This window comes from Pseudomonas brassicacearum (assembly GCF_918698105.1).
Classification (GTDB): domain Bacteria; phylum Pseudomonadota; class Gammaproteobacteria; order Pseudomonadales; family Pseudomonadaceae; genus Aquipseudomonas; species Aquipseudomonas brassicacearum_F.
This window is the reverse complement of record NZ_CAKKMI010000009.1, coordinates 57,672-110,937: the sequence shown is the minus strand read 5'-3', so window position 1 is coordinate 110,937 and position 53,266 is coordinate 57,672. Positions and strand designations below refer to the sequence as shown.

Here is a 53,266-nt window from a genome sequence, read left to right as displayed (position 1 = left end):
GCTTGCTCCCGCTCGGTTGCGCAGCGACCGCAAAAAAACGGGGCCGCTGCGCGCCCCAGCGGGAGCAAGCTCCCTCGCCACAGGTAAGCGCCTTTACAACCGGCGCTCACCTACTTTAAAGCTGGCTATTACTGAACGTTTTTCAGCTTGACCACATCACCGGACACCGAGGTGGTGTAGCCGGTCAGGACCCAGGCCCAGAACCAGTTTTCCTGGACTTGGGTGTTGATCATGGCGTCGCCGCCCTTGGCCTTGATGGCCGCGTCCTGGGCACGCACGAAACGGTTGTTCTGGCGAATCGGGATCACGCCGAACAGCAGCAGGCCGGTGGCCTTGGCTTCACTGTGGCCGACCACGGTGTATTGGCTGCTGTCGTATTGCTGGGTCTTCATCGGGGTGCCGGTGCAACCCGCCAGGGCCAGGCCAAACACTGCGCAGGCGACAACTTTGCTGATGTGATTCATTGAATACTCCATGAGAAAACGCCCGGGATCCGTCTCTCGGGCGGCGCGTACTCTAACCGATCAGCAACAAATTGACACACGAAAATCCGCCCAATTCAGCGCCTGAAAGGCTCATCGCAGAGCCATCCGTCAGGTGCGCCTCCAGCGAAGCAGGGCCTCGTCGATAACATGAAAACAACGCCACGGAAGGCAGTTCTTTGTCTTGACGGCCGCCAGGTAACGGCCGCTTCCGTTGGAGGTTTTCATCATGATTGACGTAACTGTCTGGAGCGTAACCCTGCCGGTGCAAACGCCGGCGCAGGTCGTGGCGACCAAAGCCATGCCGACCTTGAAGAACAAGTATTTCGACAATAACGGCCAGAGGATCATCTTCTGGGCGCCCGTCACCGGCTCCCACACCGGTAACAGCAAATACCCGCGTTCCGAACTGCGGGAAACCAGCAGGGACGGGAAACACCGCAACTGGCGCTACAACAGCGGCACCAACACCCTCAAGGGTGAGCTGTCGGTGAACCAGGTGCCTTCCGAAGGTCGTGTGGTGGTGGCGCAGATTCACGCCAAGGATGCGCCGACACCCTTGCTCAAACTGGTGTACCGCTACGCCAAGGGCACCGGCAATATCGACGTGGAGTACCGGGTCAAGCCCAAGGACAAGAAGAGCCCGGTGATCTACACCGTGCCTAACGTGCCGCTGAACAAAGCCTTCTCCTACTCGCTGCAAATGGACAAGCAAGGCAAGCTCTCGGTGCTGATCGGCAACACCGGCAAACAGGTGAAGCTGGACCCGTCCTGGTATGGCTATAACTTCTATTTCAAGGCCGGCGTCTACACCTTGGACAACAAGGGCTACTCCAATGAAGGCGGGAAAGTGACCTACACCAAGCTGAGCGCCAGTCACAAATGACTGACGCCCAGCGCTGTTTCAGGCCTTTGACGGCGCAACGAGCGCCTGCTGGCCACGGAAGGTAAACAGGAAGCAGGCCAATACCAGCAGCGCGAAACCGGCCGGGAACAGCCAGATGCTCTGCCAATCATGACCGCCGGCCACGACAAAGTGATCGGTCACCTGCCCCGCCACCCAGAAACCGATCAACATCCCCACGCCGTAGGTCGCCAGGGTAATCAGGCCCTGGGCCGAACTGCGCAAATGCTTCGGCGCCTTGGCATCGGTGTAGATCTGCCCCGAAACAAAAAAGAAGTCATAACAGATGCCGTGCAAGGCAATGCCGGTGAACAGCATGAATGCCAGGTCGCCGTTATTGCCGTAGGCGAACAATACATAACGCAACGCCCACGCCAGCATGCCCACCAACAGCGCCAGCTTGATGCCGAAGCGCTGGATGAACAGCGGCAACAGCAGCATGAACAACACTTCCGAGACCTGCCCGATGGCCATTTTTGCCGTCGGGTTGGTCATGCCGGTTTCGGCCAGGAACGGGTTGGCATTCTGGTAATAAAAGGCCAAGGGAATGCAGATCAGGATCGAGGCGATGAAGAACACCAGGTAGCTGCGGTCCTTCAACAACCCCAACGCGTCCAGCCCCAGCAGTTGCTTGACGCCGCCAGCGCTGGCCTGCTCCTTGAGCGGTGCCGTGGCCGGTAGCGTGAAGCTGTAGAGCCCAAGGATCAGGGACGCGATGGCCGCCATCAGGAACGTATTGCGCAAGCCGCCTGCCGAGATCGCTTCGCGCGAATCCCAGGCGAACACAAAACTGATCACCACACCCGCGACGATCCAACCAATCGTGCCCCACACCCGGATGCGCGAGAACTCCAGCGCCGGGTCGCGCATCTGCCGGAACGCCACGGAATTGACCAGGGCCAGCGTCGGCATGTAGACCACCATGTACGCCAGCACGTACGGGTAGAACACACTGAAATCCGCCGCCGAATACAGCTGATACAGCAACACCGCACCCAACAGGTGCAGCACCGCCAGGATCCGTTCGGCATTGAAGTAGCGATCGGCGATCAGGCCGATGACGAACGGCGCAATGATCGCCCCCCACGACTGCGTGGAAAACGCCATGCCGATCTGCCCGCCGCTGGCGCCCAGCGTGCTGGAGAGGAAAGTCCCCAGGGTGACGAACCAGCCACCCCAGATAAAGAACTGCAGGAACATCATCACGCCCAGGCGTGCGTTCATCGTGATCATGACAGTCACCGTTTTATTGTTGTTCTTGTGAAAATGAAAAACCTTGCGCCGCTTTTGTGGCCTGCTTTGTGGGCTGCCTGCTTTTGTGGCGAGGGAGCTTGCTCCCGCTCGGCTGCGCAGCAGTCGTAAAACCTCCTGACGCGGTGTTTCTGAAAAACCGCGCCAGCCTGTTTGGGGTTGCTGCGCAGCCCAGCGGGAGCAAGCTCCCTCGCCACAGGGGTTTACGCTTTTGGTATTGGGGGTAAACCCAACAGCCGCCGGTTGGAGTCTTCGTCCGCCGTTACACCAGCAAAATCATCGAACGCCTTGCGAGTCTTGCTGATCATGTGCCGCTGGATAAACGCCGCGCCTTCTGCCGCGCCCTGTTGCGAATCCTTCAGGCAGCACTCCCATTCCAGGACCGCCCAACCGCTGAAATCGTATTGGGTCAGTTTGCTGAAGATCGATTTGAAATCGATCTGGCCATCGCCCAACGAACGGAACCGCCCGGGCCGATCGACCCAGCCCTGGTAACCGCCATACACCCCGGAACGGGCATCAGGGCGGAATTCGGCGTCCTTGACGTGGAACATGCGGATGCGCGCGTGGTAGCGGTCGATGAAGCCCAGGTAGTCCATCTGTTGCAGCAGCAGATGGCTGGGGTCGTAGAGGATCGCCGCCCGCGGGTGATGATCGACGGCCGCAAGGAAACGCTCGAACGAGGCCCCGTCGTGGAGGTCTTCGCCGGGGTGGATTTCGTAGCAAAGGTCCACCCCCGCCGCGTCGAAGCAGTCGAGAATCGGCAACCAGCGCCGGGCCAGTTCGGCGAACCCCTGCTCCACCAGGCCCGCCGGGCGCTGCGGCCAGGGGTAGAGATACGGCCACAGCAGCGCGCCGGAAAACGTCGCATGGGCCTTTAGGCCCAACCGCTGGCTGGCACGGGCGGCCAGCTTGAGTTGCTCGATCGCCCATTCGGTGCGCGCCTGGGGCTGGCCGCGCAGATGCGCCGGGGCGAAGTCGTCGAACAGCGCGTCGAACGCCGGGTGCACCGCCACCAACTGGCCTTGCAGGTGCGTCGATAACTCGCTGATCTCGACACCGGCCTGGGCACAGGTGGCCTTGAGTTCGTCGCAATAAGCCTGGCTCTCGGCGGCCCGGGCCAGGTCGATGTATTGCGTACCCGAGGTCGGTAGTTGAATGGCCTTGTAGCCTTGCGACGCCGCCCACTGGGCGATGTTGGCCAGGGTGTCGAACGGCGCTTCGGCGGACATGAATTGCGCGAGGAAAATACCTGGGCCGCGCAAGCCGCTCGGTGTCTTGTCGAGGGTATTCACAACAGGGATGCTCCGGTCTGCACGGCGGTCCATTTCGCCTCGCCACGGTGGTTGAGGATGGCGGCCTCGATGAATGCCATGCCGCGCAAACCGGTCTCGATGCCGGGAACGCCTGGGGCGTCAGGGCCTTCGACATGGTTGCGGATGGCGTGGGCGAAATCGCCGTAGAGGTTGGCCATGGCCTCCAGGTAGCCCTCGGGATGCCCGGCCGGCAGGCGCATGCGCCGCGTGGCCGCCGCGCACAGCCACGGCTGGCCAACACCGCTACGCAAGATGCGCAGGGGTTGGTCAACGGCGCGATGGATCAGGCTCGCCGGTTCTTCCTGGCGCCACTCCAAGGCGCCTTTGTCGCCGTAGACGCGAATCTTCAGCGGGTTCTCTTCGCCGGTGCAGACCTGGCTTGCGATCAACACACCGCTGGCACCGCCCGCCATCTTGAACAGCATCGCGGCGTCGTCATCCAATTGCCGGCCCGGGATGTGCGTGCCCAAGGTGGCGCATAGCTGTTGGATAGGCTGGTCTGCGACGAACTCGGCCAGGGAAAACGCGTGGGTGCCGATGTCGCCGATGCACCCGCCCAGGCCGGACTGCCCGGGGTCGTCGCGCCACTCGGCCTGTTTATTACCCTGGGCGGCGACATCCTGGCTGAGCCAGCCTTGGGGGTACTCGACCAGCACTTTGCGCACCTGGCCGATCTCGCCCGAACGCACCATCTCCCGGGCTTGCCAAACCATGGGATAGCCCAGGTAGGTGTGGGCCAGGCCGTAGAGGCAACGGCTGCCTTGCAGCACTTCCCGCAGGGCCAGCAACTCGTTGAGGTCCAGCGCGGCGGGTTTCTCGCTGAACACATGGAAACCGGCTTTCAAGGCCTGGCTGGCAATGGGTGCATGGAGGTGATTGGGGGTGACAATCACTAGCAGTTCCATGCGCTGATCCAGCGGCAGCAGCGCTTCGGTGTCGAGCATTTGCTGCCAATCATGGTAACAACGGGACCCGGCCAGGCCCAGGGACGCGCCGGTCTGCCGGGTGTTGTGCGGGTCGCGGCTGAAGGCGCCACAGACCAGTTCGAAACTGCCGTCCAGGCCCGCGGCCTGACGGTGGGCCTGGCCGATGAACGCGCCCTCTCCACCGCCGACGAAGCCCATTCTTATTTTCGGTGCTACAGGATTCATCGCGATTGTCTTCCTGTGAGGATGATGATGTAACCGGTTACATCATGGCGGAAATCTAGGCTCAGTTTTCCCGCGTGTCAAACCTAAAGGGTTCACCGCGGAATATGTGTGCGGCGCTCAACCTGCGGTAAGCTCCCCAACCGTAGCCCCTGCCCCTGAGGTGATTTTGTCCAACATTCGTGAAGTGGCCCGGCTGGCCGGTGTGTCGGTAGCCACGGTGTCCAGAACCCTGAAATCGCCCGAGCGGGTGCTTCCCGAGACGCGGGACAAGGTCAACGCTGCGGTGGAACAGGCCGGCTATCGGCCCAACCTGATGGCGGTGCAATTTCGCTCCCGCCGCACCGGCAACTTAGTGATCCTGGTCCCGGCCATCGCCAACACGTTTTTCGCCCGGGTCATCAGCGGCGCGCAGCAGGCCGCGCAGGCGGCAGGCTATCGTTTGCTGCTGTGCGACACCCAGGGCCAGGTGCAAATCGAGCGGGAATTTGCCGCGCTGGTCTACGCCCACCAGGCCGACGGGGTGATCCAGCTACGCGCCAGCGATCCTTTCGAATCGATGCCCGCTGGCGCCGAAAGCCTGCCGCTGGTCAACGCCTGCGAAGTGGTCAAGCACGCCCCCTACCCGACCATCAGCCTCGACAACCGTGCCGCCGCCCAGGCCATGACCGAGCACCTGATCGGCCTCGGCCACCGCCGCATCGGCATCATCAAGGGGCCACGCAGCAGCCCCCTGACCCTGGACCGCGTGGCCGGCTACCAGGATGCCCTGAGCCAGGCCGGCATCGCCGTCGACCCCAGCCTGATCTGCCATGGCGACTTCACCTTGAAGGCCGGTGATGACGGCGCCGGCGCGATGTTGGCGCTGGCCGATCGGCCCAGTGCGTTGTTCTGTGAAAACGATGAGATGGCCATCGGCGCGCTCAGGCGCATCAAACAAATGGGCCTGCGAGTGCCCGAGGATATTTCCCTGGTGGGGTTTGATGACATCCCGTTCGCCGCCTATTGCGACCCGCCCTTGACCACCATTGCGCAGCCGGCCGAAGCGTTTGGTCAAAAAGCGGTAGAGATGCTGATTGCCCTGATCGAGAAAAAACCGATTGCCGAGCGGCATGTGGTGTTGCCGTTTGAGTTGACGGTGCGTGGCAGTACGGCGCCCCTGGCATAACCAGAAACCTGTGGTGAGGAGATGAATCACTCACCACAAAAACCTCCTGACCACAGCTCGACTCGCCACCGCCCCCGTTTGAACTACAGTGGAAAGACTCTGCATACAGCCATAACAAGACGGAGAGGTCCCCATGCAAGTCAACAAGCGCTTCACCCTCCTGGCCGCTGCGGCAGCCCTGGTGGTCAGCACCGCGGCCCAGGCAGCCCCGGTGTATATCAACATCCTGACGGGGGGCACCAGTGGGGTTTATTACCCGATCGGGGTCGGGCTGTCGCAGATCTACAGCAGTGGCATCCAGGACGCCAAGACATCGGTGCAGGCCACCAAGGCCTCGGTGGAAAACCTCAATCTGCTGCAGGCCGGGCGTGGGGAACTGGCCCTGGCCCTGGCCGATTCGGTGGCCGATGCGAATAACGGCGTGGAGGACGCCGGCTTCAAGAAGCCATTGAAAAAGCTGCGCGCCATCGCCGGCACCTACCCCAATTACATCCAGATCGTCGCCAGCCAGGAGTCCGGCATCAAGACATTGGCCGACCTCAAGGGCAAGACCGTTTCCGTCGGCGCGGCAAAATCCGGCACCGAACTCAATGCCCGGGCGATCTTCAAGGCCGCGGGGCTGACCTACCAGGACATGAAGGTCCAGTACTTGCCGTTCGCTGAGTCGGTGGATTTGATCAAGAACCGCCAACTGGATGCCACACTGCAGTCCTCCGGCCTGGGGATGGCGGCCATTCGTGACCTGGCCTCGACCATGGCGCTGAGCTATGTATCGGTGCCCACCGATGTGGTGGAGAAAATCGCTAACCCGGCCTACCAGAGCGCAATGATTCCGGCCAATACCTACGACGGCCAGACCGACGCCGTACCGACCGTGGCCATCACCAACATTCTGGTCACCCGCGAGGATGTCCCGGATGAGGTGGCGTACCAGATGACCAAGCTGCTCTTCGAGAACCTCACTCGCCTGGGCACTTCCCATTCGGCGGCCAAGGACATCACCCTGAAAAACGCCGCGAAAAACCTGCCGATCGCACTCCACCCGGGTGCCGAGCGCTACTACAAGGAAGTGGGCGCGCTGTAGCCCCACGCATCAACGGCGCCCGGCGCCGTTGATGCGTTGTGTTTTCGCCCCTTGAATGTGAACAGAAGGCAGGCACCTCATGAGTGAAGACCAGCACGGCATCGCCACGGACCCGCGGGACTGGCCCAAGACACTGTTTTACGTGGCCTTGCTGTTTTCAGTGTTTCAGATCATCACCGCCGCATTTTCTCCGGTCTCCAGCATCGTGCTGCGGGCGGTGCATGTCGGCTTCCTGCTGTGGGTGGTGTTCCTCAGCTACCCAGCCTATGGCAGACAGCGCCCCTGGCAACCCCTGGCCTGGGTCTTGAGCCTGGCAGGCGTGGCAACGGCGCTCTATCAATGGGTGTTCGAGGCCGACCTGATCCAGCGCTCAGGCGACCTGACCACCGCCGACATGATCATCGGCGTGATCCTGATCGTGCTGGTCTTCGAAGCCGCCCGGCGGGTGATGGGCATCGCGCTGCCGATCATTTGCGGCCTGTTCCTGGCCTATGGCCTGTTTGGCGAATATCTGCCGGGGGATTTGGCCCATCGCGGCTATGGCGTCGACCAAATCATCAACCAACTGTCGTTCGGCACCGAAGGCTTGTACGGCACGCCAACCTATGTCTCAGCCACCTACATCTTTCTGTTCATCCTGTTCGGCGCCTTCCTGGAAAAGGCCGGCATGATCAAGCTGTTCACCGACTTCGCCATGGGCCTGTTCGGCCACAAACTGGGCGGGCCGGCGAAAGTGGCCGTGGTGTCATCGGCGTTGATGGGCACCATCACCGGCTCGGGCATCGCCAACGTGGTCACCACCGGGCAATTCACCATCCCGCTAATGAAGCGCTTCGGCTACAAGGCCGCGTTTGCCGGCGGCGTGGAAGCGACTTCCAGCATGGGCAGCCAGATCATGCCGCCGGTAATGGGCGCGGTGGCCTTCATCATGGCCGAAACCATCAATGTGCCGTTCGTGGAAATCGCCAAGGCTGCGCTGATACCCGCCTGCCTGTATTTCGGCTCGGTGTTCTGGATGGTTCACCTGGAAGCCAAACGCTCCGACCTCAAGGGCTTGCCCAAGGACCAATGCCCCAGCGCCTGGGGCGCGGTCAAGGAAAACTGGTACCTGTTGATCCCGCTCGGGGTGTTGGTCTACCTGCTGTTTTCCGGACGCACACCGCTGTTTTCCGGCATGGTGGGCCTGGCATTGACAGCCATCGTGATTCTCGGCTCGGCGATCATTCTCAAGGTCTCGAACTACGCGTTGCGCTGTGCCTTCTGGATCGCCTTGGGGCTGCTGTGCGTCGGTTTTTTCCGGTTGGGCATCGGTGTCGTGTTCGCGGTGATCGGCGTGTTGGTGGTGGTCTGCTGGTTCATGCAAGGCACGCGGGAAACCCTGGTCATCTGCCTGCACGCGTTGGTCGATGGCGCGCGTCATGCCGTTCCAGTGGGGATCGCCTGCGCCTTGGTGGGCAGCATCATCGCGGTGGTGTCGCTGACCGGCGTGGCCTCCACTTTTGCCGGCTACATCCTCGCAATCGGCAGGGACAACCTGTTGCTGTCGCTGATCCTCACCATGCTCACTTGCCTGGTGCTGGGCATGGGCATCCCGACCATTCCCAACTACATCATCACCAGCTCGATCGCCGCGCCCGCCCTGCTGGAACTGGGCGTGCCGCTGATCGTTTCGCACATGTTCGTGTTCTATTTCGGCATCCTCGCCGACCTGACGCCGCCGGTGGCGCTGGCTTGTTTCGCTGCCGCGCCCATTGCCCGGGAAAGTGGCCTGAAGATCAGCTTCTGGGCGGTGCGCATCGCCCTCGCCGGCTTCGTCATTCCGTTCATGGCGGTCTACAACCCGGCCCTGATGCTCCAGGGCGACAACCTGTGGATGACCGCGTACATGCTGGTCAAGACGTTGTTGGCCGTCGGGCTTTGGGGCATGGCATCCACCGGTTATCTGCAACAGAAAATGCCGGTCTGGGAGCGCATGCTGTGCTTTGCGGCTGGTGCGTTGCTAGTGGTGGCCCTGCCGCTGACGGATGAGATCGGCTTCGTGCTGGCCGGACTGATGATCTTCCAGCACATCTGGCGCTCGCGACGTGCCGGACGGGCCTTGGCGTGATCGGTTTGTGCCTGGGCTTGGCCGGGGTGACCTGGGCACAACTTCCCGTTGCCGATTTCACGCTGGCATGGAACCACACCATCGAAAAGGTCCGCTGGGAGGAAGATTATCGCGTGACCGCACAGGGGCTGGTCCTGGGTGAAGCCAGGGTCAAAGGCAATGGCGCGGGCATGGAGATACCCGAAGGCGCCCGGCTGGAAAACGGCAGCTGGCACTACCAACGCCAGATGCCGCCGCTGCAACCGCTGAAACTGGGCCGCACGCCCCAGGCCGGCGACTATCAATTGTGTTTCGATGGCGGTTGTCGGCCGATGAGCCATTGGCTGGGGCTGCCGACAGAGGGCCAGCCGACCGTGGAGCTATGGAGTTGCGGACAATCCTGAGCCCATCAGACAACACAGAACATCCGCGGCCAGCGCTTACTCCCGCTGGCGCGCGCCCTGTAGGAGCTGTGTAGGAGCCGTGTAGGAGCTGTCGAGTGCAACGAGGCTGCGATCTTTCCCCAGACACTTGAATCTCAAGTGAAAGATCAAGATCAAGATCAAGATCAAAAGATCGCAGGCTTCGCCAGCTCCTACAGAGCCCAGCAGGCAACTCCTCGCCACAACGGAGAACCGTTCACTCAGGCAAACGTCGCCCCCCGTGTATTCACGAACAACGAATACAACGAATGGCTGCCGGCCATGAACAATCGATTGCCTTCCCGCCCGCCGAAGCAGACGTTGGGGCAGCGTTCCGGCAGGGAGATGTGCCCGATGGCCTTGCCTTCAGGGTTGAACACCCGCACGCCGTCGAGTTTTTCCAGGTCGGCCTTGGGGTCGCCATTGCCGCCCCAGCCGCACCAGAGGTTGCCGCTTTCATCGCATTTGATCCCGTCGATCGCCGCGTAATCCAGGCCTTCGATGTGCTTGCGCCGCTCGCCCAGCGTGCCGTCGTCCTTGACGGTGATGGCCCAGATCAAGCGGTTGGGCTTGGCACGGCCTTCGACCACGTAGAGGGTTTTCTCATCCGGGGAAAAGCACAGCCCGTTCGGCCCCGCCAGGTCGTCGATCACCCGACTGACCTTGCCGGTTTCGCCGTCGATGCGATACACCGCGTGAGGCTGGGCAGGGGTGACTTTGTGCCCCTCGTAGTTGTTGCCGGTCTGGAACGGTGGGTCGGTGAACCAGACCGAACCGTCCCGCTTGCAGACGATGTCGTTGGGCGAGTTCAGCGGCTTGCCTTCAAAACTGTCCGCCAGCACGGTGATCGTGCCGTTGTGCTCGGTGCGGGTGATGCGTCGGCCTTCGCTGGCGGTGGTGGAGCCTTCGCACACCAGCAGCCGGCCCTGGCGATCGCGGCACATGCCGTTGGAGAAGTTGGAATTTTCGCGATAGACCGACAGGCCACCGGTGATTTCATCCCAGCGCACGATGCGGTTGTTGGGAATGTCGCTGACCAGCAGGTAACGACCGTCGCCGACCCATACCGGCCCTTCCGCCCAGCGCAGGCCGCTGGCGAGTTTCTCCACGCTGGCGTTGAAGATGCGCAAGTCCATGAAGCTGGGGTCAAGGATATTGATCAGCGGGTCCGGGTAACGCTGGCTCAAGGGCTCGGCCTGGGCGAGCCCTGGCAAGTTGCCAAGGGCGGCGGCAGCGGCCGAGACCACCAGGGATTTTTTCAGGAATACCCGACGGCCCTGATCGGCGGCGGTTGCAGATTGCGAAGCATCCATCGTGCGTCTCCGTTAATTATTATTGGACGGGGACGACAGTTTTACTACGTGATAAGACATCGTACAAGTATTGAGGCCTGCTCTTGCGGGCAGTCGATCAAGCCGGGTTCAGGGGTATACGAACGGTAAAGGTCGTGCCGACTTGCGCCTGCGAGTGGACCTTGATGGTGCCCTGATGGGCCGATACGATCGCCGAAGCGATGTGCAGGCCAAGTCCGAGCCCAGCCGTGGAACCGTACTGCATTTCACTGCTGCACAGATTTCGGACCATTGGGTTGAAGATGTTGGCAATGGCCTCTTTCTCGATAGGCTTGCCCTGGTTGTTGATCGCGATCACAGCCATATCCTTTTCCACGCTCAACGAAACAGTCACCGGCGTGCCTTCGGCACCATGCTTGACGGCGTTGCCAATCAGGTTGGCGAATACCTGCTCCATGCGGGCCGGATCAAACAGCGCCTCCAGGGCACCGCTCGTTTTAAAGACAATGTTGCTTTCCGGGTGATAGGCCCGCGCCTCCTCCACCATGCCTTCGCAGGCGGCCACCAGATCGCCGTTGAAACGCTGCACCGGAATGCCCGAGCCGAGTTGGGTACGGGTGAAATCCAGCAGGTCGCCGACGATTTTGTTGGCCCGCTTGACGCTGGTGTAGATGCGCGAAGTGATCTTGGTGGCTTTGGCGGGCAGGTCCCCCGCCCGCAGCAGCACTTCGGAACTCAGCAGGATCGCGCCCAAGGGGCTGCGCAGGTCATGCCCCAGAATCCCGAGAAAGATGTTGCGCGACGCATCCACCGCCCCCGAGTAACTGACGACGGACTCGGCCAAGGCCTGGTCCACGGCCTCGTTGAATCGAATCAGATCATCCATGACCTGCTTGTGATCCAACTGCGTATGCGGCATCCAGAGCATGAGCACACTGGTGCGCAGGGCCCGGTATTCGGAGACCATTTGTTCCACGGTGAAACCCGAGGACTGGCGGATGACCGCATGGGTTTCGGCGGCGGTTTCGGCATCAACCGGCGGGGCTTCGCCATGGGACTTGGCAATCGCCTCCTTGCGCGTTTGCGAGGTGCGCAGGTCAGCGGCGATGGTGCGCAGCATCTGCTCGGCATGGTCGCGCAGGGCCACGGAATCCATGCCAATGGACGCGGGGGTGATGGTTTTGGCGAAGTCTTCCCACGCCTGAAGAATCGGCTCGATATTGTCGAGGATGAAATCGGCCAGGCGCATGAGTTTTTTCCGCACGAAGGGCAATGCTGTAAACGACACAGCGGCCTGAGTGTTGTACAGCAAAGCGCTGGGGCGATGTGCGTAATGCTGTTCATTTTTATTTGGTGTGTATATCCGTTATTTCGGTAACGGCGGCTGGCGGTTCCGCTCTTACAGCGGGTCACTTTTGAAGAGCGCAAAAGTAACCAAAACGCTCTTGCCCCACCACTTGGCACCTCGCCTAGGCTCGGTGTGCCCGAACGAAGGCATTGCTCCGTGGGCCGCCGCGAAGGGCCATCCATGGCCCAGCGCGGCTATCCCGGCATCCATGCCGGGATGCCCACTGCGCAATGCCTGCGTTCGGCCAGCGTGGTTTGACGGGGCGTCGAGATCAAAATCCAAAGCAAAGCGAGAGCGCGACACGTCCAGCATCTATGTAGCTGAACCACCGCCTTCGCGAGCAAGCCCGCTCCCACAGGGGAACGCGGTCTCCACCAAGAACCAGGTCGGCTGTTAGGCCGCCTCGCGGTGGACGTTGATCTCAGGCGCCCCGTTAACCACGCTGGCCGAACGCAGGTATTGCGTAGTGGGCACCTCGGCATGGATGCCGAGGTAGCCGCGCTGGGCCATGGATGGCCCTTCGCGGCGGGCCCACGGAGCAATGCCGGAGTGAGGGCACACCGAGCCTAAGCGAGGTGCCGAGTGGTGGGGCAAAAGCGCTTTGGTTACTTTCGCGCTTTTCGAAAGTGACCCGCTGTAAGAGCGGAACCGCCAGCCGCCGTTACCGAAATAACGGATATACACACCAAAGCAAGTAAACACCGAGGCAACCCCACCCATGCCCCAGAACCCACAGGCCAGCGCACCATGTCCCTTGCACCCCACAAGGTAAAAACCTTACAGTCGTACGACAACCTATAACTAAAAACAGCCGATCCGAGGCCTTTTGCCTTGGCGGCCGCCTTAGAGACAACTGCCATGACTCGCCCCATCGCTGCATCTGACACCCCCACGCCGTTACCCCGCCACCTCGCGGTGCTCGTCCTGCTGTGCATGGGCTGTGCCTTCGCTGGCAACCACGTCGCCGCGCGGGCCGCGTTCGATGACGGTGCCGGTGTGCTGCTGGCGATCTTGCTGCGCTCGGGCGGAACATTGTTGGTGCTGGCTGCGATGGTGCTCTGGCAACGACAGAGCCTGCGCCTGCCGCCCGGTGCGTGGCGCTGGCAATTGACGCTGGGGCTGTTGATCGGTGCCCAGAGCCTGTGCCTGTACTCCGCCGTGGCGCGGGTGCCGGTGGCGTTGGCGCTGCTGGTGGGCAACGTGTTTCCGATCCTGCTGGCCTTGCTGACCTGGGCCCTGGGCGGGCCACGCCCGACGGCGCGCACCGCCGCGTTGATGGGCATGATCCTGGTGGGGCTGGTGTTCGTGCTGGAAGTGCCGGCGCGGTTATCGTCTGAACAGAGCGTCGGCCCGCAATGGCTGCTGGGGGTGGGCCTGGCCTTCTGCGCTGCTTGCGCCTTTGCCTGCGCACTGTGGATCACCGACCACAAGTTGTCCCAGGTACGCGGCTCGGTCCGCAGCCTGCTGACGATCTTCATCGTCTTCAGCAGCGTCAACCTCGCCGGCCTCACCGGTGCCCTGCCCGGCGGTTTCGACCTGCCCGCCAGCAGCACCGGCTGGTTCGCCCTGGCGACCCTGGTGGTGCTCTACGGTACCGGGTTCATCGTGCTGTTCATTTCCGTGCCGCGCCTGGACATGCCGCGCAACGCCCCGGTGATGAACATCGAACCGCTGGCCACGCTGCTGATCGGCTGGCTGGTGCTGGACCAGATGCTCAACCCGGGCCAGGTGATGGGTGGCGCGATTGTGGTGACGGGCATCGTGCTGCTGACCTATCGCAGGGTTGAGCGGGTCAAGGTGCCTGTGGCTGAAACGGCGAATTGAGCTGGCGCCCGCTGGGCTACCGTAGGAGCTGTCGAGTGCAACGAGGCTGCGGTCTTGTCCCTGACAATTAAGTCGCAAGCGAACGATCAAAGGATCAAAAGATCGCAGGCTTCGCCAGCTCCTACAGGGTGGGGCGACGTTTGGCTAAATCCCCTCGCCACAATCGTGTTGTGAAAGCCCGCAGATAATCCTCGCCTTCCTGAAACTTGTTTCCAACCTCACAGTCCTACCCCAGCCGTGAAAACCCCGCCGATCTGCAGCAACGGGTTTTCCAGCTGATCAGCGCCAAGCCTGGCGCTAAAGCACCTCCCCCTTCTTGAGCCGTTCGCCCCATGCGCCACCCTGTTCGCTCTTGCCGTTTCGTTTCGCTGTGCTTGCTTGTCCTGTTGCCCTTATTGGCCAGTCCTGCCCACGCCCGCGGCGAAAGGCAACTGGTGGACGCCATCAACGATTTCCGTAGTCAGTCGCGCCGTTGTGAATGGCGTACGGTGCGTGCCACCCAGCCGCTGGTGCTGCGTTCGAGCCTGGGCTTGCCGATCGGCTTCCGCGCTGGCCTGCGGGAAACCTTGAAAGACGCCGGCTACCAAGCCCGGGCCGTGCGCAGCATCCGCCTGACCGATGCGCGGGATGCCGAAGAAGCCTTCGACATGCTGGCCGACGAACATTGCGCCGCGCTGCTGGACAACCAGTACGCCGACATCGGCGTCAATCGGGTCGGTGATGAATGGCGCGTGGTGCTGGCGCAACCCATGAGTGGCACGCGGATAAGTGACGCGGGTGCGGCGGACAAGGCGCTGCTGGCCCAGGTCAACGCCGCCAGGGCCAAGCCGCGGATGTGCGGGCGCCAGCGCTTCGCGGCGGCCCGGCCGCTGAGCTGGAACGCCGCGTTGGGAACCGCCGCCCAGGGCCACAGCCGGTCGATGGCCCGCGAGAATTATTTCGCCCATCGCGACCCGGACGGTCGCTCGTCTTCCGACCGGGCCAAGCGCGCCGGCTTTCGCGGGCATAAATTGGGCGAGAACATCGCCGCCGGTCAACGCTCACCGAGCCAGGCCATGCAAGACTGGCTGGCCAGCCCGGGGCACTGCGCCAACCTGATGAACCCGATGTTCACCCAGATGGGCGCAGCGTCCGCCAGCGATTCGCGCAGCGATGCAGGGGTGTATTGGACGATGGTGCTTGGGGCGCCGTGAAAAACCGTCCTCGATGCTGAGCCATCCACAGGGGGACTATGACAAATCTGCTGGCGCTCACGCCGGCCGACGCACCGCCCTCACCTTGCCACTGCCACCGCCGCCACAGAAAAACCGCTCGGCCCCGTCGGACTCCAGCCCCGACACACCGGTCCCAGGCGGCATCGTCACGCTTTCCAGCACTTGCGCCGTTTGCGGATCAATACGTCGCAGGTCACTTTCATCGTTTTCCCAGGTGCCGTGCCAAAGCTCGCCATCGACCCAGGTCACACCCGTGACAAAGCGGTTGGATTCGATGGTGCGCAGCACCTTTCCGTCGTCTGGATCGATCTGCAGGATCTTGCGCGCCTTGTACTGGCCGACCCAGAGCGATCCTTCGGCCCACGCCAGGCCGGAATCATCACCACTGTTGGGGGCCGGAATCGTCGCCACTACCTGACCGGTGCGCGGATCGATCTTGCGGATGCTGTCGCCGGCGATCTGGAATAAATGCTCACCGTCGAACGCCGTGCCCGCGTTCGCCAGGACATCAAGCGAATGCACGGTCTGTCCACTGGCGGGATCGAGGGCGTGCAACTTGTCGCCTGAAGCGAACCAGACATGCTCGCCGTCATGGCTCACGCCGTGTACGCAATCGACGCCCGGGAAAGGACCGTATTCACGCAGGATCTGTGCCTCTGAACGTTTCATCTCACTCGCCTCATCAATGGGGGGTGACTGCAGCCTAATCTTCCGATGGCAGCGCGGTGAGTAACAATACCGTCGCGAATCCAGGCATCGGTGGCGCCATCCAGCGACGCGCCCTGGCGCGCCCGAACGACTGCGCCTTGCCGGCGGCGGCCAGCGTTTCCAAGGCGCGCTGCACGCTACGCTGACTGATGTCCAGGGCCAGCGCCAGGGCTGAACTGGACCAGGCTTCACCGTCTGCCAGCAATGCCAGCACCGCTCCATAGGGCTCCTCGACAACTCGCGCCAGCACCACGACCTCGTCGGCATGTCGCGGCATCAAGGTAAAACCGCGCGGGGTTGCCCGCACGTCCGCCAACGGACGAAGCGTGGCACGCAACCGCCCCATCTCGACCCGCAGCCGGGCGCGATGGGATTCATCCGTCAGTTTCAAGCCGAAGGCCTGGGTCATCAGCGTTTCCCTCGGCACATCGCCAGGCCAGGCTTGCGCCAGCCCGCGCGCCAGGGCGAACAACACCGGACGTCGGGCAAGGCTGACCTGAACGCCGGCGCCGCTGATCCCATAGCGGCACGCGTCCACCACCAACGCCGGCCCGGCCAACAGCGCTTGCACCTCGTCCAGCACGAGCAAGCGCTCTTCGCCTCGGGCGATCAGCCGCGCGGCGGGTGTGCGCAGTAGCCGCCAAGCGCTGTCAATTTCCGCGCTCAACGCGCCAATTCCCGCTTGCCGTGCGCACTGCCCAGCCCGTTCGAGGGCGGCTCGGGCGGCCTGTGTTTGCAGGCGCCGCATGGCAATTCCCGCCGCCACCAACTCGCAAGCCGCCCGTGATGCCCAGGGCAGGCAGGCAAGCTCCAGGTCAACGAGCCTGCGTTCGGCCTCGTCGAGCCGACCGATCAACAGCAGCCGACGGATTTCGATCGTGTGGGCATGCGCGACGTTGGCCCGGTCACCGTGGGTTTCGAGCACTGCCCGCGCGGTGTCGAGGCGCTTCATCGGCCAAGCCAGGTCACGGGACGCCAGGGCGATTTCGCCTTCGGCGATTACACAGCGCGCCCGTGCCACGGCCTCCTTGGGCCCGAAGGCCGCACTCGCCCGACGCATCAGGGCCCTGGCCCGAACCAGATCCCCCAACTGCGCCATGGCAATGCCGCGAAGCGCGAGGGCCGGGGCATCGTTGCGCAGCGCGACGCGATTGAGCGCGGCCACGGGGTCTCCCGCTGCCAATGCTTGCGCTGCCGTGGTGATCTCGTAATCCATGAACGATGACCTTTGTGGCGAGGGAGCTTGCTCCCGCTGGGCTGCGCAGCGGCCCCAAGGCCAGGCGCCACGGTGTGTCCGGTTGATGTGGGCAGCTTCATGGGGGGCGCTTCGCGCCCCAGCGGGAGCAAGCTCCCTCGCCACAAAAATGCGTGCCCCAACCCAAACCTGCCGCAGTCCAAGCAATGGGTAACGGCTACAAGCGAATGTCAGCCGCCGCCACCACATCGATCCGCGACACCGCACTGCTCAGCCGCCCCAATCGGTTGTTGTGATTGGCGATGATCTGCTCAGCCGCCATGCTGCCGTTGTCCACCGTGGAGTGGGCATCGGCCGCCAAAACCACGTCGTACCCGAGGGCATGGGCTTGGCGCACGGTAGCGTTGACGCAATAGTCGGTTTGCAGCCCGCAGACCACCAGGCGGTCGATGCATCGGGCCTGCAACAACGGTTGCAGATCGGTCTGGTAGAAGGCATCGGGCGTGGTCTTGCGCACCCGCAGGTCATCGGCAGCGGTCAGCAGGTCGTCGGCCAGTTGCCAGGCGGCAGAACCATACGTCAGCGAGCCTTCCAACTCTTCGTGCTGGATCAGGATCACCGTCCGGCCAAGAGCCCTGGCCCTGACACCGAGGTCGTTGATGGTCCGGATGACGCGCTGGCTGTCAACGCATTCCTCTTCGCCTGAGCACAGCGCGGTCTGGACGTCGATGATCAGCAATGCGGTGTTCATATTTCCCTCTTCGCAACGGTATTGGACGCTAAAGCCATGTAGGAGCTGTCGAGCAACGCGAGGCTGCGATCTTTCCGCGGGCCGAAAGATCGCAGCCTTCGGCAGCGCCTACAGGGAATCAATAACCCAGCGACAACCCAGTGTTGCGCCGGGGGTCGTTGGCGCCATAGAAGCGGTTCTTGCCCACCGGCTTGCCACCCAATGACGGCGCACCGACCAGGATCGCGGCAATGTGGTTGGGGTCCTGCGGGCCGGCAAACGTGTGCCCCCAGCTCTCCAGCAGCTTCTGGGTATCCGGGCTGGCCGCAAAGGTCTCCAGGTTGGTTTCCTCCGGCATCCACTGTTGGTGGAAACGTGGTGCGTCGACCGCCTCCTGGAGGTTCATGCCATAGTCGATCACATTGAGGATGGTCAGCAACGTCGCGGTGATGATCCGGCTGCCACCCGGGGTGCCCACCACCATGACCGTCTTGCCGTCCTTGGTGACAATGGTCGGGCTCATGGATGACAGCGGCGCCTTGCCCGGCGCGATGGCGTTGGCTTCGCCCTGCACTAGGCCATACATGTTGGGCACGCCGACCTTGGCGGTGAAATCGTCCATTTCATCGTTGAGCATCACCCCGGTCTTGCTCGCCATGACACCGGCACCGAACCAGTCGTTCAGGGTGTAGGTGACCGAAACGGCATTGCCCCACTGATCGACAATGGAGTAATGGGTGGTGTTGCTGCCCTCATGGGGCGCCACGCCGGGCTTGATTTTCTGCGAGTCGCCGGCCTTTTGCGGTTCGATCGCGGCCCGCAGCTTGGCGGCGTAGTTTTTATCCAGCAGATGGTCGATGGGGTTGTTCACGAAGTCCGGGTCACCCAAGTAGCTGTTGCGGTCCACATAGGCGTGGCGCATGGCTTCGATCTGATAGTGCATGCCCTGGGCCGAATGGAACCCCAGGTCCTTCATGGGATAACCGTCGAGGATGTTCATGATCTGGCACAGCACCACCCCGCCGGAACTGGGCGGCGGCGCCGAGATGATGTGGTAGCCGCGGTAGTCGCACTCCACTGGGGCCAGCTCGCGGGTCTTGTACTTGTCCAGGTCGGCCTGGGTGATGAGGCCTTTGTTGGCCTGGCTGGAGGTGACCAGGGCATCGGCGACCCAGCCTTTGTAGAAACCATCGGCGCCCTTGGCGGAGATTTCCCGCAGGGTCTTGGCGAGGTCTTTTTGCACCAGCTTCTGGCCAACCTGCATGGGCTCGCCGTTGTGCAGGAAGATCGCCCCGGAGTCACGCATATCCTTCTTGAACACTTCGGTGGTGGTTTCCAGCAGATCGACATCGCCCTGCTCCAGGGCAAAGCCTTCCTCGGCGAACCGGATGGCCGGGGCGATCAATTCCGCCCGCGGTTTACTGCCGTACTTCTTCAACGCCAACTCCATGCCGGAGACGGTGCCGGGCACGCCCACGGCCAGGTGTCCGCGGGTGCTGAGGTCGGGGACGACATTGCCGTCCTTGTCCAGGTACATATTGGCCGTGGCGGCCAGGGGGGCTTTTTCGCGGAAATCCAGGAACGTCTTGCGGCCATCGGCCATTTGCAGGGTCATGAACCCACCCCCGCCCAGGTTACCCGCCGCCGGGTACACCACCGCCAGGGCGTAGCCCACCGCCACCGCCGCATCGACGGCATTGCCGCCGTTCTTGAGCACATCGACGCCCACGTGGGTCGCCAGGTGCTGGGCGGTGACCACCATGCCGTTCTCGGCGGCCACCGGCGCCTGGGAGGCGGCGTACGTCGATAAACAACCGAGGGTCAATGACGTAGCGATGAGGGTCCGGGCTAAGGATTCGAACTTCATGAGTCGGTCTCTTCTTGTTTTAAGAATAGGGAGCGCATCAGGACACTTCAGTATGGCTTGGTTTGCATAATGCGCCTGTTTCCCCGCCGACCGGGTGACGCCACGGTAGCCTTTGGGATAGGCTCCTACGGTTCATCTTGACTGAATAGGGACATCGCCGATGACGCTACGAATCGAACGCACGGACACGCCTACCGACGAAGAACGCCAAGCCATTATCGCCCCGCTACGTGCCTATAACACCGCCAAGACCGGCGGGACGGTGCCTGAGCTGGTGGCTTGGCTGGTGCGCAACGAACAGGACGAAATTGTCGGGGGACTCTACGGCCGAGTATTTTTCCGCTGGCTGTATATCGAGCTGCTGGTGGTGCCGGAACAGGCCCGGGGCCAGGGCACTGGCTCGACCCTGATGCAGATGGCCGAAGAACTGGCCCGGGAGAAAAACTGCGTGGGCATCTGGCTGGACACCTTCGACTTCCAGGCGCCGGAGTTCTACCGCAAACACGGCTTCACGGAAATCGGCCAGATCGACGACTACCCGCCAGGCCACCAGCACTTCTTCTTCCAGAAGCGCCTGATGCCTACAGATTGAAACGCAAACCCTGTGGGAGCGAGCTTGCTCGCGATAACCATCTAACAGTCAACATCTCTGTCGCCTGACCCACCGCCATCGCGAGCAAGCTCGCTCCCACAAGGGGGCCGGATTCACCGCCAATCCTCTGTGGGAGCGAGCCTGCTCGCGATCGGTCTATCTGCTTAAAGACACGTCGCCAACGCCGCCAACCGGCGCTTGGCCACGAAGTCGTCATGCTTGGCGTAATAACTCAACTCGGTGCCCGTCGCACCAGCCTGCAAATCGACAAACGATTCAGCAGAGCGGGTATAGACCGTCGAGCCGCCCTTCTTGCCCGGTTGCAGGTAGGCGCCGGCATCGACACCGAACACCGCTTCGTCCTGCCAGGAGAACTGCACGCACTGGGCCACGACCTGTTCGGGTTTATCCGAGGTCAGGGTCTTGTAAGGGGCCTGGGTCCGGGCTTCGTTCATCGCCGAACCCGCGCAGCCGGCCAGCAAGGTTGCGGCCAGGGCCACGGTCAACATTCGCATTGCGTTCACTCATCAAGAAAAAAAACCGACTGTAGCACTGCGGCCTGGGCCTTCGTGCTGCTTTACTGAAATTTACACGGGACATCGACCTGCGATTCGCGCACCCTGTCGCGCCATTGCCACCAGCCACGCGGAACACCCCATGACCCCCAACGCCGAATTCTACAAACCCACCGCCGAATACGCCGACAAACTGATCAGCCAGATCGGCCAGACACCGTCCTGGATCGCCAAGCGCATCGGCGTCACCGACAAGCGGATTCGCTACATCCTCGACGGCGAACGCACCGTCAAGGGCGAAACCACGCCGATCCAGATGACCTACACCGAACAGTTCGCCCTCGAATGCCTGGCGGCGGCGGCCAAGGCCAGCAAGAAACAGTCTGCATCCCCCAAGGAGTGACCATGGCGGCAACCGAACAGCAACACGAACGAGCGCTGGAAAGATTCCTCGACGAGCGCCCCGAGCTGCGCGTCGAGCTGGACCACCTCAACCCGCTGCTGGCCCAGGCCAAGGGCGAGACCGCCGCGCAGTACCGCGCCGAGCGCTTGCACGAAGCCTTCGAAGCCGAGGCCGAGCGCCTGGGCCTGTTCGCCTGGGAACTGACCCTGCAACTGACCGCCGCCTCGCCCGAGGACTACCAGGCCCAGCGCCTGGAGGTGCACAGGGAAGTGGCGGAAATGGCGGGGATGGAATGGGCGGAGTATTGCGAGTTGCATGGCCTGAAGGCTAAGCACTGACCCCTGTGGCGAGGGAGCTTGCTCCCGCTGGGCTCTGTAGGAGCTGCCGAGCGAAGCGAGGCTGCGATCTTTTGATCTTTCGCTTGAGACTCAATTGAATTCGGAAAGATCGCAGCCTCGCTTCGCTCGTCAGCTCCTACAATGCAATCGAGCAGGAGCAATCTTTAAATGCCTCTGGTCCAAACAGGTTTCGCCCTTCCCTGCCAATCGCCCCACCGCCCATAAAGCTTTATCATGGCCGCAGTTTTGCTGATCGGGTCTGTCATGAAGTTCGCCATCGCGCTGTTTTCCGCCGCCCATGCGCCCTCCTCGCGCCGTGCCTTGCTGTTTGCCCAGGCTGCGCTGGCGGGCGGGCATGAGATCGTACGGCTGTTTTTCTATCAGGACGGCGTCTATAACGCCTGCGCCAGTGTCGTCACGCCCCAGGACGAACAGGACCTGCCCCAGCAATGGCGAACCTTTGTCAGCGACAACCAGCTCGACGGCGTGGTCTGCATCGCGGCGGCGTTGCGTCGTGGGGTGTTGAACGAGGAAGAGGCCCAGCGCTACCAGCGTTCGGCGGCCAGTGTCGAGGCGCCCTGGGCCTTGTCCGGGCTGGGCCAGTTGCACGATGCGATCCAGGACGCCGACCGTTTGATCTGCTTTGGAGGCGCGTGATGGCCAAGTCTTTATTGCTCATCAGCCGCCAGGCCCCATGGTCCGGCCCCGGCGCCCGTGAAGCGCTGGACATCGTCCTGGCCGGCGGTGCATTCGACCTGCCGATCGGCCTGCTGTTTCTCGACGACGGGGTGTTCCAGCTCACCGCCGGCCAAAACGCCAAGGCGGTCCAGCAAAAGGACTTGAGTGCCAACCTGCAAGCGTTGCCGATGTTCGGTGTCGAGGACCTGTTCCTCTGTGCCGACAGCGCCGCCGAACGAGGTATCGCCACCGATACCTTGGCGCTGGGCGACGTCAAAGCACTGACCACGCCGCAAATCGCCGCGCTCATTGACCGTTACGACCAGGTGATCACCCTCTGATGTCGACTTTGCATGTGTTGTCTCATTCGCCCTTCGGCGATAACCGCCTCGCCAGTTGCCTGCGGGTACTGGGCAATCAGGATGCGCTGCTGCTGTGCGGCGACGCGGCGTATGCGTTGCAACCGGGCAGCCCACCGTTTGCAGTGCTGCAGGCCGCCGGTGTGAACCTGTTCGTGCTCGCCGAAGACCTCCAGGCCCGCGCCCTGGACACACCAGACTGGGCCGAAGCCATCAACTACTCAGGTTTCGTCGAGCTCTCGATCGAGCACGACAAGGTCAACACCTGGCTATGAAGACGCTGAACGTGGGCGACCGCGCCATCGCGCTGGACAAGGACGGCTACCTGGCCGACCTTGACGACTGGTCGGCCGAGGTCGCCACGGCCCTGGCCACCGCCGAAGACATCGAGCTGAGCCCCGAACACTGGGAGATCCTCGAACTGCTGCGCGGCTTCTACAACGAATTCCAGCTCTCCCCCGCGACCCGGCCGCTGATCAAGTACACGGCGCTGAAACTGGGCGCGGACAAAGGCAACAGCCTGCACCTGAACCGATTATTCAAAGGCACTCCCGCCAAACTCGCCGCCAAGCTGGCGGGCCTGCCCAAACCGACGAATTGCTTATGACCGACTTTCCAGCGCTGACCCTTGAGACCCCGGCCGAACACCCGTTCGCCCAGTTCGTGCGCATCCTTGGCAAAGGCAAGCGCGGCGCCCGCAACCTGACCCGCGAAGAAGCCCGCGAAGCCATGGGCCTGGTGCTCGACGAAAAGGTCGAGGACACCCAGCTCGGCGCCTTCCTGATGCTGCTGCGACACAAGGAAGAAAGTGCCGAGGAGATGGCCGGTTTCACCGAGGCCCTGCGTGAACGCCTGGTGGTCCCGGCGTTGACGGTGGACCTCGACTGGCCGACCTACGCCGGCAAGAAGCGCCATTTGCCGTGGTACCTGCTGGCGGCCAAGTGCCTTGGGCAGAACGGCGTGCGGATTTTCATGCACGGCGGCGGCGCTCACACGGCCGGGCGCCTCTACACCGAACAATTGCTGGGCCTGCTGCAGATCCCGCTGTGCCGGGATTGGCAGCAGGTCGGCAGCGCGCTGGACAACGGCGGCCTGGCCTTCATGCCGCTGGTGGACTGGGCGCCGCAAATGCAGCGGATGATCGACCTGCGCAACACCCTGGGCTTGCGCTCGCCGATCCATTCCCTTGCACGCATCCTCAACCCACTGGCCGCCCGTTGCGGCTTGCAAAGCATCTTCCACCCCGGCTACCAGGCCGTGCACCGCGATGCCAGCGGCTTGCTCGGTGACACCGCCATCGTGATCAAGGGCGACGGTGGCGAGATCGAAATCAACCCAGACGCCGACAGCCACCTGTACGGCACCACCGGCGGCGTCAGCTGGGACGAAGAATGGCCGCGACTGGCCGAGCAGCGCCACGTCAAACCGGAAAGCCTCGATCCCGAGCACTTGAAGGCGATCTGGCGCGGTGACGTCGAGGACAGCTATCCGCAACTGGCGCTGATCGCCACCATGGCCCTGGCCTTGCGCGGCCTGGGCCTGGCGCGCGAAGAAGGGTTCGACAAAGCCCGCCAGTATTGGGATGCCCGGGATCGTTCGATTTAACCGATCATTAGCGCCCAACCTTTGCGCTTTTACTTCGAACCTATGGGCATAGACTCGCCTCCAACGTTTATTGGCCGAGGAGATCGAGATGGGTTTGTTAGTCGAGGGCCGCTGGCAGGATCAGTGGTATGAAAGCAAGGACGGCACCTTCCAGCGCGAACAGGCGCAACGCCGTCACTGGGTGACTGCCGACGGCAGCGCCGGCCCTTCGGGTGAGAGCGGCTTTGCCGCCGAGGCCGGGCGCTACCATTTGTATGTGTCCCTGGCCTGCCCCTGGGCGCACCGCACGCTGATCTTTCGCAAGCTCAAGGGCCTGGAAGACTTGATCGATGTGTCGGTGGTGAGCTACCTGATGCTGGAAAACGGCTGGACCTTCGACAAGGCCCATGGCTCCACCGGCGACAAACTCGACAACCTGAGCTTCCTGCATCAGCGCTACACCGCCGACACGCCGGACTACACTGGCCGCGTCACGGTTCCCGCCCTTTGGGACAAACGCCAACAGCGCATCGTCAACAATGAATCGGCGGAAATCATCCGCATGTTCAACAGCGCCTTCGACGGCTTGACCGGCAATGACCTGGACCTGTATCCCGAACCCCTGCGCCGCGAGATCGACGCCTTGAACGAGCGGATCTACCCGGCGGTCAACAACGGTGTGTACCGTGCCGGATTCGCCACGACCCAAGCCGCATATGAAGAAGCTTTCGACCGGCTATTTGCCGAACTGGACCGGCTGGAGGCCTTACTGGCAACCCGGCGCTACCTGGCGGGCGAATACCTCACCGAGGCCGATATCCGTCTGTTCACCACAATCATCCGTTTCGACGCGGTGTACTTCGGCCACTTCAAGTGCAACCTGCGGCGTATTGCCGACTATCCGAACCTGTCGAACTGGCTGCGGGAGTTGTACCAATGGCCGGGCATTGCCGAGACCGTGGATTTCACCCACATCCAAGGCCATTACTACGGCAGCCACAAGACCATCAACCCCAATGGGATCGTGCCCAAGGGGCCGAAGCAGGACTTTACGGTCGCCCATGATCGGGGACGGTTGAGTGGGAAAGGGATTTGGCGTGGGGCTGGGGATTGATCCTGGGTTTTCGCTATATTTGAGGGCCTCATCGCGAGCAAGCTCGCTCCCACAGTGGACTGTATTCAAACACGGTTCACTGTGGGAGCGAGCTAGCTCGCGATCGGGACAACACGGTCTCAGACCTGCCCTTGAGCCCCTTCAAACCACGCCAACTTCTCGCGCAGTTGCACCACTTCTCCCACAATCACCAACGTCGGCGCATGCACCTCATGCTCGGCCACCAGCCGTGGCAAGTCCGCCAACGTGCCGGTAAAGACCCGCTGGTTGGACGTCGTGCCCTGCTGGATCAACGCCGCCGGCGTATCCGCGCCACGACCATGCTTGATCAGCTCGTCGCAGATCATCGGCAGGCCGACCAGGCCCATGTAGAACACCAGCGTCTGCGCCGGCGACACCAGGTCGGCCCAGGGCAAGTCGCTGGTGCCGTCCTTGAGATGGCCGGTGATGAAACGCACCGATTGGGCGTAATCGCGATGGGTCAGCGGGATCCCGGCGTAGGCCGCGCATCCACTGGCCGCAGTGATGCCCGGAACGACCTGGAACGGGATGCCATGGGCCGCCAGTTCTTCGATCTCTTCGCCGCCGCGACCGAAGATGAACGGATCGCCGCCCTTCAACCGCACCACGCGCTTGCCTTGTCGGGCCAGGTCGACCAATTGCTGGTTGATCTGGTCCTGGGGCACGGCGTGTTCGGAACGGCGCTTGCCGACGTAGATGCGCTCGGCATCGCGCCGGCACAGCTCCAGGATCGCCGGAGCCACCAGGCGGTCGTACAGCACCACGTCGGCCTGCTGCATCAAGCGCAAGGCACGGAAGGTCAACAGGTCCGGATCGCCCGGCCCGGCGCCCACCAGATAGACTTCGCCCGGTGCGTTCGGCGCCTGGCCGGCGATCTTCTCCCGCAGCAGGCGCTCGGCTTCTGTGCCCTGCCCGGCCAATTGCCGGTCGGCGATAGGGCCCTGGAACACTTCTTCCCAGAACGCCCGTCGTTGCTGCACATCGGGAAACAAACCTTTGACCTGGCTGCGAAAACGCGCCGCCAGCCCAGCCAACTGCCCGTAGGTCGACGGAATCCAGGTTTCCAGCTTGGCCCGGATCAGCCGCGCCAGCACCGGCGCATCGCCGCCACTGGACACCGCGATCACCAAGGGTGAGCGGTCGACGATCGCCGGGAAGATCACGCTGCACAGCGCTGGCGCGTCCACCACGTTGACCGGCACGCAACGCTGATGGGCGTCTGCCGAGACCTGGGCATTGAGCGGTTCGTCGTCCGTGGCGGCGATGACCAAACCGCAGCCGTCCAGGTCCGCTTCGACGTAACCACGCAGGATGCATTCACCGCCGCTGCCACTGACCAGTTCCCGCAACTGCGGTTCGATGTCGGGTGCGACCACCCGCAGCAACGCACCGGCATCGGCCAGCAGGCGGGACTTGCGCAAGGCAATCTCCCCACCGCCGACCACCAGCACGCGGCTGCCACGCAGGTTGTGGAACAGTGGCAAATAGTCCATTTAGCCGATGACCTCAATGCCGCCCATGTAAGGCTTCAACACGTCAGGCACACGGATCGAACCGTCGGCCTGCTGGTAGTTTTCCAGCACGGCCACCAGGGTACGACCCACCGCCAGGCCGGAGCCATTGAGGGTGTGGACCAGTTCCGGCTTGCCGGTTTCCGGGTTGCGGAAACGCGCCTGCATGCGGCGGGCCTGGAAATCGCCGCAGTTGGAGCACGAGGAAATCTCGCGGTACTTATCCTGGCTCGGGATCCAGACTTCCAGGTCGTAGGTCTTGACCGCACTGAAGCCCATGTCACCGGTGCACAGCGCCAGGGTGCGATACGGCAGTTCCAGCAATTGCAGGACTTTCTCGGCGTTGGCGGTCAGGCTTTCCAGCGCTTCCATGGATTTCGACGGCTCGACGATCTGCACCATCTCGACCTTGTCGAACTGGTGCTGGCGGATCATGCCGCGGGTATCACGGCCCGACGCCCCGGCTTCACTGCGGAAGCACGGCGTGTGGGCGACGAACTTGATCGGCAGTTGCTTGGCGTCGACGATCTCGCCGGCCACGATGTTGGTCAGCGACACTTCGGCGGTCGGGATCAGGTACAGGTCGGCCTCGCCGTCGCGGCTGATCTTGAACAGGTCTTCCTCGAACTTCGGCAACTGGCCGGTGCCTTGCAGCGCCGGGGCCTGGACCAGGTACGGCGTGTAGGCTTCTTCGTAGCCGTGCTCGGTGACGTGCAGGTTGATCATGAACTGCGCCAGGGCCCGGTGCAGACGGGCAATCGGCCCGCGCAGCAGGGCAAAACGGGCGCCCGACAGTTTGGCGGCGGTTTCGAAGTCGAGCCAGCCGAATTTCTCGCCCAGGGCCACGTGGTCCTGCACCGGGAAATCGAAGGCTGTCGGCGTGCCCCAACGGCGCACTTCGACATTGCCCTCTTCGTCTTCACCGACCGGTACCGATTCGTGAGGCAGGTTCGGGATGCCCAGCAGGATCGAATCCAGCTCGGTCTGGATCGCGTCCAGCTCGACCTTGCCGGCGCTCAATTCGCCCGCCATGCGCTCGACATCGGCCATCAGCGGCGCGATGTCTTCGCCGCGCTGCTTGGCCTGGCCGATGGACTTGGAGCGCGCGTTACGTTCAGCCTGCAGGGCTTCGGTGCGGGTCTGGACGGTCTTGCGCTGTTCTTCCAGCGCTTCGATGCGCGCGACGTCCAGGGCAAAGCCACGGGAAGCCAGGCGGTCCGCTACGTCCTGAAGGTTGCTACGTAACAGTTTGGAATCGAGCATGTCGGTCTCTCGTTATCAAAGTTTGGTCAAGGACAGGCCAGCCCAGGTAGCGAGCAGCCCGCCGAATACGCTGATGGCCGCATAGCCCAGGGCCAGCGGCACCTGCCCGCTTTCCAGCAAGCGCACCGTATCCAGTGAAAAGGATGAAAAGGTCGTCAGGCCGCCAAGAAAGCCGACGATCAGGCCCGCACGCACCTCGATAGGCACTTCCGGGCGCATCAAAAACAGACCGTATAGAACACCGATCAGCAGACAGCCCACGATATTAACGGCCAGCGTCGCGGTATAGAAGTGCCGCGGCCAATTTGCGTTGATCCAGTTGCCGGTCGCGAAACGCACCAACGTACCTGCAACGCCACCGGCGGAAACTGCAAGAATCAAGGGGATCAAGGTTTTCTCCGCTGCCGTGGACTCAAGCGATCCAGTTGCGCCAAGTGGTTGAGTTTCTCGCCGATCTTCAGCTCCAGGCCCCGAGGCACTGGCTGGTAGAAGCGCTGGGGTTCGAGTTCATCGGGAAAATAGTCTTCGCCGGCGGCATAGGCGTCCGGCTCATCGTGGGCGTAACGGTATTCTTCGCCGTAGCCCAGCTGCTTCATGAGCTTGGTCGGCGCGTTGCGCAGGTGCAGCGGCACCTCCAGGGAACCGTGCTCGGTAGCGCTGCGCATCGCCGCCTTGAAGCCCATGTACACGGCGTTGCTTTTCGGCGCGCAGGCCAGGTAGGTGATCGCCTGGGCCACGGCAAGCTCGCCTTCCGGGCTGCCGAGGCGCTCCTGCACATCCCAGGCCGCCAGGCACAGGCTCAGGGCCCGCGGGTCGGCATTGCCGATGTCTTCGCTGGCCATGCGCACCACCCGCCGCGCCAGGTACAGCGGATCGCAGCCGCCGTCGATCATGCGCGCAAACCAGTACAAGGCTGCGTCGGGGTTGGAACCGCGGATGGATTTGTGCAGCGCCGAAATCTGGTCGTAGAACGCCTCGCCGCCCTTGTCGAAGCGCCGGCGGGTATCGCCCAGCAGGCTTTGCAGCAGCTCGACGCCGATCTCGCTGTCATCCTCGGCCAGGTCCGAGGCGTTTTCCAGCAGGTTGAGCAAACGTCTGCCATCGCCATCGGCGGCTGAAAACAGGATCTGGAAGCCTTCATCGCTGAGGCTCAAATGCCGCTTGCCCAGGCCGCGCTCCTCGGTCAGCGCGCGATGCACCAGCTTGCGCATCGCCGCCTCGTCGAGGCTCTTGAGCACATAGACCCGCGCCCGCGACAGCAAGGCGTTGTTGAGTTCGAACGAGGGGTTTTCGGTGGTCGCGCCGATAAAAATCAGCGTGCCGTCTTCGACGTACGGCAGGAACGCGTCCTGCTGGGACTTGTTGAAGCGGTGGACTTCGTCGACAAACAGGATCGTGCGCTTGCCGTATTGTCCGGCCTGCTGCTTGGCCACTTCCACCGCCTGGCGGATCTCCTTGACCCCGGCCAGCACCGCCGACACCGTTTCGAAGTGGGCATCCGAGACTTCCGCCAGCAGTCGCGCCAGGGTGGTCTTGCCCACGCCCGGCGGGCCCCAGAAGATCATCGAGTGCAAGGCACCCTGCTCCAAGGCCTCGCGCAGAGGCTTGCCGCGGGCGAGCACATGCTCCTGGCCGACGTACTCATCCAGATTGGTCGCGCGCAGGCGGGCGGCCAAAGGCTGGGCAATCGGGGCGCTTCGAAACAGGTCCATGATTACTACAAAACCTCCGCTGGGTCCTGATGCCGATTCTCTCTGCAGAAACAGATCTGTGGGAGCAGACCTGTGGGAGCAAGGCTTGCCCGCGATTGCATCGCCTCGGTCTACCAGATGCACCGAGGTGTCTGCATCGCGGGCAAGCCTTGCTCCCACAGGCCATTTCCCCTAGGCCATTTCCCACAGGGGGTCTTGGGTTTATTCCTGGATCACGTCCGCACCCTTGGGAATGTCGAACTTGAACTTGGACGCGGCGATCGGCTCGTTGGCCTTGACCCCGGTGAACAGGATATTGGTGCGCTGGCCGACACTGTCGATCAGTTGCATGTCGTTGACCAGGCCGTTACGGAACGACAGGCGCAGGCTGTCGAACAGGCTGTCCTTGGTCTTGGGCTTGAGGGTGAAGTCAATCACGCCCCCGGCTTCCTTGGCACTGATGTCGAAGCTCTGGCTGATCTTGGAGATGTCACCCGAGAGCAGCAGCGCCGGGGTCTGGGTCAGGCGCTGGTCGAGGGTCTTGATGGTCACCTGCTCCAGGTCCGGGTCCCACAGGGAGACTTTCTTGCCATCGGACACCATCAGTTGTTCGGCTGGCGCATCGGTGTGCCAGTAGAACAGGCCCGGGCGCTGCAGGGCCATGTCGCCAGCGGTTTCCTGCAACTGGGTGCCGCTGCCGTCGAGGGTCAGCTGGGAGAAACGTGCGGTCAGGGTCTGGGAGCGCTCCAGCAACTGGGTCAGGCGGGCCACGTCCTTTTCGTCGGCATGGGCCGACAAGGTGGTCAGGGCCAGTACGGGCAACAGCAACATGCGAATCAGGCGCATGGGAGTCCTCATGAAGTCGTGGGGGTCGAGCGGCGTGTCAGCAGGCCGCCCGGGTCGTTAGTCGCGCATCGGGCCCGGCGCCAGTACTTCGCGCGAGCCGTTGGTGTTCATGGCCGTCACCACCCCGGCCATTTCCATGGCTTCGATCATGCGGGCGGCGCGGTTGTAGCCAATTTTCAGCTTGCGCTGAACGGCAGAAATGGAGGCCCGACGGCTTTCCAGGACGAACTGCACCGCTTCGTCATAGAGCGCATCGGTTTCAGCATCGTCGTCACCGCCGCCACTGCTGCCCTCGAAACCGCTGCCGGCTTCTTCGACACCGTTGAGGATGTCGTCGTTGTATTCAGGAGCGCCACGCAGTTTCCAGGCCTCCACCACGCGGTGCACTTCGTCGTCGGAAACGAACGCGCCATGCACACGAATCGGCAGGCTGGTGCCCGGCGGCATGTAGAGCATGTCACCGTGGCCAAGCAATTGCTCGGCACCACCCTGGTCGATGATGGTCCGCGAGTCGATCTTGCTCGACACCTGGAACGCCATGCGGGTCGGGATGTTGGCCTTGATCAGGCCGGTGATCACGTCCACCGACGGCCGCTGTGTGGCGAGGATCAGGTGGATACCGGCCGCACGGGCCTTCTGGGCAATACGAGCGATCAGTTCTTCGACCTTCTTGCCGACGATCATCATCATGTCGGCGAATTCGTCCACCACCACCACGATGGTCGGCAGCTTGTGCAGCAGCGGCGCTTCGTCGTGGATATTTTCGCGGTGATACAGCGGGTCGCTCAACGGCGTGCCGGCTTCTTCGGCTTCCTTGACCTTGGCGTTGAAACCCGACAGGTTGCGCACGCCCATCTTCGCCATCAGCTTGTAGCGGCGCTCCATCTCGGCGACGCTCCAGCGCAGGGCGTTGGCGGCGTCCTTCATGTCGGTGACCACCGGGCACAGCAGGTGCGGGATGCCCTCGTAGATCGACAGCTCGAGCATTTTCGGGTCGATCATGATCAGCTTGGCGTCTTCGGGACCTGACTTGAACAGGATCGACAGGATCATCGCGTTCACGCCCACGGACTTACCGGAACCGGTGGTACCGGCCACCAGCAGGTGGGGCATTTTCGCCAGGTCGGTGATCACCGGCTTGCCGCCGATGTCGTGGCCCAGGGCCAGGGTGACCGGCGACTTGTGGTTGTCGTACTCAGGCGTCGACAACACTTCAGAGAAGCGCACGATCTGCCGGTCTTCGTTGGGGATCTCGATGCCCACGGTGGTCTTGCCGGGAATCACTTCCACCACCCGCACGCTGGTCACGGCCAGGGAACGCGCCAGGTCTTTCGCGAGATTGGAGATGCGGCTGACCTTCACGCCGGCGGCCGGCTGGATTTCGTAGCGGGTGATGACCGGGCCCGGGTGGATCGAATCCACCGAGACCTCGACCCCGAACTCCTTGAGCTTGATCTCCAGCAAATGGCCGACGGCCGCCAGGGATTCGGGGGAATAGTTGAGTTGTTTTTTCTCGGCCGGGTCCAGGATCGAGATCGGCGGCAAGGTGCCTTCCACCGCGCTGTCGACGAACAGCGGCGCCTGTTTCTCTTTCTGGACGCGCTTGCTTTGCTCGGGCGGCTTGGCCGGGGCCATGGTGATGACCGGCGGCACCTGCTTCTCGCGATCGGACATGTGCTTGCTCAACGCCTGCTCACGCTCGATCAGGCGCTCCTTGACCTTGGCCTGCTCACGCTTGTCCGGCGTCGTCGGGGCCACCACGTCGTGGACGCGGTCGTCGACTTCACGCAGTTGCGCCACCAGTTGCTTGCGCTCGGTACGTGCCGCCCACCAGCGGTTCATGGCGCCCTGGATCAGCTCGATCAGGTCGAGGGTGATCTTGCCGGTGACGTCCATGACCTTGAACCATGACAGGTCGGTGAACACCGTCAGGCCGAACAGGAACAGGGCGATGAACAGCAGCGTGCTGCCCTGGATGTTCAGGGCGTTCCGGGCCAGGTCGCCGAGGCTTTCCCCCAGCGCCCCGCCCGCCCCGGCCGGCAAGCCGGTGGGCGCGTGGAAATGGATATGGGCCAGCGCGGCCCCCGACAACACCAGGAACACCAGGCCGATCAGGCGCCAGGAGAACAGCCAGCCGCTCCACTGCCACGGCTCGTGGCGCTGGCGGAAGATCTGGTAGGCCTTGATCGCCAGCAGCAGTGGGAAGATGTAGGCGAAATAGCCCAGCACCATGAACAGGATGTCGGCGCTGTAGGAGCCGGCCGGACCGCCGAAATTCTGCACGTCGTCGATCTTGCTGTTATGGCTCCAGCCTGGATCGTCCTTGCCGTAGGTCAGCAAGGCCATCATCAGGAACAGGCACAGGGCGCCGATGGCGATCAATGCACCTTCCTTGAGCCGGTAGTGCAATTGCTGGCGCCAGAGCGGAACGACTGGTTTGGGTGCTGCGGTGGATTTCTTCAAAACGCTTCTATTCCTGCGCCAACGGCGCGTCCATCTGTTGAATGACTATAAAAAACTGCCCATGACGAGCAGGTAAAAAAGTGAATGTGCACAACCGGTACTACTTTTACCACTGTGGGATGCATCCAGAAAACCGCAGGTGTTGCCGAAGATTTTGATCTTTAGCCCATCCTGCGTTCAAAACTCAAGCATTGTACGGGTTTGTTGGCACCAAGGCATTGCCTGACAGCATAGCCGGATACAGGGTGCACACGCGCCAATTGGACCATGCATTCTCTTTTGTGACAAAGGCTTATGAGGTGTTTTTTATGAGCGAAGTGAAGCATTCACGCCTGATCATTCTCGGTTCCGGCCCTGCGGGGTACAGCGCTGCCGTCTATGCCGCCCGCGCCAACCTCAAACCCGTTGTCATTACCGGCCTGCAGGCCGGTGGCCAGCTCACCACCACGGTGGAAGTCGATAACTGGCCCGGCGATGTCGAAGGCCTGACCGGTCCGGTGCTGATGGAGCGCATGCAACGGCACGCCGAGCGTTTCGACACGCAGATCGTCTACGACCATGTCCACACCGCCAAGTTGCAGCAGCGCCCGTTCGAATTGATCGGCGACAGCGGCACCTACACCTGTGATGCGCTGATCATTGCCACCGGCGCCTCCGCCCAGTACCTGGGGCTGCCTTCGGAAGAAAGCTTTGCCGGCAAAGGGGTTTCCGCGTGTGCGACCTGCGATGGCTTTTTCTATCGCAACCAGGTTGTGGCGGTGGTCGGCGGCGGCAATACCGCGGTCGAGGAAGCCCTGTACCTGTCGAACATCGCCAGGGAAGTGCACCTGATCCACCGTCGCGACAAGCTGCGTTCAGAGAAGATCCTGCAGGACAAACTCTTCGAAAAGGCCGCCAGCGGCAATATCAAACTGCACTGGAACCAGAACCTGGATGAAGTCCTGGGCGACGCCAGCGGCGTGACTGGCGCGCGCCTGCGCCACAGCGAGACCGGCGAAACCAGCACCCTGTCCCTGGCCGGTGTGTTCATCGCCATCGGCCATAAACCCAATACCGAGCTGTTCCAGGGCCAGTTGAAGATGCGTGATGGCTACCTGCTCGTGCGTGGCGGCAGCGAAGGCAACGCCACCGCGACCGATATCGAAGGTGTATTTGCCGCCGGCGATGTGGCCGACCATGTCTATCGCCAGGCGATTACCTCCGCCGGCGCCGGCTGCATGGCCGCACTCGACGCCGAGAAGTATCTCGATGACATCCCGGCCGTTTGACGGTTAACCTTCCCGGCGGGCGCTCGCTGATGGGCGAGGCCCGCCACCTGCCGCCCTCCCCTTCTACTTAAGCCGGATCTCCATGCTGACCTGGTTACAACGCGACACCTTCGAGTTCCCGCCACTGGCAAAAGCCATGCGCGACCCCAACGGGTTATTGGCCGCTGGGGGCGATCTGTCCGCCGACAGGCTGGTCCAGGCCTATCGCCACGGATGCTTCCCATGGTTTTCCGAGGGGCAGCCGATTCTCTGGTGGTCGCCGGACCCGCGCACGGTGCTGTTTCCCGACGAACTGCACATATCCCGCAGCTTGGGCAAACTGCTGCGCAAGCAGCGCTATGAAGTGACGTTCGACCGGGATTTTGCCGCGGTCATCCAGGCCTGCGCCGCGCCGCGGGACTATGCCGAAGGCACTTGGATCACCGACGCCATGCAGACCGCTTATCTGGAACTGCACCGCCGCGGTTTCGCCCATTCGGTGGAAGTATGGGACCAAGGGACGTTGGTGGGCGGCTTGTACGGCTTGGCCATGGGCCAGCTGTTTTTTGGCGAGTCCATGTTCAGCCGGGCCGACAATGCGTCGAAATTTGGCTTTGCGAAGCTGGTCCAACACCTCAAGGCTGCCGGTTTCGTGCTGATCGACTGCCAGATGCCCACCGAGCATCTGCACAGCCTGGGCGCCCGCTCGATTCCACGGACTGAGTTTGCTGGCTATCTCAAGGCCCATCTGGATCAACCCAACCATGCGACCTGGGTTTGCTGAGCGACATTTGCGCTGTTGGCTTACACTTAAATTTAAAAGCTTATCCGAGGGTTGATCATGACCGAGTTGGCGCGCTTGAAGTTCTATGCCACTCAGCCCCACTCTTGCAGCTATCTGCCGGAGGAGCAGGCCACGACGCTGTTCCTCGACCCTAGCCAGCCCATGGATGTGCATGTCTACGCAGACCTGTCGGAAATGGGCTTTCGTCGTAGTGGCGATCACCTCTACCGGCCCCATTGCCAGCATTGCAACGCCTGCGTCCCAGCGCGCATCCCTGTGGCGCAATTTTTGCCTAATCGTCAGCAGAAGCGCATTTTCAAGCGCAACGCCGACCTTCAGGTCCGCCCAGCCAAGCCGCAGTTCACCGAAGAATATTTCGACCTGTACCAGCGCTACATCGAACAACGCCATGCCGATGGCGACATGTACCCGCCCAGTCGGGATCAGTTCTCGACCTTCCTGGTGCGTGACCTGCCGTTTTCTCGCTTCTACGAGTTCCGCCTCGAAGGGCGACTGATGGCCATTGCCGTCACAGACTTGCTGCCCAACGGGCTTTCGGCGGTGTACACCTTCTATGAGCCGGACGAGGAACGGCGCAGCCTGGGGCGGTTTGCCATCCTCTGGCAAATCAACGAAGCCCGGCGCCTGGGACTGGAAGCGGTGTACCTGGGCTACTGGATCAAGAACTGCAAGAAAATGAACTACAAGACCCAATATCGCCCCATTGAACTGCTGATTAACCAGCGGTGGGTTGTCCTGAGTTAGAACCTTCGGCTTATAAAGCTAGAACCCCTTGGCTTGACCCCCCTTTTTCGGGCACAATGCACGCCGCTTTTGCCTGGCGCAGTTGCACCGGGCCATTCACTGGATACCGAGGGCTTTACTGCATGTCGAAAGAAGACAGCTTCGAAATGGAAGGCACTGTCGTCGACACCCTGCCCAACACCATGTTTCGTGTGGAGTTGGAAAATGGGCACGTCGTAACCGCGCATATCTCCGGCAAGATGCGCAAGAACTACATTCGTATTCTTACCGGTGACAAAGTGCGCGTCGAGCTGACGCCCTATGACTTGAGCAAAGGGCGCATCACTTACCGCGCTCGCTAACAAGTCAATACAAAACGCCCGGCTGATGCCGGGCGTTTTTGTTTGTGGGAGCCAAGCTTGCTCGCGATAGCGGTGGGTCAGCTTGCATAAGTGCCAAATGGGCCGCCGCTTTCGCGAGCAAGCTTGGTTCCCACAGGGAATTGGCGGTGAGACTCAATCTTGCGCCTTGCCCAAGACAACTGTGGGAGCGAGCTTGCTCGCGAAAGCGGCGGGTCAGCTTGCATGAATGTTGAATGTGCCACCGCCATCGCGAGCAAGCTCGCTCCCACAAGGGATTGGTGTGGGGCTGGGATAGCAAAAAGGCGCCTTTCGGCGCCTTTTGCTTTGTTGCGACTAACGGTCAGGCCATTTCGGCCGTGGTTTCGAAGTCGAAGGTCAGTTCGCCGTCCTTGATGTCGATGTGCACCACACCGCCATGTTCGGCCAGTTCGCCAAAGAGGATCTCCTCGGCCAGCGGACGCTTGATCTTGTCCTGGATCAAGCGAGCCATCGGCCGCGCGCCCATCGTCACGTCGTAACCACCTTCGGCCAGCCAACTGCGAGCCGCATCGGTAACTTCCAGCAACACACGCTTGTCTTCGAGCTGCGCCTGAAGTTCGGTAAGGAACTTGTCCACCACGCTCTTGATGACTTCATGACTGAGGCGACCAAACTGGATAATGGTGTCCAGGCGGTTGCGGAATTCAGGCGTGAAGCTCTTCTTGATCACTTCCATCGCATCGGACGAGTGGTCCTGATGGGTGAAACCGATCGAAGCACGAGCCGCGGTTTCGGCACCGGCGTTCGTGGTCATGATGATGATCACGTTGCGGAAGTCCGCCTTGCGCCCGTTGTTATCGGTGAGCGTACCGTGGTCCATGACCTGCAGAAGCAGGTTGAAGACTTCCGGATGCGCCTTCTCGATTTCGTCGAGCAACAATACGCAGTGTGGCTGCTTGGTGATGGCTTCGGTCAGCAGGCCGCCCTGGTCGAAACCGACATAGCCCGGAGGCGCACCGATCAGACGCGATACGGTGTGGCGCTCCATGTACTCGGACATGTCGAAGCGAACCAGCTCGATACCCATTGCCTTGGCCAGTTGCCGCGCGGCCTCGGTCTTGCCGACACCGGTGGGACCTGCGAACAGGAACGAACCCACTGGCTTGTCCGGCGACTTGAGACCGGCGCGGGACAGCTTGATGGCGGTCGACAGCGAGTCGATGGCCGCATCCTGGCCGAACACCGTCAGCTTCAGGTCACGCTCCAGGTTACGCAGCAGCTCCTTGTCGGAACTGGTGACGTGTTTCGGCGGAATCCGCGCGATTTTCGCCACGATGTCCTCGACCTGAGGCACTTCGATGCGCTTGACGCGTTTCTCCACCGGTTGCAGGCGCTGGTAGGCACCCGCCTCGTCGATGACGTCGATGGCCTTGTCCGGCATGTGCCGATCGTTGATGTAGCGCGAGGCCAGCTCAGCCGCCGCGCGCAGGGCTTCATCGCTGTACTCGATGTTGTGGTGCAGCTCGAAACGCCCTTTCAGGCCGCGCAGGATGCTAATGGTGTCTTCCACCGAAGGCTCCGACACATCGACCTTCTGGAAACGCCGGGCCAGGGCACGGTCTTTCTCGAAGATCCCGCGGAATTCCTGGAACGTGGTCGAACCGATGCAACGGATATCACCCGACGACAGCAACGGCTTGAGCAGGTTCGACGCATCCATGACCCCGCCCGACGCCGCCCCGGCACCGATAATGGTGTGGATTTCGTCGATGAACAGGATCGCTTGCGGACGTTTTTTCAACTCGCCGAGCAACGCCTTGAAGCGTTTCTCGAAATCGCCGCGGTACTTGGTACCGGCCAGCAAGGCGCCCAGGTCGAGGGAATACACCACGCTGTTGGCCAGCAGGTCCGGCACCTGGTTGTCGACGATACGCTTGGCCAGGCCTTCGGCGATTGCGGTCTTGCCCACGCCCGCCTCGCCCACCAGCAACGGGTTGTTCTTGCGACGCCGAGCCAGGATCTGGGCAACACGCTCGACTTCCGCCTCGCGCCCAACCAGTGGGTCAATGCGCCCCTGGCGTGCCAGTTCGTTCAGGTTGCTGGCATAGGCATCCAATGGGTTGCCTGAAGAAGAAGACTCACCGCCCTCGTCGTCCTGCATATCCTGCTCACCCTCGGAATGATCGCCATGCCCCGGCACCTTGGAGATGCCATGGGCGATGTAGTTGACGACATCGATACGCGCAACGCTCTGCTGCTTGAGCAGGAACACCGCCTGGCTTTCCTGCTCGCTGAAGATGGCAACCAGCACGTTGGCGCCGGTGACTTCACGCTTGCCCGAGCTCTGTACATGGAAGACAGCACGCTGCAGGACACGCTGGAAGCCCAGGGTTGGCTGGGTTTCGCGATCCTCGTCATGAACGGGGATCAGTGGCGTGGTGGAGTCGATGAACTCCTGCAGATCATGCTTGAGTTTATCGAGGTTCGCGCCGCAGGCACGCAAAACGGTGGCGGCAGCCTCGTTATCCAATAGGGCCAGCAGCAGGTGTTCGACGGTCATGAATTCATGACGCTTCGAACGAGCCTCCTTGAAGGCAAGATTGAGGGTGACTTCGAGCTCGCGGTTTAACATAGCTTCACCTCATACCCAAGTGGTCGGCGTTAACCGTCCTTCTCGATTTCACAGAGTAGCGGATGCTGGCTTTCCCGGGCGTACTGGTTGACCTGCATGGCCTTCGTCTCGGCGATGTCGCGGGTAAACACTCCACATACTGCCCGTCCCTCTGTATGGACGGCCAGCATGACCTTGGTCGCCAGCTCGCGATTCAGGTTAAAAAACACCTCGAGCACTTCGACGACGAAATCCATCGGTGTGTAGTCATCGTTGAACAAAACCACCTTGTACATCGGTGGCGCCTGTAATGCAGGCTTTGCCTCCTGAACAGCAATGCCTGCGGAATCGTCGTCGTGTAGATCCGGGCGATCCTGATTGAATGTTAGTCGAATCTGGCTGACTGCATGCATGGAAAGAAAGGTTCGTTTAGTTGGCGAATACAGTGATGGGGGCGCTTGTGGGCGATTTCAACCACGACCACCCGGCCACCTTGACTATCGGCAAAACGGTGTTACAACCAATAGAGCCCATCGTGGGTTAAAAAGGTCCGTGGAATCTATCCTTACTTCAAGATTAGCCTGCGGATGGACTGGATGATACTCCAGTGATGGAGTGCGTTGCAGAGGGAAATGGGTTATGTCGGTCGTCAAGATGAATGGCAAGGTGAAATGGTTCAACAACGCCAAGGGCTATGGTTTCATTATCGCGGCCGGCAGGGATGATGAAGACCTTTTCGCCCATTACTCGGCCATCAACATGGAAGGCTATAAAACCCTGAAGGCCGGACAACCTGTGACGTTCGACGTCATCCAGGGCCCCAAGGGCTTGCACGCGGTCAACATCAGGGCCGTCACCGTCGAAGAAACGCCCGCCCCTCCTGTCCAGGCCAGGATCACCGAGACCCATTGACAGGCCGCCGCACCGGACAAATGAAAATGCCCGGCTCGATCACTCGAGCCGGGCATTCGCGCTGAGCGCCGATCCGCTTACATGTGCGAGATCAGGGCATCACCGAAGCCCGAGGACGACACCAGCTTGGCGCCCTCCATCAGGCGTTCGAAGTCATAGGTCACGGTCTTGGCCGAAATCGCGCCGTTGGTGCCCTTGATGATCAGGTCGGCCGCTTCGGTCCAACCCATGTGACGCAGCATCATTTCCGCCGACAGGATCAGCGAGCCCGGGTTGACCTGGTCCTTGCCGGCATACTTGGGCGCGGTACCGTGGGTGGCTTCGAACATCGCCACGGTGTCGGACAGGTTGGCGCCCGGCGCAATACCGATACCGCCCACTTCCGCCGCCAGGGCGTCGGACAGGTAGTCACCGTTCAGGTTCAGGGTAGCGATCACGTCATATTCGGCCGGACGCAGCAGGATCTGCTGCAACATCGCATCGGCGATGGCGTCCTTGACGATGACATTCTTGCCGGTCCTGGGGTTCTTGAACTGCATCCACGGGCCGCCGTCGAGCAGGGTCGCACCGAACTCCTCGGCCGCCACTTCGTAGGCCCATTCCTTGAAGGCACCTTCGGTGAACTTCATGATGTTGCCTTTATGCACGATGGTCAGCGAATCGCGGTCGTTGTCGACCACATATTGCAGGGCCTTGCGAGCCAGGCGCTGGGTGCCTTGCTTGGAAACCGGCTTGATACCGATGCCGCAGTCCTCGTCGAAACGGATCTTGGTCACACCCATTTCTTCTTTCAGGAACTTGATGACCTTGGTGGCTTCAGCCGAACCGGCCTTCCACTCGATGCCAGCGTAGATGTCCTCGGAGTTCTCGCGAAAGATGGTCATGTCCACTTCGCCAGGCTTCTTGACCGGGCTTGGCACGCCTTCGAACCAGCGCACCGGACGCAGGCACACGTACAGGTCGAGTTGCTGGCGCAGGGCCACGTTCAGCGAACGGATACCACCGCCCACCGGCGTGGTCAGCGGGCCCTTGATGGACACCACGTAATCCTTGACCGCATCCAGGGTTTCCTGGGGCAGCCAGGTGTCCTGGTCGTAGACCTGAGTCGCTTTCTCACCGGCGTAGACTTCCATCCAGGAAATCTTGCGCTTGCCGCCATAGGCCTTCTGAACCGCAGCGTCCACAACCTTGATCATGACCGGACTGATATCGACGCCAATGCCGTCGCCTTCGATGAAGGGGATGATCGGGTTGTCGGGAACATTAAGAGAATGGTCTGCATTGACGGTGATTTTGTCACCGACGGCTGGAACCTGAATCTTTTGATACCCCATGCTGAACTCCGTTGCTTGGATTGAACATCTGGCTGCGTTCGAGCGTACCCCACTTGAATCGGCGCGCAAACCCTACGTTAGGCTCATCCGGGGTAAAGCGTTGCAGTTCGCGATGTACAATCCTGAAAACCAAGGGAAAAGCGCCAAACATGAGCATAGCCTGCTCCTTCGGTACTGCGACGTTTAGACCAATGGACGTGTACGGAAGTCTATGAACCATCGGCAGATTGCCAGCTACCTATGTATAATGCCGCCGCTGACCACAGGGTCACGCTGGCTGAGCGCTCTATCACACGACTTTCCGCCAGTTTTAAAGCCGGACCGTTACCGCGGCCCAACCGCTTGACGCTCGACTGATGCACCCAACATCACCGCGAAGAAACCTCGACATTCGGTTCACGGAAGACTTTGAACGAACGCGCTTACCCGGCGCCCCTCGAGTTTCTGCGCATGCTTTAGCAAAGAAGAGAGTTAATCCGAATATGCCCACCCGCTCGAAGATCATCTATACCTTCACCGACGAAGCGCCCGCCCTCGCCACCTACTCGCTGCTGCCGATCGTCGAAGCCTTCACCGCTTCGGCCGATATCGCCGTGGAAACCCGCGATATCTCCCTCGCAGGGCGCATCCTGGCCAGCTTCCCCGAGCAACTGGGTGACAAAGCCGTAGCCGACCACCTCGCCGAACTGGGCGACCTGGCCGTTACGCCTGAAGCCAACATCATCAAGCTGCCGAACATCAGCGCCTCGGTGCCGCAACTGCAGGCCGCGATCAAGGAATTGCAGGCCCAGGGCTACGCACTGCCGGACTACCCGGAAACCGTGACCAGCGACGCCGAAAAAGACGCTCGTGCCCGCTACGACAAGATCAAGGGCAGCGCCGTGAACCCGGTCCTGCGCGAAGGCAACTCCGACCGTCGCGCGCCGCTGTCGGTCAAGAATTACGCCCGCAAGCACCCGCACAAGATGGGCGCCTGGGCAGCCGACTCCAAGTCCCACGTGGCCCACATGAGCAGCGGCGATTTCTACGGCAGCGAAAAAGCCGCCCTGATCGACGCCGCCGGCAGCGTGAAAATCGAGCTGATCGCCCAGGACGGCACTGCCACTGTCCTGAAGGAAAAAACCACCGTACAAGCCGGTGAGATCCTCGACTGCGCCGTGATGAGCAAAAACGCCCTGCGCGACTTCATCGCCGCTGAAATCGAAGACGCCAAGCAAAAAGGCGTCCTGCTGTCGGTTCACCTCAAGGCCACCATGATGAAGGTCTCCGACCCGATCATGTTCGGCCAGATCGTTGCCGAGTTCTATAAAGACGCCCTGGCCAAGCACGCCCAAGTGCTGGAGCAGATCGGCTTCAACCTGAACAACGGCATCGGCGACCTGTACGCCCGCATCAAGGCCCTGCCGGCCGAGCAGCAGGCGCAGATCGAAGCCGACATCCAGGCGGTCTACGCAGCGCGCCCATCCCTGGCGATGGTCAACTCCGACAAAGGCATCACCAACCTGCACGTGCCGAGCGACGTCATCGTCGACGCCTCGATGCCGGCCATGATCCGTGACTCCGGCAAGATGTGGGGCACCGACGGCCAGCTGCACGACACCAAGGCCGTGATCCCGGATCGCTGCTACGCCACCATCTACCAGGCGGTGATCGAAGACTGCAAGCAACACGGCGCCTTCGACCCAACCACCATGGGCAGCGTGCCGAACGTTGGCCTGATGGCCAAGAAAGCCGAAGAGTACGGCTCCCACGACAAGACCTTCCAGATCAAGGTCGACGGCGTGGTGCGTGTTTCGGACAGCAACGGTCGCACCCTGCTGGAGCAGCGCGTCGAAGCTGGCGACATCTTCCGCATGTGCCAGACCAAGGACGCGCCGATCCAGGACTGGGTCAAACTGGCCGTCAACCGCGCCCGCGCCAGCAGCACCCCAGCAATCTTCTGGCTGGACCCGATGCGCGCCCATGACGGCGTCGTGATCGAGAAAGTCCAGGCTTACCTGAAGGACTACGACACTGCTGGCCTGGACATCCGCATCATGTCGCCGGTCGACGCGATGAAGTTCACCTTGGCCCGCACCCGCGAAGGCAAGGACACCATCTCGGTGACCGGCAACGTACTGCGTGACTACCTGACCGACCTGTTCCCGATCATGGAACTGGGCACCAGCGCCAAGATGCTGTCGATCGTGCCGCTGATGAATGGCGGTGGCCTGTTCGAAACCGGCGCCGGCGGTTCGGCACCCAAGCACGTGCAGCAACTGCTGGAAGAGAACTTCCTGCGCTGGGATTCCCTGGGCGAGTTCCTGGCCCTGGCCGCCTCCCTGGAACATCTGGGCGTGACCTACAACAACCCGAAAGCCCTGGTGCTGGCCAAGACCCTGGACCAGGCTACCGGTGAGTTCCTGGACCGCAACAAGTCGCCTTCGCGCAAAGTCGGCGGCATCGACAACCGCGGCAGCCACTTCTACCTGACCCTGTTCTGGGCCCAGGCACTGGCCGCCCAGGACGACGACACAGCCCTCAAGGCCCAGTTCGCTTCCCTGGCCAAGACATTGACCGACAACGAAGAAAAAATCGTTGCCGAACTCAATGCCGTGCAAGGTAAGCCCGTGGACATCGGCGGCTACTACTTCGCCAACCCGCAGCTGACCAGCAAGGCCATGCGCCCGAGCAACACCTTCAACGCGGCGATTGCTGCGCTGGTGTAAGGTTGTAAGGAAGCACCACGAACCCCGGCCTAGTGCCGGGGTTTGTGTTTCTGGCATTTAGAACCCACCCCTGTGGGCTTGCTCGCGATTGCAATTCATCATTCAATTCAAATGTTGACTGACCCACCGCTATCGCGAGCAAGCTCGCTCCCACAATAAGATCGGGGTACGGTCGGAGAAATAGGCCGGCTGTCAGGCCGCCTCGCGAGCAAGCTTTGCTCCCACAGGTCCTGCTCAAACAGATCTGACGGGTGTACGACCGGGAGAGCCAGGTCGGCTGTTAGGCCGCCTCGCGGTGGATGTTGATCTCAGGCGCCCCGTTAACCACGATGGCCGAACGCAGGCATTGCGCAGTGGGCAACCCGGCATGGATGCCGGGTTAGCCGCGCTGGGCCATGGATGGCCCTTCGCGGCGGCCCACGGAGCAATGCCGGAGTGAGGGCATGCCGAGCCTAAGCGAGGCACCGAGTGGTGGGGCAGAAGCGCTTTGGTTACTTTCGCGCTTTTCGAAAGTGACCCGCTGTAAGAGCGGAACCATAGGCAGCCGTGACCGCAGCAACGGATATGTACTCAATCAACAAAACCCCAGCCAGCTGCAAACCCCCACATCCCAACCTGATAAATAGAAGAGCCTTATGAACTGGCAACCCCACATCACCGTCGCCACCATCGTCGAAGACAACGGCCGCTTCCTGATGGTAGAAGAATCCAAGGCCGGACGCGCAGTACTCAACCAGCCCGCCGGCCACCTGGACCCGAACGAAACCCTGATCGAAGCCGCCGTACGCGAAACCCTCGAAGAAACCGGCTGGGACGTCGAGCCCACCAGCGTGATAGGCATCTACCTGTACACCGCCCCGAGCAACGGCGTGACCTACCAGCGCGTCTGCTTCGCCGCCAAGCCCCTGAAACACCGCCCCGAGTATCAACTGGACGACGGCATCCTCGGCGCCAAATGGCTGACCCGCGACGAACTGCTCGAACAACGCGAGCACTGGCGCAGCGAGCTGATCATCCGCTGCATTGACGATTATCTGGCCGGCCACAGCCACAGCCTGTCACTGATCCGCCCTTCTCTTTAGCCTTGCGCGCCCGGGCCTGATAGAATCGCGTCCTTTTTCAAGACACTCATTGAACTCCTATGCGTGATCCAGCCTCTTCGAACACACCTAAGCAACGCGTCATAGTCGGCATGTCCGGCGGCGTGGACTCTTCCGTTTCCGCCCTTCTGCTGATCGAGCAGGGTTATGAGGTGGAAGGCCTGTTCATGAAGAACTGGGAAGAAGACGACGGCACCGAATACTGCACCGCCATGGACGACCTGGCGGACGCACAGGCCGTGTGCGACAAGATCGGCATCAAGCTGCACACCGCCAACTTCGCCGCCGAGTACTGGGACAACGTGTTCGAGCACTTCCTGGCCGAATACAAGGCCGGCCGCACGCCGAACCCGGACATTCTCTGCAACCGCGAAATCAAGTTCAAGGCGTTCCTCGACTACGCCATGATGCTCGGCGCCGACCTGATCGCCACCGGCCACTACGTGCGCCGCCGCGACATCGACGGCCGCACCGAACTGCTCAAGGGCCTGGACCCGAACAAGGACCAGAGCTACTTCCTGCATGCCGTCGGCGGCGAGCAGATCGCCAAGACCCTGTTCCCCGTAGGCGAACTGGAAAAGCCCGAAGTGCGCGCGATCGCCGAAAAACACCAGCTCGCCACCGCCAAGAAGAAAGACTCCACCGGGATCTGCTTTATCGGTGAGCGCCGTTTCAGCGACTTCCTCAAGCAATACCTGCCGGCCCAGCCGGGCGAGATCAAGACGACCGAAGGCGACGTCATCGGCCGCCACCATGGCCTGATGTACCACACCATCGGCCAGCGCCAGGGCCTGGGCATCGGCGGGCTGAAAGACGCCGGGGAAGAGCCGTGGTACGTGCTGGTCAAGGACCTGGAGCACAACGAGCTGATCGTCGGCCAGGGCAACGACCATCCCTGGTTGTTTTCCCGCGCCCTGCTCGCCTCCGACATCTATTGGGTCAACCCGATCGACCTCAGCGAACCACGCCGCCTGACGGCCAAGGTTCGCTACCGCCAGAGCGACCAGCCCTGCACCCTGGAAAAAACCGCCACGGGCTACCGTGCAACCTTCGATGACCCGCAGCGGGCGGTCACCCCCGGCCAGTCCGTGGTGTTCTATGACGGCGAAATCTGCCTGGGCGGCGGCGTGATCGAAGTCGCAGAGCCCTGGAGCAGCAAGGCATGAGCCCCATCCAGGAACAACTGACGGCATTGGGCGGCGTGTTTCTCGCCGCCGTGCTGGTGGACAGGATCGCCAAGACCGGCCAAGCCACCGAAGCGGGCGTGGCTTGCATGCTCGGCAGCCTGCTGGTTCGCGACCCCAAGGACACCCTGGAGGTCTACGGCGGTGACGACCTGAACCTGCGCGAAGGCTATCGTGCGCTGGTCGGCGCCCTGGAGCGCGACCCCAGCGCCCTGCAACGCGAACCGCTGCGCTATGCCCTGTCGATGCTGGGCCTTGAGCGCCAGTTGGCCAAGCGCGACGACCTGCTGGAAACCATCGGCAAACGCTTGCCGCAGATCCAGTCCCAGGTCGAGCACTTTGGCCCGTCCCACGAAAACGTCGTCGCCGCCTGCGGCGCGCTGTACCAAGACACCCTGAGCACCTTGCGCCAGCGTATCCAGGTGCATGGCGACATGCGCAACCTGCAGCAACCGAGCAATGCCTCGAAGATCCGCGCCCTGTTGCTGGCCGGGATTCGTTCGGCACGGCTGTGGCGGCAGCTGGGCGGCCATCGCTGGCAACTGGTGATCAGCCGACGCAAATTGCTTAAAGAGCTTTACCCGTTGATGCGCAACGAATAAGTCGCCTCAACCCGTTTTTTGTAGTTCGTTACGCGTAACACGCCGGTCAGTTGGCGACGGACCGGCGCTTGTTTTCATGTATGATACGCGCCCCATTTCGTTGCCCGACTGTCCGAGAACACCCCATGCAGCTCTCTTCGCTCACTGCGGTTTCCCCTGTTGACGGCCGCTACGCCGGCAAAACCCAGGCCCTGCGCCCGATTTTCAGCGAGTACGGCCTGATCCGTGCCCGCGTCCTGGTTGAAGTGCGCTGGCTCCAGCGCCTGGCCGCCCACCCTGCCATCAGCGAAGTGCCGGCGTTTTCCGCCGAAGCCAACGCGGTGCTGAACACCCTGGCAGAGAATTTTGTGCTGGAGCACGCCGAGCGCGTCAAAGAGATCGAGCGCACCACCAACCACGACGTCAAGGCCATCGAATACCTGCTCAAGGAGCAGGCGGCCAAGCTGCCGGAACTGGCCAATGTCAGCGAGTTCATCCACTTCGCCTGCACCAGCGAGGACATCAACAACCTGTCCCACGCCCTGATGCTGCGCGAAGGCCGTGACGAGGTGATGCTGCCACTGATGCGCCAGACCGCCCAGGCCATCCGCGAGCTGGCGATCCGCTTCGCCGACGTGCCGATGCTGTCGCGAACCCACGGCCAGCCGGCTTCGCCGACCACCCTGGGCAAGGAACTGGCGAACGTGGTCTACCGCCTGGAGCGCCAGATCGCCCAGGTGGCCGCCGTGCCGCTGCTGGGCAAGATCAACGGCGCCGTGGGCAACTACAACGCCCACCTGTCGGCCTACCCGGACATCGACTGGGAAGCCAACGCCCGCGCATTCATCGAAGACGAGCTGGGCCTGAGCTTCAACCCCTACACCACCCAGATCGAACCGCACGACTACATCGCCGAGCTGTTCGACGCGATCGCGCGCTTCAACACCATCCTGATCGACTTCGACCGTGACATCTGGGGCTACATTTCCCTGGGTTACTTCAAGCAGCGCACCATCGCCGGCGAAATCGGCTCCTCGACCATGCCGCACAAGGTCAACCCGATCGACTTCGAAAACTCCGAAGGCAACCTGGGCATCGCCAACGCGCTGTTCCAGCACCTGGCGAGCAAACTGCCGATCTCCCGCTGGCAGCGCGACCTGACCGACTCCACCGTGCTGCGCAACCTGGGCGTGGGTTTTGCCCACAGCGTCATTGCCTACGAAGCCAGCCTCAAGGGCATCAGCAAGCTGGAACTGAACGAGCAGAAGATCGCCGCCGACCTGGACGCCTGCTGGGAAGTCCTGGCCGAGCCGATCCAGACCGTGATGCGTCGCTACAACATCGAAAACCCGTATGAAAAGCTGAAAGAGCTGACCCGTGGCAAGGGCATCAGCCCTGAAGCGTTGCAGACTTTCATCGATGGCCTGGACATGCCTGCCTCGGCCCGCGCTGAGCTGAAAAAGCTCACGCCGGCCAGTTACATCGGCAACGCGGCGGCACAAGCCAAGCGCATCTGATACATCGCTTTACCTTTGAGACGCCCGGCCGCGCCGGGCGTTTTTATTCGCGTCTGAAAAGTATATTTTTTCAATAGGTTACACATGAATCCTGATATTCCTCTGCAACTCCTGGGCGGCATCACGGCACGGGAGTTCCTGCGCGACTACTGGCAGAAAAAGCCCCTGCTGATCCGTCAGGCGATTCCTGACTTCCAGAACCCGATCGATGCCGACGAACTGGCCGGCCTGGCCTTGGAAGAAGAAGTCGAATCGCGCCTGGTGATCGAGCACGGCGAGCGACCTTGGGAATTGCGTCGCGGCCCGTTCGCCGAAGACGAATTCAGCAAGCTGCCGGAGCGCGAGTGGACCCTGCTGGTTCAGGCAGTCGATCAATTCGTACCGGAAGTCAGCGAGCTGCTGGAGAACTTCCGTTTCCTGCCGAGCTGGCGCATCGACGATGTGATGATCAGCTTCGCTGCACCCGGTGGCAGCGTGGGTCCGCATTTCGATAACTACGACGTGTTCCTGCTGCAGGGCCACGGCCAGCGCAACTGGAAAATCGGCCAGATGTGCGACTCCGAAAGCCCGCTGCTGCAGCACGCCGACCTGCGCATCCTTGCTGAATTCGAAGCCACCGACGAGTGGATCCTGGAACCGGGCGACATGCTCTACCTGCCGCCGCGGCTGGCGCACTGCGGCGTGGCCGTGGACGACTGCATGACCTACTCGGTGGGTTTCCGTGCGCCGAGCGCCGCTGAAGTCCTGACCCACTTCACCGACTTCCTCAGCCAGTTCCTGCCGGACGAAGAACGCTACACTGACGCCGACGCACGTCCTGTATCCGATCCGCACCAGATCCAACAAGATGCCCTCGACCGCCTCAAGGGCTTGTTGGCCGAGCACATGAGCGACGAGCGCCTGCTGCTGACCTGGTTCGGCCAGTTCATGACCGAGCCGCGCTACCCGGAACTGGTGGTGGGCCCGGAACTGGAAGAAGACGACCTGTTGGCCAGCCTGGAACAAGGCGCCGTGATCATTCGCAACCCGAGTGCGCGCCTGGCCTGGTCGGAAGTCGATGACGACCTGCTGCTGTTCGCCAGCGGCCAGAGCCGTTACCTGCCGGGCAAGCTGCGCGAGCTGCTGAAAATGATCTGCGCCGCCGACGCCCTGCACATCGAGAACCTCGGTCCGTGGTTGGCCGACGAAGACGGTCGCGGCCTGGTCTGCGAGCTGGTCAAGCAAGGCAGCCTGGGGTTCGCTGATGAATAAAATTCACGTTCGTGTCGCAGACTGGCAAAAGGATAACGCCGAGATCCGGCGCATTCGTGAGACCGTGTTCATTGCCGAGCAGTCCGTTCCACCTGAGCTGGAATGGGATGCTGACGACCAGAGCGCGGTGCATTTTCTGGCGTTTGAAGGCGACTTTCCCATCGGCACCGCCCGCCTGTTGACCGACGGCCATATCGGCCGTGTCTCGGTCCTCAAGGACTGGCGTGGCCTGAAGGTGGGCGATGCGCTGATGCACGCCGTGATCGCCGAAGCCGAGAAACGCGGGCTCCAGCAACAGATGCTCAGCGCCCAGGTGCACGCCACGCCGTTCTATGAGCGGCTGGGGTTTGCGGTGGTCAGCGAGGAGTTCCTGGAAGCCGGGATTCCGCATGTGGACATGGTCCGTCACTCGGCCTGAAACCCGCTGGAGCAGCACCACAATACCCTGTGGCGAGGGAGCTTGCTCCCTCGCCACAAAAGCAGCATGCAAACGCATTATCATCACCACAAAACGCCCCGCCATCCACCGATGCCGGGGCGTTTTGCCGTCTAACATTCAACTTGCGCCACCCCAGGCCGACAAACTGGCAATATCAAGCCTTTGTCTCGCGGAGAAATGGACATGTCCTTACGCACCCTGCTCACCACCCTGCTGCTAGGCTGCAGCCTGTCGGTGATGGCCGATACGCAAATCGTGCCACTGAACTACCGCACCAGCGCCGACCTGCTGCCGGTGGCACAGAACTTCATCGGCAAGGACGGCCAGGTCAGCGCCTATGGCAACCAACTGATTGTCAACGCCGAGCCGGGCAAGATCGAAGAACTCCGGCAATTGCTGGCCCAGTTGGACACTGCGCCCAAGCGCCTGCTGATCACGGTCGACACCAACGAAAACAACCTGCAGGGCGACCAGGGTTACTCGATCAACGGCGCCGCACCCAGCCAGACCCGCATCATCAACCGCAGCACCGCCAGCCGTGACGGCGGCGTGCAGCAGGTGCAAGCCAGCGAAGGCCAGCCGGCGCTGATCCAGGTCGGTCAGAGCGTGCCCTTCACCAGCAGCCAGACCGACAACTACGGCCGCCTGCAAAGCCAGACCGAATACCGCAACGTCACCCAGGGTTTTTATGTCACGGCGAGCGTCACCGGCGAGACCGTTCATCTCAGCATCAGCACCAACCGTGACCGCATGAGCCAGGAACGTCCCGATGTAGTGAACGTTCAGAGTACCGACACTACCGTCAGCGGCCGCCTGGGCGAATGGATCACCCTGGCCGGCGTCAATCGCCAGACTCAAGCCGACAAGCAGGGCCTGACCCGCAGCTACTCTACCCAGGGCCGCGACGACATGATTCTGCGGGTCAAGGTCGACACCCTGAACTGAAGCACCAAAAACCGACTGATGAGTCGTATTAGACCAAAGATGTAGTGCTATAAAAAAAGCACTACAAAACGTTTGACGAGGCAAAAAACCGAAGGCATGATGGCCTCGCTCCCGCTAATCAGGGGCCCTGGCAAGGGCCTTCGGGTCGACGCTTGCAACTACCCTGCGAGCCGATTCGTGTCTGTACCGCCCACAAGGTGTGTTTGACGAGGTTGCGACTGGAACGAAGTTGTCCCGAGGGACGGAAGCGTAACTAGGTAACCCGGCATCACTCTGAGTTCGTATGGAGGCCCACGACGCCCGAATGCGCCCGCAGTTCGCCCCTACCTGCTCACTTTCCCCTCGAGCCCATCGTTCATCCCGTCGCCGCCCCGCCTGAACCGACTTGTACGCCAACCCCTGATCGGCAGGAGCAGGAATTTTCCACCAAGACCTATGCGACGAGGTTTATCTCCATGGCACTGACACGCGAACAGCAAATTGCAGCCCTTGAAAAAGATTGGGCTGAAAACCCGCGCTGGAAAGGCGTGAAGCGCAATTATTCCGCTGCTGACGTCGTCCGTCTGCGTGGCTCGGTTCAACCTGAGCACACCCTGGCGAAAATGGGCGCCGACAAGCTCTGGAACCTGGTCACCCAGGGCGCCAAGCCAGCCTTCCGTCCCGAGAAAGATTTCGTCAACTGCATGGGCGCCCTGACCGGCGGCCAGGCTGTGCAGCAAGTCAAGGCCGGCATCCAGGCGATCTACCTGTCGGGCTGGCAAGTGGCCGCGGACAACAACTCCGCCGAGTCGATGTACCCCGACCAGTCGCTGTACCCGGTGGATTCGGTTCCAACCGTGGTCAAGCGCATCAACAACTCGTTCCGTCGTGCCGACCAGATCCAGTGGAAAGCCGGCAAGAACCCGGGCGACGAAGGCTACATCGACTACTTCGCGCCGATCGTGGCTGACGCTGAAGCCGGTTTCGGCGGCGTCCTGAACGCCTACGAGCTGATGAAGAGCATGATCGAGGCTGGCGCCGCCGGCGTTCACTTCGAAGACCAACTGGCTTCGGTGAAAAAATGCGGCCACATGGGCGGCAAGGTACTGGTTCCTACCCAGGAAGCCGTGCAGAAGCTGACCGCTGCCCGCCTGGCCGCCGACGTTGCCGGTGTACCGACCATCATCCTGGCCCGTACCGACGCCAACGCCGCTGACCTGCTGACCTCCGACTGCGACCCGTACGACCAGCCGTTCGTCACCGGTACCCGCACCCAGGAAGGCTTCTACAAGGTGCGCGCCGGTCTCGACCAAGCCATCGCCCGTGGCCTGGCCTACGCGCCGTACGCCGACCTGATCTGGTGCGAAACCGCCAAGCCGGACCTGGACGAGGCTCGTCGCTTCGCCGAAGCGATCAAGAAGGAATACCCAGACCAGATCCTGTCGTACAACTGCTCGCCTTCCTTCAACTGGAAGAAAAACCTGGACGACGCGACCATCGCCAAGTTCCAGCGCGAACTGTCCGCCATGGGCTACAAGCACCAGTTCATCACCCTGGCCGGCATTCACAACATGTGGCACAGCATGTTCAACCTGGCGCACGACTACGCCCGCAACGACATGACCGCCTACGTGAAGCTGCAAGAGCAAGAGTTCGCCGACGCCGCCAAGGGCTACACCTTCGTGGCTCACCAGCAGGAAGTGGGCACCGGCTACTTCGACGACATGACCACCGTGATCCAGGGCGGCACTTCGTCGGTGACCGCACTGACCGGTTCCACCGAAGAAGAACAGTTCCACTGATCCACGCCGTAAACGGCCCTTGCGGACCGAGTAAAAGCTAACCGCAAAGCCGATGATCTGAAGCCCCGACTGGTTCGGGGCTTTTTTTTGCCGGTTTTTCCAGCTCCGTTTTTCACACCTTGAAGTGACTGACCAACTGCTGCAACTGGTTACCCAGGCGCGCCAGTTCGATGCTGGAGGCTGCGGTTTCTTCGCTGGCCGAGGCGGTCTGTTCGGATACATCGCGCACGCTCAGGATACTGCGGCTGATTTCCTCGGCCACCGAGCTTTGTTGCACCGCGGCGGCGGCAATCTGTTGGTTCATGGCCTGAATGCCGGAAACCGCCTGGGTGATGTTGCCCAGGGAGGTGCCGGCTTTACCTGCCAATTC

The 53,266-nt window shown here is 61.9% G+C and carries 52 protein-coding genes (1 of these 52 running past the window's edge); 30 read left to right on the top strand and 22 right to left on the bottom strand.

The window, feature by feature from the left end:
* Positions 1-128 precede the first annotated feature (128 nt).
* A complete protein-coding gene (locus LQ215_RS06130; RefSeq protein ID WP_100264074.1) occupies positions 129-464 on the bottom strand; it encodes a hypothetical protein in 336 nt (111 codons plus the stop codon).
* A gap of 247 nt (positions 465-711) precedes the next feature.
* Here LQ215_RS06130 and LQ215_RS06125 point away from each other — a divergent pair, with 247 nt between their 5' ends.
* Positions 712-1,368 carry a polysaccharide lyase family 7 protein gene (locus tag LQ215_RS06125; protein ID WP_230147972.1) on the top strand — a complete coding sequence of 219 codons (657 nt, stop codon included), beginning with the start codon at positions 712-714 and terminating at the stop codon, positions 1,366-1,368.
* A gap of 18 nt (positions 1,369-1,386) precedes the next feature.
* Here the strand turns inward: LQ215_RS06125 and LQ215_RS06120 are convergent, their stop codons facing one another.
* The 3 genes from LQ215_RS06120 to LQ215_RS06110 all read right to left on the bottom strand — a co-directional run bounded on the left by LQ215_RS06120 (position 1,387) and on the right by LQ215_RS06110 (position 5,104).
* Entirely contained in the window at positions 1,387-2,619 is a 1,233-nt protein-coding gene (locus tag LQ215_RS06120) for a nucleoside permease (RefSeq protein WP_230147971.1), read from the bottom strand.
* A gap of 221 nt (positions 2,620-2,840) precedes the next feature.
* Positions 2,841-3,932, bottom strand: coding sequence for a sugar phosphate isomerase/epimerase family protein (locus LQ215_RS06115; protein WP_230147969.1), 1,092 nt, complete (start codon positions 3,930-3,932; stop codon positions 2,841-2,843).
* Positions 3,929-5,104, bottom strand: coding sequence for a Gfo/Idh/MocA family protein (locus tag LQ215_RS06110; protein ID WP_230147967.1), 1,176 nt, complete (start codon positions 5,102-5,104; stop codon positions 3,929-3,931). Before LQ215_RS06110 ends, LQ215_RS06115 begins: the two co-directional genes overlap by 4 nt.
* A gap of 166 nt (positions 5,105-5,270) precedes the next feature.
* On the opposite strand from LQ215_RS06110, the gene LQ215_RS06105 reads away from it, so the two are divergent.
* From LQ215_RS06105 to LQ215_RS06090, 4 genes are all read left to right on the top strand, one after another.
* Positions 5,271-6,269 carry a LacI family DNA-binding transcriptional regulator gene (locus LQ215_RS06105; RefSeq protein WP_230147966.1) on the top strand — a complete coding sequence of 333 codons (999 nt, stop codon included), beginning with the start codon at positions 5,271-5,273 and terminating at the stop codon, positions 6,267-6,269.
* Positions 6,270-6,402: 133 nt separating this feature from the next.
* On the top strand, positions 6,403-7,353 hold the full coding sequence (locus tag LQ215_RS06100; protein WP_230147964.1) for a TAXI family TRAP transporter solute-binding subunit: 951 nt from the start codon (positions 6,403-6,405) through the stop codon (positions 7,351-7,353).
* Between the two features lie 79 nt (positions 7,354-7,432).
* The gene (locus LQ215_RS06095; RefSeq protein ID WP_230147962.1) at positions 7,433-9,460 is read left to right on the top strand and encodes a TRAP transporter permease; all 2,028 of its coding nucleotides are present in this window, start codon (positions 7,433-7,435) and stop codon (positions 9,458-9,460) included.
* A complete protein-coding gene (locus LQ215_RS06090; protein ID WP_230147960.1) occupies positions 9,457-9,843 on the top strand; it encodes a DUF1850 domain-containing protein in 387 nt (128 codons plus the stop codon). Before LQ215_RS06095 ends, LQ215_RS06090 begins: the two co-directional genes overlap by 4 nt.
* A 239-nt stretch (positions 9,844-10,082) precedes the next feature.
* Here the strand turns inward: LQ215_RS06090 and LQ215_RS06085 are convergent, their stop codons facing one another.
* From LQ215_RS06085 to LQ215_RS06075, 3 genes are all read right to left on the bottom strand, one after another.
* Complete coding sequence (locus LQ215_RS06085; protein WP_230147958.1) at positions 10,083-11,174, bottom strand: SMP-30/gluconolactonase/LRE family protein; 1,092 nt, start codon at positions 11,172-11,174, stop codon at positions 10,083-10,085.
* A gap of 97 nt (positions 11,175-11,271) precedes the next feature.
* Complete coding sequence (locus LQ215_RS06080; RefSeq protein ID WP_230147956.1) at positions 11,272-12,402, bottom strand: sensor histidine kinase; 1,131 nt, start codon at positions 12,400-12,402, stop codon at positions 11,272-11,274.
* 492 nt (positions 12,403-12,894) lie between these two features.
* A complete protein-coding gene (locus LQ215_RS06075) occupies positions 12,895-13,062 on the bottom strand; it encodes a nucleoid-structuring protein H-NS (protein WP_230147978.1) in 168 nt (55 codons plus the stop codon).
* Positions 13,063-13,359: 297 nt separating this feature from the next.
* Between LQ215_RS06075 and LQ215_RS06070 the strand changes: the two genes are divergently transcribed.
* Together LQ215_RS06070 and LQ215_RS06065 are read left to right on the top strand one after the other, a co-directional pair.
* The gene (locus LQ215_RS06070) at positions 13,360-14,325 is read left to right on the top strand and encodes an EamA family transporter (protein WP_290369094.1); all 966 of its coding nucleotides are present in this window, start codon (positions 13,360-13,362) and stop codon (positions 14,323-14,325) included.
* Between the two features lie 332 nt (positions 14,326-14,657).
* Positions 14,658-15,518, top strand: coding sequence for a CAP domain-containing protein (locus LQ215_RS06065; RefSeq protein WP_230147954.1), 861 nt, complete (start codon positions 14,658-14,660; stop codon positions 15,516-15,518).
* Between the two features lie 57 nt (positions 15,519-15,575).
* Here LQ215_RS06065 and LQ215_RS06060 read toward each other — a convergent pair whose 3' ends face one another.
* From LQ215_RS06060 to ggt, 4 genes are all read right to left on the bottom strand, one after another.
* A complete protein-coding gene (locus tag LQ215_RS06060; RefSeq protein WP_230147952.1) occupies positions 15,576-16,208 on the bottom strand; it encodes a Vgb family protein in 633 nt (210 codons plus the stop codon).
* A 34-nt stretch (positions 16,209-16,242) separates the two neighbouring features.
* Entirely contained in the window at positions 16,243-17,463 is a 1,221-nt protein-coding gene (locus LQ215_RS06055) for a helix-turn-helix domain-containing protein (RefSeq protein ID WP_230147950.1), read from the bottom strand.
* 196 nt (positions 17,464-17,659) lie between these two features.
* Complete coding sequence (locus tag LQ215_RS06050; protein WP_230147949.1) at positions 17,660-18,193, bottom strand: cysteine hydrolase family protein; 534 nt, start codon at positions 18,191-18,193, stop codon at positions 17,660-17,662.
* 118 nt (positions 18,194-18,311) lie between these two features.
* A complete protein-coding gene (gene ggt / locus LQ215_RS06045; protein ID WP_230147942.1) occupies positions 18,312-20,039 on the bottom strand; it encodes a gamma-glutamyltransferase in 1,728 nt (575 codons plus the stop codon).
* A 160-nt stretch (positions 20,040-20,199) separates the two neighbouring features.
* Between ggt and LQ215_RS06040 the strand changes: the two genes are divergently transcribed.
* Complete coding sequence (locus LQ215_RS06040; RefSeq protein ID WP_230147940.1) at positions 20,200-20,631, top strand: GNAT family N-acetyltransferase; 432 nt, start codon at positions 20,200-20,202, stop codon at positions 20,629-20,631.
* A 164-nt stretch (positions 20,632-20,795) separates the two neighbouring features.
* On the opposite strand, the gene LQ215_RS06035 is transcribed toward LQ215_RS06040, so the two are convergent.
* Complete coding sequence (locus LQ215_RS06035; RefSeq protein WP_230147938.1) at positions 20,796-21,146, bottom strand: hypothetical protein; 351 nt, start codon at positions 21,144-21,146, stop codon at positions 20,796-20,798.
* A 142-nt stretch (positions 21,147-21,288) separates the two neighbouring features.
* On the opposite strand from LQ215_RS06035, the gene LQ215_RS06030 reads away from it, so the two are divergent.
* The 8 genes from LQ215_RS06030 (at position 21,289) to LQ215_RS05995 (ending at position 25,622) form a co-directional block, all read left to right on the top strand.
* Positions 21,289-21,549, top strand: coding sequence for a hypothetical protein (locus LQ215_RS06030; RefSeq protein ID WP_014337702.1), 261 nt, complete (start codon positions 21,289-21,291; stop codon positions 21,547-21,549).
* Positions 21,550-21,551: 2 nt separating this feature from the next.
* Positions 21,552-21,887 (top strand): DUF6388 family protein, encoded by a 336-nt coding sequence (locus tag LQ215_RS06025; protein ID WP_230147936.1) that lies wholly within the window; start codon positions 21,552-21,554, stop codon positions 21,885-21,887.
* A gap of 264 nt (positions 21,888-22,151) precedes the next feature.
* Positions 22,152-22,544, top strand: a complete 393-nt coding sequence (gene tusD / locus LQ215_RS06020; RefSeq protein WP_013693700.1) for a sulfurtransferase complex subunit TusD — start codon at positions 22,152-22,154, stop codon at positions 22,542-22,544.
* Positions 22,544-22,906: a sulfurtransferase complex subunit TusC gene (tusC, locus tag LQ215_RS06015; RefSeq protein ID WP_057449044.1), complete on the top strand. Its 363-nt coding sequence runs from the start codon at positions 22,544-22,546 to the stop codon at positions 22,904-22,906. Before tusD ends, tusC begins: the two co-directional genes overlap by 1 nt.
* Positions 22,906-23,199 (top strand): sulfurtransferase complex subunit TusB, encoded by a 294-nt coding sequence (gene tusB, locus LQ215_RS06010; protein ID WP_230147934.1) that lies wholly within the window; start codon positions 22,906-22,908, stop codon positions 23,197-23,199. Before tusC ends, tusB begins: the two co-directional genes overlap by 1 nt.
* Entirely contained in the window at positions 23,196-23,531 is a 336-nt protein-coding gene (locus LQ215_RS06005) for a TusE/DsrC/DsvC family sulfur relay protein (protein ID WP_046064135.1), read from the top strand. The genes tusB and LQ215_RS06005 overlap by 4 nt, the downstream gene beginning before the upstream one ends.
* Positions 23,528-24,529 carry a glycosyl transferase family protein gene (locus LQ215_RS06000; RefSeq protein ID WP_230147933.1) on the top strand — a complete coding sequence of 334 codons (1,002 nt, stop codon included), beginning with the start codon at positions 23,528-23,530 and terminating at the stop codon, positions 24,527-24,529. Before LQ215_RS06005 ends, LQ215_RS06000 begins: the two co-directional genes overlap by 4 nt.
* 88 nt (positions 24,530-24,617) lie before the next feature.
* Positions 24,618-25,622: a glutathione S-transferase family protein gene (locus tag LQ215_RS05995; protein WP_230147931.1), complete on the top strand. Its 1,005-nt coding sequence runs from the start codon at positions 24,618-24,620 to the stop codon at positions 25,620-25,622.
* 119 nt (positions 25,623-25,741) lie between these two features.
* Here the strand turns inward: LQ215_RS05995 and cysG are convergent, their stop codons facing one another.
* The 6 genes from cysG to LQ215_RS05965 form a co-directional block, all read right to left on the bottom strand.
* The gene (cysG, locus tag LQ215_RS05990) at positions 25,742-27,136 is read right to left on the bottom strand and encodes a siroheme synthase CysG (protein WP_230147930.1); all 1,395 of its coding nucleotides are present in this window, start codon (positions 27,134-27,136) and stop codon (positions 25,742-25,744) included.
* Positions 27,137-28,417, bottom strand: a complete 1,281-nt coding sequence (gene serS, locus LQ215_RS05985; RefSeq protein ID WP_230147928.1) for a serine--tRNA ligase — start codon at positions 28,415-28,417, stop codon at positions 27,137-27,139. It abuts the gene before it with no gap.
* Between the two features lie 15 nt (positions 28,418-28,432).
* Positions 28,433-28,807 (bottom strand): fluoride efflux transporter CrcB, encoded by a 375-nt coding sequence (gene crcB, locus LQ215_RS05980; RefSeq protein ID WP_013693703.1) that lies wholly within the window; start codon positions 28,805-28,807, stop codon positions 28,433-28,435.
* Positions 28,804-30,129, bottom strand: coding sequence for a replication-associated recombination protein A (locus tag LQ215_RS05975; protein WP_003203328.1), 1,326 nt, complete (start codon positions 30,127-30,129; stop codon positions 28,804-28,806). Before LQ215_RS05975 ends, crcB begins: the two co-directional genes overlap by 4 nt.
* Positions 30,130-30,330: 201 nt before the next feature.
* A complete protein-coding gene (gene lolA / locus LQ215_RS05970) occupies positions 30,331-30,954 on the bottom strand; it encodes an outer membrane lipoprotein chaperone LolA (protein WP_123341670.1) in 624 nt (207 codons plus the stop codon).
* A 57-nt stretch (positions 30,955-31,011) separates the two neighbouring features.
* Positions 31,012-33,417 carry a DNA translocase FtsK gene (locus LQ215_RS05965; RefSeq protein WP_003203332.1) on the bottom strand — a complete coding sequence of 802 codons (2,406 nt, stop codon included), beginning with the start codon at positions 33,415-33,417 and terminating at the stop codon, positions 31,012-31,014.
* A gap of 308 nt (positions 33,418-33,725) precedes the next feature.
* Here LQ215_RS05965 and trxB point away from each other — a divergent pair, with 308 nt between their 5' ends.
* The 4 genes from trxB to infA all read left to right on the top strand — a co-directional run bounded on the left by trxB (position 33,726) and on the right by infA (position 36,554).
* Positions 33,726-34,685 carry a thioredoxin-disulfide reductase gene (gene trxB, locus LQ215_RS05960; protein WP_046064961.1) on the top strand — a complete coding sequence of 320 codons (960 nt, stop codon included), beginning with the start codon at positions 33,726-33,728 and terminating at the stop codon, positions 34,683-34,685.
* Positions 34,686-34,767: 82 nt separating this feature from the next.
* Positions 34,768-35,448 (top strand): leucyl/phenylalanyl-tRNA--protein transferase, encoded by a 681-nt coding sequence (gene aat / locus LQ215_RS05955; RefSeq protein WP_230147926.1) that lies wholly within the window; start codon positions 34,768-34,770, stop codon positions 35,446-35,448.
* 57 nt (positions 35,449-35,505) lie between these two features.
* Positions 35,506-36,213, top strand: coding sequence for an arginyltransferase (locus tag LQ215_RS05950; protein WP_230147925.1), 708 nt, complete (start codon positions 35,506-35,508; stop codon positions 36,211-36,213).
* 122 nt (positions 36,214-36,335) lie between these two features.
* Positions 36,336-36,554 carry a translation initiation factor IF-1 gene (gene infA / locus LQ215_RS05945; protein WP_002553999.1) on the top strand — a complete coding sequence of 73 codons (219 nt, stop codon included), beginning with the start codon at positions 36,336-36,338 and terminating at the stop codon, positions 36,552-36,554.
* A gap of 340 nt (positions 36,555-36,894) precedes the next feature.
* Here infA and clpA read toward each other — a convergent pair whose 3' ends face one another.
* Together clpA and clpS are read right to left on the bottom strand one after the other, a co-directional pair.
* The gene (gene clpA, locus LQ215_RS05940) at positions 36,895-39,165 is read right to left on the bottom strand and encodes an ATP-dependent Clp protease ATP-binding subunit ClpA (RefSeq protein ID WP_230147923.1); all 2,271 of its coding nucleotides are present in this window, start codon (positions 39,163-39,165) and stop codon (positions 36,895-36,897) included.
* A 29-nt stretch (positions 39,166-39,194) separates the two neighbouring features.
* A complete protein-coding gene (clpS, locus tag LQ215_RS05935) occupies positions 39,195-39,557 on the bottom strand; it encodes an ATP-dependent Clp protease adapter ClpS (RefSeq protein WP_003180089.1) in 363 nt (120 codons plus the stop codon).
* Between the two features lie 226 nt (positions 39,558-39,783).
* Between clpS and LQ215_RS05930 the strand changes: the two genes are divergently transcribed.
* Positions 39,784-40,056, top strand: a complete 273-nt coding sequence (locus LQ215_RS05930; RefSeq protein WP_290369093.1) for a cold shock domain-containing protein — start codon at positions 39,784-39,786, stop codon at positions 40,054-40,056.
* 77 nt (positions 40,057-40,133) lie between these two features.
* On the opposite strand, the gene icd is transcribed toward LQ215_RS05930, so the two are convergent.
* Entirely contained in the window at positions 40,134-41,390 is a 1,257-nt protein-coding gene (icd, locus tag LQ215_RS05925; RefSeq protein ID WP_230147921.1) for an NADP-dependent isocitrate dehydrogenase, read from the bottom strand.
* A 482-nt stretch (positions 41,391-41,872) separates the two neighbouring features.
* Here icd and LQ215_RS05920 point away from each other — a divergent pair, with 482 nt between their 5' ends.
* From LQ215_RS05920 to aceA, 9 genes are all read left to right on the top strand, one after another.
* Complete coding sequence (locus LQ215_RS05920) at positions 41,873-44,098, top strand: NADP-dependent isocitrate dehydrogenase (RefSeq protein WP_230147915.1); 2,226 nt, start codon at positions 41,873-41,875, stop codon at positions 44,096-44,098.
* Between the two features lie 635 nt (positions 44,099-44,733).
* Positions 44,734-45,180 (top strand): NUDIX hydrolase, encoded by a 447-nt coding sequence (locus LQ215_RS05915; RefSeq protein WP_230147908.1) that lies wholly within the window; start codon positions 44,734-44,736, stop codon positions 45,178-45,180.
* A gap of 59 nt (positions 45,181-45,239) precedes the next feature.
* A complete protein-coding gene (gene mnmA / locus LQ215_RS05910; protein WP_230147906.1) occupies positions 45,240-46,364 on the top strand; it encodes a tRNA 2-thiouridine(34) synthase MnmA in 1,125 nt (374 codons plus the stop codon).
* Complete coding sequence (gene hflD, locus LQ215_RS05905) at positions 46,361-46,984, top strand: high frequency lysogenization protein HflD (RefSeq protein ID WP_230147904.1); 624 nt, start codon at positions 46,361-46,363, stop codon at positions 46,982-46,984. The genes mnmA and hflD overlap by 4 nt, the downstream gene beginning before the upstream one ends.
* Positions 46,985-47,109: 125 nt before the next feature.
* The gene (gene purB, locus LQ215_RS05900; RefSeq protein WP_230147898.1) at positions 47,110-48,480 is read left to right on the top strand and encodes an adenylosuccinate lyase; all 1,371 of its coding nucleotides are present in this window, start codon (positions 47,110-47,112) and stop codon (positions 48,478-48,480) included.
* A gap of 84 nt (positions 48,481-48,564) precedes the next feature.
* Positions 48,565-49,731 (top strand): cupin domain-containing protein, encoded by a 1,167-nt coding sequence (locus LQ215_RS05895; protein WP_230147896.1) that lies wholly within the window; start codon positions 48,565-48,567, stop codon positions 49,729-49,731.
* Positions 49,724-50,149: a GNAT family N-acetyltransferase gene (locus LQ215_RS05890; RefSeq protein WP_018609216.1), complete on the top strand. Its 426-nt coding sequence runs from the start codon at positions 49,724-49,726 to the stop codon at positions 50,147-50,149. The genes LQ215_RS05895 and LQ215_RS05890 overlap by 8 nt, the downstream gene beginning before the upstream one ends.
* A 204-nt stretch (positions 50,150-50,353) precedes the next feature.
* Positions 50,354-51,115 (top strand): secretin N-terminal domain-containing protein, encoded by a 762-nt coding sequence (locus LQ215_RS05885; protein WP_230147888.1) that lies wholly within the window; start codon positions 50,354-50,356, stop codon positions 51,113-51,115.
* A 455-nt stretch (positions 51,116-51,570) separates the two neighbouring features.
* Positions 51,571-52,896, top strand: a complete 1,326-nt coding sequence (gene aceA / locus LQ215_RS05880; RefSeq protein ID WP_003203364.1) for an isocitrate lyase — start codon at positions 51,571-51,573, stop codon at positions 52,894-52,896.
* 112 nt (positions 52,897-53,008) lie between these two features.
* Here the strand turns inward: aceA and LQ215_RS29710 are convergent, their stop codons facing one another.
* Positions 53,009-53,266: the 3' portion of a methyl-accepting chemotaxis protein gene (locus LQ215_RS29710; RefSeq protein WP_436839559.1), read on the bottom strand. Its footprint extends 447 nt past the window's final position; the window shows 258 of its 705 coding nt (coding positions 448-705); the start codon falls outside the window, past its right edge; its stop codon occupies positions 53,009-53,011.

Excerpts from the sequence above, each read along its gene's own strand:
- LQ215_RS06130 (WP_100264074.1), bottom strand. The coding sequence starts at position 464 with ATGAATCACATCAGCAAAGTTGTCGCCTGCGCAGTGTTTGGCCTGGCC.
- LQ215_RS06125 (WP_230147972.1), top strand. The coding sequence starts at position 712 with ATGATTGACGTAACTGTCTGGAGCGTAACCCTGCCGGTGCAAACGCCG.
- LQ215_RS06120 (WP_230147971.1), bottom strand. The coding sequence starts at position 2,619 with ATGATCACGATGAACGCACGCCTGGGCGTGATGATGTTCCTGCAGTTC.
- LQ215_RS06110 (WP_230147967.1), bottom strand. The coding sequence starts at position 5,104 with ATGAATCCTGTAGCACCGAAAATAAGAATGGGCTTCGTCGGCGGTGGA.
- LQ215_RS06100 (WP_230147964.1), top strand. The coding sequence starts at position 6,403 with ATGCAAGTCAACAAGCGCTTCACCCTCCTGGCCGCTGCGGCAGCCCTG.
- LQ215_RS06095 (WP_230147962.1), top strand. The coding sequence starts at position 7,433 with ATGAGTGAAGACCAGCACGGCATCGCCACGGACCCGCGGGACTGGCCC.
- LQ215_RS06085 (WP_230147958.1), bottom strand. The coding sequence starts at position 11,174 with ATGGATGCTTCGCAATCTGCAACCGCCGCCGATCAGGGCCGTCGGGTA.
- LQ215_RS06080 (WP_230147956.1), bottom strand. The coding sequence starts at position 12,402 with ATGCGCCTGGCCGATTTCATCCTCGACAATATCGAGCCGATTCTTCAG.
- LQ215_RS06070 (WP_290369094.1), top strand. The coding sequence starts at position 13,360 with ATGACTCGCCCCATCGCTGCATCTGACACCCCCACGCCGTTACCCCGC.
- LQ215_RS06065 (WP_230147954.1), top strand. The coding sequence starts at position 14,658 with ATGCGCCACCCTGTTCGCTCTTGCCGTTTCGTTTCGCTGTGCTTGCTT.
- LQ215_RS06060 (WP_230147952.1), bottom strand. The coding sequence starts at position 16,208 with ATGAAACGTTCAGAGGCACAGATCCTGCGTGAATACGGTCCTTTCCCG.
- LQ215_RS06055 (WP_230147950.1), bottom strand. The coding sequence starts at position 17,463 with ATGGATTACGAGATCACCACGGCAGCGCAAGCATTGGCAGCGGGAGAC.
- LQ215_RS06050 (WP_230147949.1), bottom strand. The coding sequence starts at position 18,193 with ATGAACACCGCATTGCTGATCATCGACGTCCAGACCGCGCTGTGCTCA.
- ggt (WP_230147942.1), bottom strand. The coding sequence starts at position 20,039 with ATGAAGTTCGAATCCTTAGCCCGGACCCTCATCGCTACGTCATTGACC.
- LQ215_RS06040 (WP_230147940.1), top strand. The coding sequence starts at position 20,200 with ATGACGCTACGAATCGAACGCACGGACACGCCTACCGACGAAGAACGC.
- LQ215_RS06035 (WP_230147938.1), bottom strand. The coding sequence starts at position 21,146 with ATGCGAATGTTGACCGTGGCCCTGGCCGCAACCTTGCTGGCCGGCTGC.
- LQ215_RS06030 (WP_014337702.1), top strand. The coding sequence starts at position 21,289 with ATGACCCCCAACGCCGAATTCTACAAACCCACCGCCGAATACGCCGAC.
- LQ215_RS06025 (WP_230147936.1), top strand. The coding sequence starts at position 21,552 with ATGGCGGCAACCGAACAGCAACACGAACGAGCGCTGGAAAGATTCCTC.
- tusD (WP_013693700.1), top strand. The coding sequence starts at position 22,152 with ATGAAGTTCGCCATCGCGCTGTTTTCCGCCGCCCATGCGCCCTCCTCG.
- tusC (WP_057449044.1), top strand. The coding sequence starts at position 22,544 with ATGGCCAAGTCTTTATTGCTCATCAGCCGCCAGGCCCCATGGTCCGGC.
- tusB (WP_230147934.1), top strand. The coding sequence starts at position 22,906 with ATGTCGACTTTGCATGTGTTGTCTCATTCGCCCTTCGGCGATAACCGC.
- LQ215_RS06005 (WP_046064135.1), top strand. The coding sequence starts at position 23,196 with ATGAAGACGCTGAACGTGGGCGACCGCGCCATCGCGCTGGACAAGGAC.
- LQ215_RS06000 (WP_230147933.1), top strand. The coding sequence starts at position 23,528 with ATGACCGACTTTCCAGCGCTGACCCTTGAGACCCCGGCCGAACACCCG.
- LQ215_RS05995 (WP_230147931.1), top strand. The coding sequence starts at position 24,618 with ATGGGTTTGTTAGTCGAGGGCCGCTGGCAGGATCAGTGGTATGAAAGC.
- cysG (WP_230147930.1), bottom strand. The coding sequence starts at position 27,136 with ATGGACTATTTGCCACTGTTCCACAACCTGCGTGGCAGCCGCGTGCTG.
- serS (WP_230147928.1), bottom strand. The coding sequence starts at position 28,417 with ATGCTCGATTCCAAACTGTTACGTAGCAACCTTCAGGACGTAGCGGAC.
- LQ215_RS05975 (WP_003203328.1), bottom strand. The coding sequence starts at position 30,129 with ATGGACCTGTTTCGAAGCGCCCCGATTGCCCAGCCTTTGGCCGCCCGC.
- lolA (WP_123341670.1), bottom strand. The coding sequence starts at position 30,954 with ATGCGCCTGATTCGCATGTTGCTGTTGCCCGTACTGGCCCTGACCACC.
- trxB (WP_046064961.1), top strand. The coding sequence starts at position 33,726 with ATGAGCGAAGTGAAGCATTCACGCCTGATCATTCTCGGTTCCGGCCCT.
- aat (WP_230147926.1), top strand. The coding sequence starts at position 34,768 with ATGCTGACCTGGTTACAACGCGACACCTTCGAGTTCCCGCCACTGGCA.
- LQ215_RS05950 (WP_230147925.1), top strand. The coding sequence starts at position 35,506 with ATGACCGAGTTGGCGCGCTTGAAGTTCTATGCCACTCAGCCCCACTCT.
- infA (WP_002553999.1), top strand. The coding sequence starts at position 36,336 with ATGTCGAAAGAAGACAGCTTCGAAATGGAAGGCACTGTCGTCGACACC.
- clpA (WP_230147923.1), bottom strand. The coding sequence starts at position 39,165 with ATGTTAAACCGCGAGCTCGAAGTCACCCTCAATCTTGCCTTCAAGGAG.
- clpS (WP_003180089.1), bottom strand. The coding sequence starts at position 39,557 with ATGCATGCAGTCAGCCAGATTCGACTAACATTCAATCAGGATCGCCCG.
- LQ215_RS05930 (WP_290369093.1), top strand. The coding sequence starts at position 39,784 with ATGTCGGTCGTCAAGATGAATGGCAAGGTGAAATGGTTCAACAACGCC.
- icd (WP_230147921.1), bottom strand. The coding sequence starts at position 41,390 with ATGGGGTATCAAAAGATTCAGGTTCCAGCCGTCGGTGACAAAATCACC.
- LQ215_RS05920 (WP_230147915.1), top strand. The coding sequence starts at position 41,873 with ATGCCCACCCGCTCGAAGATCATCTATACCTTCACCGACGAAGCGCCC.
- LQ215_RS05915 (WP_230147908.1), top strand. The coding sequence starts at position 44,734 with ATGAACTGGCAACCCCACATCACCGTCGCCACCATCGTCGAAGACAAC.
- mnmA (WP_230147906.1), top strand. The coding sequence starts at position 45,240 with ATGCGTGATCCAGCCTCTTCGAACACACCTAAGCAACGCGTCATAGTC.
- hflD (WP_230147904.1), top strand. The coding sequence starts at position 46,361 with ATGAGCCCCATCCAGGAACAACTGACGGCATTGGGCGGCGTGTTTCTC.
- purB (WP_230147898.1), top strand. The coding sequence starts at position 47,110 with ATGCAGCTCTCTTCGCTCACTGCGGTTTCCCCTGTTGACGGCCGCTAC.
- LQ215_RS05895 (WP_230147896.1), top strand. The coding sequence starts at position 48,565 with ATGAATCCTGATATTCCTCTGCAACTCCTGGGCGGCATCACGGCACGG.
- LQ215_RS05890 (WP_018609216.1), top strand. The coding sequence starts at position 49,724 with ATGAATAAAATTCACGTTCGTGTCGCAGACTGGCAAAAGGATAACGCC.
- LQ215_RS05885 (WP_230147888.1), top strand. The coding sequence starts at position 50,354 with ATGTCCTTACGCACCCTGCTCACCACCCTGCTGCTAGGCTGCAGCCTG.
- aceA (WP_003203364.1), top strand. The coding sequence starts at position 51,571 with ATGGCACTGACACGCGAACAGCAAATTGCAGCCCTTGAAAAAGATTGG.